Below are 56,431 nucleotides of genomic sequence, written 5' to 3'. Positions count from 1 at the left end.
CCACGCCCAAACCGAGGGCTGTGTCAGGCATGAGCTGAGTCAGGCCGAACGCGTTCTTCGGCGACACGGCACCGGCATTGTAGCGACTTTCCTGGATGATCATCGCATCGAACAGTCCTACCGGGATTCCATTCGCGCAAGCGGCATCGCTCATCATCCCGTAATAGGTTGCCCGTCGGGCCTCCGCCCCGGACGCGAGGAATCCGGTCGGTTGGTACGGCACACGGTGGCATTCGCGCCCCGCCGGCGCGGGGGCGGAGTTGTAGGCTCCGCCGCGCATCCATGCAGGAATCGACAGGTCGGCGAGAGCATCTCGTCCGGCGGCCGATGCGGCGACAGCAGGAGCATCGGGCCCCCTCTGTTGACCACCCGCGGCCGAGAAACTGTTCGCCATCTGAAACTCGACCCAGTGCCGCTGCAGGTCGTGCACCGCGAACGCGTCCGCTGCGACGGGCTCGCCCCCGACGGTGTCTTCCCCGGCGTTTCCGGCCGCCGCGTCAGACGGTGTCAACTGACCGGGTGCGCCGCTCATCGAGATAAGTTGAACGCTACGGACGGCTCCGCGAACCTGGGCGACTGCTGGAGCTGAAGTCGCAAATATCGAACACCAAGCGATGATGCCGGCCAGAAACGCTTTCATCGGACCCTCCCTGCTCAATGATTTTGAAAGTGGAGCGCATCCGCTTTTCGGTTGTCAATCCTGCGGGGCTCGCACAGCATCGACACGTTTCGGGCACAAAAGGTCGACCATGTGGCTCATCGATCGACATACTGACGGACAGCAACAGGGCCGTATTCCCCTACCGCCGGTCGTGCGGTCGGCGCTCGTTCGCTGGTACGTTGGCGAGGGCTCGCGCGCGGATGAAGAGACCGGGATCACGCTCGTTCAGCAGGCCCGGATCGGTGAGAAGTGGATCGCCTGCGACTGCTTGCCGCCGGAAGCTGCTCCGCCGGTCCTGACGCCGGCGTTCCTCTCGGAGGCCGAAACCTATTATCTGCGGCGCCTTACCGGGGCCAAGCGCCCGGAGCATCTTCCGGATTGTCCATTCTTCCGGGACCAGGCGACCAACCGACTATCGGAAATTCGTTCGCCGAAAATGCCGACGGACCCACCTACCGGCTTCTTCGAGGTGCTTCGCCCTGCCCCAGAAGCCCTCGCGCAAAAGCCCGAGAATGATTCCAGCGATGATCGCACCCGCCATGCGTCCGTTCCGCGGCTAGCGCGCCTCCTGTGGCGCCTGATCAACGCGTCGGGGATCAACAATACGCCGCCCATCAGCGCAGAAGCTCGGGATCACTCAATCAGGGACGAATTCTATGCGATCGCCTCGGCGGCCGCCAAACTCGAGATGGCGCCGGGCATTGAACTTGGGCGGGCGCTGTGGACGCACGCGAGCGCATATCACTCGAACCGAGCCTATGCGGGGATCCGCGAACTTTCACGGCGCTGGCCTGCCGGGCATGCTCCGCAAGGCTTCCTCGTTCTCTTCGCCAAGGCCTTCAAGGGCAACGTCATCTATCCGGCCGACGGTGAACCGATCTCGATCGCCAATCGCGTTCAATCGCCGTCAATCCGGGGAAACCTCGTCAAGGGCCCCTATCTCATTCTCGTCGTCGTCGGCGAGTACCCCGAAGCCAGAGGCTATGCGCCGCTGCGTGCTTACGCTCAGCCAATCTACTCGGGTCAACGTTTCGTACCGGTCGACTCCGAGTTCGAACGGCAGGTCTTTCGTGGGCTCCTTCAAGCCCGTAGCTCCCTCCACAGACAGAGCATCGACATCGCCATCGAAAAGCCCGTGTTCGACATCCTCACCGACCGCGGCTCATGCAGGCCGGATTTTCTTCTGGAAGCTCGATCGAGGGCGACAGGCGAGATCAGGCAACTCGTTGTGGAGGCCATGGGCGCGTCAACCGACGAGTATCTGGCGTCGAAGGCGATCACCCACCCGCGAATGGAACGCATCGCACCCATCCTGTCGGTGGCACCTGCGGATGTCGCCGAGAAGTTTGTGGCAAGCAAGGTCGCCGCCGCACTCAAAATATAGCCTCGCCCGGAACGCCGGGGCCAAAATCGAAGGACAACAGCGAACCGCCCCGGAGAGGAATGTCCTTTGGCTGGCGCAGTCAGTGTAACCGAATTCGGGCGACCATCGGGATGAATAATCATCGACTGTGGGCCGCTTTTCGCTAACAACGATGGCGTCGCAAGGCACATGCCGGTTGCTAGGCCGACTGGCGATACGGCTCTCGAATGAGAAATTCGATCAACGAAGGAGTGTGGAAGTGAGCGGTGACTCAGCGCAGAACGAGACCCTTATTACGCTGACCTCTGACATCGTTGCCGCCCATGTGAGCAATAACCAGGTGATTGTGTCCGATATTTCGCGGCTGATCGGCACCGTCTACGAAGCCCTCGAAGGCCTCGGCAAACCAAAAGCCGACGATACAGCTGCCTTAGTTCCGGCCGTGTCGATCCGCTCTTCGGTTAAGCCTGACTACATCGTCTGCCTCGAGGACGGTAAGAAGCTGAAGATGCTCAAGCGTCATCTGGCTACCTCATATGGCATGTCGCCTGCCGAATATCGTGCGAAGTGGGGGCTCCCCGCAGACTATCCGATGGTGGCGCCCAATTATGCCGAAATGCGGCGCGAAATGGCCAAGACCATCGGCCTGGGCCGCAAGCCCAAAGGTAAGCGACGGACGCCCAAGAAGCCGCCAGTGGCCGGATGACCGTCGGCGCTGCGCGGCGCGGTGCTCACGATCACCATCTCTCGGCACAGCGTAGAATCTTCTGGCGACCTCAATGCGAACCTGACCGACGATGGCCGACCTCACATATTTCATGCTCAGTTTTGCGCTGGATCCGATTGAGGCAGCCTACAAGGCGGGAAGCGAATATCTGAAGCAGCAGTTCGCCGAAGCCGAGAGAGACTACGAGAGTCTATTGCGGTCGGCCAAGGCGGAGGGGCGTGATCTCTACGAGATTGACGAAGAAACCGGTCAGGGTTTCGACGTCGGCGAACACACCTACTATCGTCAAGTCGTCATCGAAAATGCGCTCCAGGCGCATCGACAAGCCTTCGCCACCATGATCCACCATGCGTGGGAAAAGCACGTTTGCTTCGTTCTTGGCGTCCCGGAGTACCGGTTCAAGAATGCCTACGCAGAGATGGCGAGGAAGGTTGGCGCATCAATCGATCGAGACCGGTTGGAGCGGCTGAGGAAAGCCGCGAACTGCGTCAAACACGAGAGTGCCGAGCTCTACGACACTCATCCGGAGATGTTTGACGGGCAAGAGCTTCATCTGATGGACGCCGGCCTCACGCCGAGCGAGCGAAAGGCCGACAAACGAGCCAGCAAGACGGGTGAGCGCGGCGATTGGTTGGACGCGTTGCGCCTAAGCGATGATGACATCGCGGATTTCATCAATGCGGTTCGAACCTCAGCTCTACCGAGTGACAAGTTTCGAAATCGGTGGAGGCAGCCAACCGACGAAGGCGATGCCGCCCCGCCAGGATCATTCGCCTCGGAGTAAACGCGATCTTCAATTCGGAGGCGGCTAGAGACTGCGATAACCGAACACGGTTGGCGCGGTCGTGCGGCCGACAAGGCCTCAATGTAACTTTGACGCCCGGCAGTCCGAGAAACCGGAAATGGAACTGCTCCCTCAGATCGGCGACAGAATCGTCGACAAATCAGCGCCGCCTGACGACCGCGCGGTGCGCGACTGGATCGGACCGGACACTTTCGAGCACTGGACCGAGCTACACGGCTGGATCGAGGCCTTCTATCCCGGCGTCTTTGCGCATGAGTGGATTTATGGCGGCAAGATCGGTGGTTGGTCGCTGCGCTACATAAAGACGACGGCCTTCTGCACCCTCATCCCTGAATACAGGAGGCTGTCGGTCGTGGTCGTCCTTGGAGGAGCGGAACGGGACAGGTTTGTGGAGCGGCGTCACCTCTGGCGACCGCATCTGATCGAGCTTTATGATGATGCCCAAACCTTCCACGACGGGAAGTTTCTGCGGATCGCGATCGCGACGACCGAGGATCGCCGCGACGTGACGGAGCTATTGACGATGAAGTGCCCACCGTCGCTCGGGTGACCGTGCCCACATTGCTCGAGACGAGCGTCCCAAGGATCCGAGAGCCAGCAGGTCCTTGAGACGAGCCGCGGCCAGCTTAGTCGCGACTGTATCGACCTTCGAAGGTTGAACCTCGGTTGGGATCAACGAACCTGATCCCGACGGCCTCGCCGTCTGGACCGGCGATCCAGGTTAGGTCATAGCTGGTGTATTCAGACGGTGGCCAGAACGACTGGAACCGCCCGTCTTCGTCCACTTTCCACTCCCCCGGCGAAGGCCTCCCTCTCTCAGTGTAAACGGTGCGCCCATCCGACGTGAAGACCTGCGTCGCGCCGTCAGCGTAGGTAAATGGTGCGCGTGTGAGCGCGCTGGGGATGTCGGTTGCATCGATGCGGTCGCCATCCTTGATCGCGGATTCCTCGAATGTGGACATGTCCTGCTCCCTTCGACTGGTGTGCCTGCGCGGCGCCTGCACGCATTGTTAGCGACGACACGCCGAGGTGGCCTGGCGCCGCGTCCTCTAGCGACTCGCCTCCTCCAATGCTCGGTGCGATCGGGTTGCCGGTTACACGATGCGGTCGCATCCCGACGCACTCATGGGGATGCATGGCAGTTGATCCTGCGCTCAGGGACGGCGGCGTCCGTTAAATCCGGTCGAGCACGGCGCCCAACGGCGGTGTCGCCGCGACAACTGGCGAAGAATGTGCACTGTGCTCATCGGTGGCAATAACGCTATGAAGACGAGATGAAGTTCATCCACTCCGCCGACTGGCAGCTCGGCAAACCATTTGGCCGCTTTGACTCCGATGTCCGAGGCGCGTTGACGGACGCGCGCTTCGACGCCGTCGACGCACTGGGTCGCGCTGCCGCGGAGCATGACGCACGGCACGTCATCGTGGCCGGCGACATTTTCGACACCGAGGGTCCGGAAGATCGCACGATCGTGCAGGCGATCTCACGCATGGATCGGCACGCCTGCCGCTGGTGGCTCCTGCCGGGAAACCACGACTTCGCGCGCAATGGCGGCTTGTGGGACCGGGTCCGGCAGCGCGCCGGCGACAAGATCGTCATCCTCTCGGAGCCTGAGCCGCGGGAGATCGAAGACAAGATATGGCTGCTACCGGCGCCGCTCCTCCACCGGCATAACCTGGAGGATCCGACAACCCTGTTCGACACAATGGACACCCCAGGTGCCCGGCTGCGGATCGGCGTTGCGCACGGGTCGATCAGGGACTTCGGATCTCGCGGAGAGACCAAGAACCAGATTGCGCCGGATCGCGCCAGGTTATCGAATCTCGACTATCTCGCGCTCGGCGATTGGCACGGTGCTCTCAATGTCGATGCTCGGACATGGTATTCCGGGACACCGGAGACAGACGGCTTCCGGCGCGACGAGCCGGGCCACGCCCTGGTTGTCGACCTCCACTCCGACCTTGCGCCGACGGTGACGCCGATCCGGACCGGTCGTTTCCAGTGGTTGACGCGCGATTGGACGGTCAACGACAAGGCGGCTTTCGATGCCGAATGCGATCAACTCCTTGCGGGGATCGACGCTCCGAACACGCTTCTCCAGCTGACGCTTGCGGGCATCACGAGCCTTGGTGACCGGATCGCGATGCTCGGGCGGCTCGAGAACGACCTCGGTCATCGCCTGCGGCATCTCGCGGTCCGGGCGGACGACCTGGTCGGCCGCCCACGAGAAGAGGATTTGGCGACACTCGCCGTAGAGGGCATGCTGGGGACGGCAGCACTCAAGCTCAATGCAAAGATTGACGCCGGCGGCCTGGACGGCCCCATCGCCAAGCGAGCGCTCGAGCGATTGTTCATCGAGTATAGCCGGGAGGAGCAGGTATGAGCCTCGTCATCCGGCAAATTTCGCTCGACGGCTTCCGGAAGTTCCGGACGCCCTTCGCAATCGACGATCTCTCGGAGGGGCTGAACATTATCATCGAGCCGAACGAAACGGGCAAGTCCACGTTGCTCGAGGCGCTCCGCGCGGCTTTCTTCGTCCGCCACAACACCCGCAATCAGCTCGCCCAGTCCTATGCACCGTACGGCGAGGCAGTTGGCCCCGAGATCAAGGTGACCTTTGACGTCGATGGCTCTCCATGGTCGCTGACGAAGCGCTTCCTCAGGAGCCCCTCGCTTGAGATCTCCAGTCCACAAGGCCGCGCCCAGGGCGACGACGCGGAGGCTCGGCTTAACGCCCTTCTCGGTTCGGTTCGTGACACCAGTCGCGGCGGAGATGTCACGACCTACGGAGCATTGGGGCTGTTGTGGGTCGCTCAGACCGAGGCCCTGACCGTGTCGGGGCCTGGCCAGATCGTTCGCGACACCATCGCGTCCACTCTGGAAGCCGAGGTCGGATCGATCATGGGCGGAGAGGCCTATCGGCGCGTGCGCCAACGGATCGACGCGCAATATGAGCTTTACTGGTCTCCCAGCGGCCAAAAGCGAGGCCGACAGAATGACGCGCGTGCAAGGGCGGACGCAGCCGAGGCGGCCGCGCGCGAGGCTACCGAACGGCTTGCCGCGCTGGAGAGAAGCTTCTCCGAGCTGGACGCGGCACGCGGCCGGCTCAAGATCGTCCATCGGGAAATCGCAGACGAGACCGATGCGCAGGCACGCAAAGATTTGATCGGCTCCCTCGAAATCGCCCGGGCCGCGGCGCAAATCCTCTCGACCCGGAATGCCGAACAGGAGGCGGCCGCCGCGAAGCTGAAGGGACTGGAAGACCTGAAGTCTCGGCACGCGGCTGCGGCGATATCTCGCGACAAGGCCGCGACCGCTCTCGAGACCGCAAGGGCAAAGCGGGTCGAGATCAGCGAGGCGCTGTCGACCGCCAAGGCCAAGGCGGCAACGGCGCGCGAGGAACTCGAGGCGGCACGCAGCGAGCGACAAGATGCCCGCACGGCGCTTGCAGCCGGTGAAAAGGCTCTCCAGCTCAACCGTCGCCAGGCCGCGACCGCAGGCGCGCGTCGTCGCCATGATGAACTGCTGAAGCTCGAGCAGCTGCATCGTGAGGCGAAAGCCTTGGTGGCAACGGCCATTCCCGCCAAGATGATCGAAGAGCTAGAGGCAAACGACCGCGCGGTCAGCCAAGCCCAGGCGATTGTGGACGCTGGCGCGACCCGGCTGACCCTGGCGGGAACCGTCGACGGGATCACGATTGACGGCCGCCCAATGACTGCCGGTGAGCACTCGATCACGCGGCCTGCCCATATTGTTATTGGAGGGGCCCAGCTAATCGTTAGCCCGCCGGCAGCGGCGGCCAGCGCCGAAGAGACCCTTGCAGTTGCGCTCCGCAAGAGAAAGGCGGCGCTCGCCGAGCTCCACCTAGACGATCTTGCAGCGGCCCGATCGCGCAACGAAAAGGCACGCGACGCCGCGGCCGAGCTGCGCACGCTCGCTGCGCGTATCGAGGCGGCCACTCCCGCCGACGAGACATTACAGGTCGCGGCCGGCGCCGAGGCGCTGAAGCTGTTCGTCGCCGAACTCCAGAGCGAATTGGGCGAAGCAGAGATTGCGCTTCCTGATGTCACAGCACTGGCCGCCGCGCTCGACGCCGCCGACACAAAACTGGCGCGCGCAGAAGGAACTCAGGACAGCGCCATCGCCGCACTGCGACGTGCGGAGGAAGAGGATGCGCCGCTCGCGCTGGCCGAAGCCGGCGCGGTGAGCGACCTCGCAAACGCCACAGCCCTCCTCCAGGAGATCGAGGCTCGCCCGGAATGGGTGTCTCTCGATGTAGAGCTCGACCGCGCGCGCGGAACGGCAGCCGAGGCAGCAGTTCGCCTGGAGGACGCCACGCGCGATGCGTCAGCCCATGATGTCGCGGCGATCAATCGGAAGATCGACGTCATCGACGCGCGCGTCCGGGTAGCTGCCGAAACGCGCACCAGATTGGAGACCGAGATTGCCCGCCTCGAGGGGACCATCGAAAGCGAGGGAGGCTTGGGGCTCGCCGATCGCGCGGCGGCCGCACAGGAGGAAGTCGAGGCGGCAAACACCGCACTCCAGCGAGTCACCGACGAGGCAGATACGCTGAAGCTCCTGCGCGACACTCTGGAAAGCGCTCGAAACGAGACCGCCGCGAAGTTCGTGGGCCCGGTGGCCAGCCGCGCAAAGCGGTATATCGCGCAGCTATTACCCGAATGCGACCTAACCTTCACTGAGGACCTGACGCTTGCGAGCGTGAGCCGCACCGGCGTGGATGAAAGCTGCGCCAACCTTTCCCGTGGGACCCAGGAGCAGCTCGCCGTCCTGACCAGGATCGCGTTCGCCGACCTTTTGCTTGAGCAGGGCAAGCCTGTTTCGCTGATCCTCGACGATCCGCTCGTCTATTCCGACGATGGCCGTCTGGATACCATGATCGAGATCCTGGCAGAGGCTTCAACGCGCATGCAGATCATATTGCTGACCTGCCGGGACCGGGCGTTCCGACACGTCCCCGGAAACAGGATAATCCTTAGTGCGACAGGGTAGGTATTGGGCAAAGGTGATCAGGCCGGACTGGGGTGAGCCATGCTGCCGAGGCATACCTTGCTTTCTTTGATCCGCCTGCCCCATGCCCGCTAGATCAAACCAACATTCGCGGCCGAGATTCGACCCATGCTTATAGAAAAGATCCAGGTTCAGGGATTTCGGCTTTTGGAAGACGTCGAGCTGCTGCTCGAACCGACTGCGACCGTCATCGTCGGCCGCAACAACAGCGGAAAGACGTCGCTCACGGAAATCTTTGATCGCCTCGCAGGCGAGCACGGCCCGAAGTTCAGGTTGGAAGATTTCTCAGCAGGCACGCGAGGCAAGTTTCTCGAAGCCCAAGCGATGCGCGAAGCCGGCGGCAGCCCGGAGGAGGTTCTCGCGCTCCTCCCGAGCATCGCCGTCACGCTCACATTCAAATATGATCCCGGGGCAGGTGAGCTGGGTCCGCTTGCCCCGTTCGTGATCGACCTCGATCCCAACTGCTCAACCGCCGTCGCGCGTATCGAATATGCGGCTTCGTCGGAATCGCTTGCGACCTTGTTCGATATTCCGCAGACCGAGGGCGGCAGCGATGACATCGCACACTTTTACCGGCAGCTGCGCGACACCCTGCCGCGGGCATATCGCACCAGCGTCACGGCTATCGACCCTACGGATCCGGCCAACTTTCGGACACTTGAAGGAACCAGCGCTCTGTCCGCGCTCGTACAATGCGGGTTCGTGCGCGCGCAGCGGACCCTCGACAGCAGCAAGCCCAGCGACACGGCGGTGATTGGGCGGCTGCTCGGCACGCTGTTTCAGACCGCAAGCTCAATGACAGCCGCGGATACAGATCAGGCGCTGGCAGCCGCGTTGAAGGCGTCGGTCAGCCAGATCGAGCAGACCATCCAGAACGACTTCGACACTATGGTGAAGGACCTGCTGCCGGCACTGAGCGCGTTCGGATTTCCTGGACTCAACGACGCCGAGCTACGGCCCGAGACCTCGCTCAATGTCGAAACGCTGCTCTCGGATCACACGAAGATCTTCTACACCGGCCAGCACGGCGTTCACCTGCCCGAGGGCTACAATGGCCTCGGCACACGCAACCTCATCTACATGCTATTGCAGCTCGAGACTTTCCATAAGGCATACCGTGCGCGATCGATCAGGCCGGGCACACATCTCGTCTTCATCGAGGAGCCGGAAGCGCATCTACACCCACAGATGCAGGAGGTTCTGATCGCGCAGCTGAACGCCGCTGTCGCTGCGCTATCGGCCAAATACACGGGCGAGCCGGTCTGGCAGGTTCAATTCGTCATCTCCACGCACTCGCCGCACGTCGCCAACGCGGCCTCATTCGAAGCCGTCCGCTATTTCTTGAGCTCAACGCCGGATTCTGCGGAGGCCCGCCGGACGAAGGTCAAGGATTTCCGCAAAGGCAGCGTCACCATCCCACAGGAGGATCGCGAATTCCTCCATCAGTACATGACCCTGACCCAGTGCGACCTGTATTTCGCCGACAAGGCGATCCTGGTCGAAGGGACCACAGAGCGCATCCTGATGCCGCGCATTGTGCGGCTAGTGGACGGAGAGCTCGCGCCCGAACAAAAGCTTGGCCGGCAATATATCACGACGATCGAGGTCGGGGGCGCCTACGCGCACATCTTCTACCCGCTGCTCGATTTCCTCGAGCTGAAGAGTCTGATCATCACCGACATCGATGCGGTGCGGATCGACAAGACCAAGGAAAAGCCGCGCGCGGTGAAATGCCCTTGCTCGGAAGGCGAATACAGCTCCAACGCGGCGATCCGGAACTGGTTTTCGGTTCCGAAGGGCGAGCAGATCAGCATCGAGGCGCTCTGCGCGAAGACCGCCGAAGACAAAGTCTCCCGCTACCGCTCGCTTGCTTACCAAGTGCCCGAAGATGGCTCGATCTGGTGCGGACGCAGCTATGAGGACGCGTTGATCCTCGCCAATCCGGAGCGGTTCGGGCTGCCTGAGGACGGTGACCGGGGATTGCTCGCCTGGGAGATGGCGCAGGATCTCAGCAAGTCCGAGACGGCTTTGAGGTTCGCCATTCAGGAAGATGATTGGTCGGTTCCGAAATACATCAAACAGGGGCTGATTTGGCTTTCCGAGCCTCCCCGCCGCCTGAGGCTCCGCCGGCGATTGCCGAGGGCATCGACGATGACCCGTTGGAGATCGGCGTGGCAAGCTCCGCAGGAAGCGAGGTAGCAGCGGCAGGCTCCGCGCAGCAGTATGATCTATGACGAACCCGGCGATCGAGGCCGCCCAGAAGGCACAGGACCGCGTCAACGCATGCCTGGATGGAGGTCGCAACTTCCGACTGGAGGCTGGCGCCGGTGCCGGCAAGACCTACTCGCTGGTCGAGGCACTCAAGAAGCTCATCAGCGAGCGCGGGCGCGACCTGCAACGCGACGGCCAGAAAGTCGCCTGCATCACCTACACCGAGGTGGCGCGGAATGAGATCGCGCAGGAAATCGAGCAGCACCCTGCCATCCTGGTCGAGACAATCCATGCGTTCTGCTGGGGGTTCATGTCCCGTTTCCAGAAGGAATTGCGGGCGCTCGTCGCCGGCCTCGCGGACAAACAGGACAAGATCGCCGAAGCAGGCGGGGTCGCACATCAGGTTGTGGAGTATCAGCTCGGCTTCTTCGGGATCGACGAGAAGCGGATCACCCTGCATCACGATGATGTGCCGCGCTTCATGGCCCAGCTACTAGGCAGGCCGAAATTCCGGGCGCTGTTTGCGGCTACACACCCGATCATTTTCGTGGACGAGTATCAGGACACCGACCCGCATTTCATGGCGGCGCTGGCAGAGCATTTCCTCGCCACAGGCACGGGCCCGCGGATCGGCTTCTTCGGAGACCACTGGCAGACGATCTACCGAAGTGACTATGGCCTGGCGGCCTATCCTTCGCTTGAGCCCATCGACAAGGGCTCGAACTTTCGCTCCGTACCCGCGGTAGTGAATGTTCTGAATGCATTGCGCCCGGAGCTGAAGCAGGCAGTCAAAGACCCCGACGCAGCTGGCGAGGCGCGGTTCTTTCACGCCAACTCCTACGCGGGCGAACGGACCAGCAGCTCGTCATCCAAGAATGACACGCCGCCTGAGGTCAGCCGGGATTTCATGGCCAAGCTGATGGAGACGCTCAAACAGGACGGGTGGGATCTGTCTTCAGAGAAGACCAAGATCCTGATGCTCACACATAACGCGATCGCCGCCGAGCGCGGATATCCGACGATCGCCAAGTCTTATCGTTACAATGACTCCTTCGCGAAGAAGGAGGATCCTCTTATCGCCTTCCTCGTCGACGTCGTTGAGCCCATGTGTCGTGCCTTTGCCGATAAGCGCTTTGGCGACATGTTCAGGGTTCTCGGGACGCGGCCCGAGCTCAGTGCCCACGACGACAAGGTTGCGTGGGCCACCGACATGGCCGCCTTAGCGGAGGCGCGCGCCAACGGGAGCATAGGCGCGGTCGTCGATCTCCTGAAGAAGACCCGTCGACCCCAATTACCTGACCGGCTTGCAAGGCGGGAGCAGGAGCTCGCCGCCGCCGAAAGCGAAGCTGAACTGCCCCGCTCGCTCAATGAGCATCGGCTTGTTCGAGAAGCGCCTTACCAGGAGCTGGTCCGGCTTGCGGAATTCATCGAGGGCCAGACGCCATTCGCGACCCAACACAGCGTCAAGGGCGCCGAGTTCGATAACGTCATCGTCGTTCTTGGCGGCGGATGGAACCACTATAACTGGCCCCAGCTGCTGGAGCTACTGACCACTGGTGCCATCACCGCGAAGAACGAGAAGGGCTATTACCGAGCCAGGAACCTCTTCTACGTCTCGGTCTCTAGGCCCAAGAAAAGGCTGGCAGTGTTGGCCACGCAGACACTGGCGCCGACAGCATTGCAATCAGCTGAGCGATTGTTTGGGGCAGAGAACGTCGTGGAACTCCGCCTCTGACGCCATTCAGCCCGGCAAATCCAACGCTCAAAGCCGGGGCGTAGGTAAGTTGCCTGCCTTGCAGCACTCGAATCGTAAAGCCTGCAGGTGGCTGCTGACCGTTGGCCGGATCGAGGACCTTATTCCGCCAGCATTCGTCGCACCTGCTCGATCTTGAACTCGCCCCGGCCGTACGCGTCCGCCATTTCGTTCGCCAGCTTCAACAAGAAGTCGTCGATGGCGGCTTCGTCCCAGCGCCGCCTCGTCTCGGACACGGTTACGCGATCCCGTACCGCGTTGCCACGCTCGTGTGCGAAATTGCCGGCCCATTCGGTGCCCAACAATCCAACAGCCCCCGCCTCAATGCGGATCTGTCCGATCGCCCCGAGCTCATGCAGCATGTGTAAGCCACGCGCGAGGAACTGCGCCACCTCGACGACCAGCGACCCAACGAAAAACCGGTTCTTTTCCAATCGCGCGTTATCAAAGGACCACAGCTCCCCCGTCTCTCGGAACCATTGGGTTACCGTCCAGGTCTCCGCCTGATCGCCGCTCCGGCCGACCGCGTACATGACCGTGCCTTCGGTGTTCAGACCGCCGTCTGCTCCGCTGTACGGGCCCAGCGGGTTCATGCCAGAATTCCCCTGCGGGCCCTGAAACCGATGAACAGCCAGCGCCTTTGGCGTCGGGCCTCTGAATTTTTCCGGTATGATCCGAACATAGAGTCGTCGTGCTTCGACCGGCTTGACGACTTCCTCACCGGCACCACCGTGATAGGGCTGATGCTTGATCACGGCGTCCGTCTCGAACCAGACGGACGGATCGCCCGAGCGGCTCGCGACTCCCGCCGGACCCGGCGTGCTGGAGATTTCTGCAAGCCAGTCACTCAGCGACGAACGCAGTGCTTCTTTGAATGCCTCAGCCAGTTCACCTGTGGCCTCCTCAATCGCTGCGTCGTCTGCGGTTTTTGGCAGATTATAGAAGACGACCGCGCGTCTGTGGCGGATATCGAACGGCAGGTTTTCAGCCTTCTTCGGTCCATAATGCTTGTTCGCGACGAGGATGATCCTCTCGTGGGTTAGATGTGCCCACGCCCAACCAAGCTCGATGAGCACGTTGGGGTTTGGCAGCTCTCGGCCTCCATCCGATTTGCCCACGGTCGTCACATCGCCGACGAAGACGCCAGCGTTCTTGATCTTCTCGAAGATCGTGTCCGCGATCGCCGCCATGCCCTTGGCGTTCTTCGTGTCGTGGTCGAGTTCCGGCCCTTCGCTGGGTTCCAGCTCGAGCTCGTCGCTGAGGGCCTGGAGTGCTCGACTGAGTGCGTCTTGGATCACGTCACGATTGAATCTCGCGGCACGATCACTCTGCCAGGACCAGAAGACTTTCATTTGCTCCCCTTTATCAACCGCACCTAATTTACCTTCAGCGGCTCGAAATAGCTGCTGCAACCGCTGAGCTCGGTGAAATCGGGATCATGGAATGTCACGATCCTCTGGATAGCCTTCGGCGGCACCGCTTGGAGAACTCGATCATAGGGAACTCCGTCATACGATCGCCCGGCTCGCCAGGCACAGAATTGCCGCACAATGTCGGATTCATAGCCGAGGCTGTCCCGCAGGTAGGAGATCGGGAGGGCCACTTCTACAACCGACGGCGTACCTGTCGAACGGAGCACCAGTCCAAGCTCGGGATCGCGGTCGATCGCCGCGTAGAGGGCCTCGCCGCCCCAGAATCGAAAGAAGTCTTCAACGCCGTCATCATGACGCGGTCGCGTTAAAAGGAACCAGATCCTGCCTGCGCGGGTGGGTGAGTGCGCCTGGTGCCGGACACGAAATTTCGCGGCGATCGCAGGTGGAAATGCGCCCGCAGAAACCGCCGCATCTATCCTGCACATCAACCTGTCCACGCTCGGCGGAGTCAAGCCGCCCGTTGCAATGTCGGCTACCTCATGGGCCATCAGTCGGGTGCAATGCCAAGCCAGGATCTCGTGCGGCTGCAGTGCTTCGCCAAGCCCCTCGATCAGACGATCATACTGCTGTCCGGTGGTAAACCGCTGTGAGGTTCCCCAATCTTCAAGGGCAGCCCGATGCTCATCCAGAAATACTACGACCTCGGATGGCCAACTCGCGGGATCATCGTAATCAAGGAGCGCCATACCCGCTCCACGGAATGCGAAACCGAGCAGCCGCCGGAGGCGCAAGACGAACTCGATCGGAAGTCATGGCTTCCGCGCCGCTTTGATCGCGGCCACCAGGCGATCCAGCACGGTTCTCGCGGAAGCGATGCGGTCGATCGCGACGCCGATCGGCTCAAGGGCGGTCTCGAGATCCTCGTCTTCAAACCCCGCAATCAAGGCCTCGCGGCTAATCGGAATCGTCAGCGCGACATCGCCCGTTTTGGGGTCGCAGCGGAAGCCCTTCTCCACCAATTCGTCGAGAAGAGGCCCCTGCGACCTCAACAGCGCTTTCCAATCGCGTTGACCAAGCGCATCGGTGCTTGCTGAAAACCGGATCCCGGCGCCCGCGAAGGCCGCTATAGTTCCAACCCATGTCTCAGGCTCGTGGCCATCGAGGCACACGGTCGTATCGAACACGAACGAGAGATAGCAGTCGTCCTCCTCGGACTCGCCGGCCATGCGCCACTCTTCCGGCGCGAACCACAGCGTGTCGTCGAAATCGGCGGGGGCCTCGCCCGCCCACGCAATCGCTCGCCGTTTGCCGTCGATGATGCCCGCAACGGCTTTCTCGAGCATAGGCTGCATCGATTTATGCGCATATCGGAGGGCAGCCTCCAGCTCGTCAATGTGGCTCACGATGACCGCGCCTACGGCGGGCTCTGGCATGGTCAAATCCTCCTAGAAAGCCTGGATGTGATCGCCGAACGCGGCAATCATCTTCTGTACGAAAGTCCGTCCAGTCTCCGATCCGCCCGAAGCTGTGCGAGCCGCGCCAGCGACGTCGGCCCAGGTTGTCGACGGCACATCCGCGACATTGGCGGGAAACGGCGCCAGCAGCGTGATCCGCGGTAAAAGTCTCTGCAAGTCGGCGCGGCGGGCGATGGCCATTTTGTATCGTTCGAGCTGATTCCTACCGAGCCCGGCACGGATCTTCACTTCGACGCCGATCAGGTGGCGGCTGGTCTCAATGACGAGATCCACTCGGTCAGCGGCATCACCCATAGGGCAGATCTCGGTACCAACCCGGTATCCACCTTCAAGATCGGCGCTCCAGTCAATCTCAGGCATCGCAGCTCTCAGGTACTGCGACAAGAACCGCCTGGAGGCCTCGCCGCCGAAGTCGGATGACCAGAGGCCCGCCAGGACGCCTGCGATCCGCACTTCATCATGCCCTAAGCTCGCAAGAGCCCAGGGGTTCATAAGACCACCCCGCTCCTTGGCGACAGCCAGGGGGCCCTTAAGCGCTCGAAAGGCAGCCTTGAGATCACCGACCGCGTAAAACTGCTTGGGAGCGCGAGGCTGCCCGGTCGGCAGCACGCGTCGAAGGGCCCGAAGGGCGAACGCGAGTTCCTTGGCCTGAAGCTTTTCAGCCACGATCCGCTCTCGCACGGGCTTCGGCCGCGGCCACCACCTCTCTGACAAACACTGCCGGCCAGACACGACCAAGTTGGGCATCGGAGGAGTCGTTGGTGTGAAACCGGCCCGAGTAGATACCGATGAAGTTGACCGCCCCGTCGCCGCCGGAGACGCGACCGTACCCCTCTTCCAGTTCGACTTGTCCATGCGCTCGCTGAATAACAGGCGAGCCCGACATCCCAGGCCGCGAGGCGGAATCGACAATCAGATATTGCTGGTGCTTGCTCGCGGTGAAGTATGGTTCGGTGGCGAGCGTGGCTTGCTTCCAGACCGGAAGCCCGAGCCCGACGCGGCCAAAAGGATATCCGAGGATGAAGATTTGCATCCCCACGCGCTGCTTGAGCGGCACACAGCGGATCGCATTCATCGGCATCACCGACGCTTCGGCCTGGCGGTGGCAGGTCCACGTCCAGGGCAGCAATATCGACCGCCCGTCCGTGCTCGGGGTGCTCAACCCAGAGCGGCTCGCCGTCCGCATCAACCGTGGGAACCGTGATAACCAGAGGTGGCCGACCGAGATCGCTCAGTGGCACGTGCACGCGAAGATGATCCGGTATGCCGCCCTGTTTGTGCGTCACCTCGTTCGTTTCGTTGTTGCGGCCGGAGACGACATGCCAGTTGGTCACCAACGACAGCCGCCCATCGAACCGCAGCCACGGGAAGGCAGTGGCGCCGCCGAGGCGCTGGTCGCCGAAAAACGCTTCGACGTACAACGGGACGAGCGAGCACGTGTCGACGCCAGGCGCGGTCATCTCAGTCTCTCCATCAGGCGACCCACCGCACCGGCCTCTGCCGCCAGGTTGCGATTGTAGGCCAAGGGCATCCGCGGACTCTTCCACCGAAGTGCATCCATGATGCCGGCGAGGTCTTCGCCGGCGACGAACAGATCCTGGTTGAGCCCCACCCGAGTCGAATGGGCGCTTACCCCCTTGAGCAGCCGGGCAAGGTCATCAGCGGTAAGATCGCCCAGCGCGCCGGCATCGAACGCCCGCCGGATAATTGCCCGCCAAATTGGCCCGATCGAACCGGAGTGCAGGGCCGCAGTGCCGACGTCATACTCGACCCGCGCCGGCACGGCCGGTTTGGGCAGAGTCTTGCGCAGATCCCAGGTTTCCCTGCCAGAGATACTCTCGATCCGCCGTCCTTTCATGGCAGCGCGCGCCTTGTAACGACGGACTTGCACTCGGCGGAAAAGCGGCCCGGCCTCGATCTTTGCCGCTGCGGCCCATGCCGCGATCGCGCGCACAGAGCGCGGCGAGAGGAAGGCGGTTGCACCCTCCCCTTCCTGATCGCCCTTGCTCCGGGGAATCGCGAGCAACCGCGCCTCGGGATCGAGTGCCTCCAGAATATGCTCGACCTCGATTGCCACGAGCTCGGAGGCCCGCAGACCGGAGTCATACGCCACCGAGAGCAGGGCCCGGTTACGAAGACCCGGCAAATCGTCGCCACAAGCCTCCAGGAGCGCCCTTACGTTGATCCCGCGGGGCTTGTCGCGCTCGACGTCCCGCACCGGCCCCTTGAACCGCAGCGGCCGCGCCTGGGCCTGTGCGCTGCCCTTCTCACGGCGTATCGCCCGCAGCCGCAGCTTGACCAACTCGGCCTGGGTCGGGTCCTTAAGATCGAGCAGCTGGTGGATCTTGGCGATCGAGGCCTTGTAGCGGCCGAGCGAGGCGGGCTTTGCCCCCTTCCCTGCCCGCTCATCGAGATAATCGGCAACGGTCTCGGGTGTCGCGGGCAATGCCACCCTGCTCGTGCGCCGGCACCAGGCGTCGAACGCTTTGATATCCGATTTCAAGGCACGGATCGTGTGCGGCGACGAGGCCGCCTGGTAAGCGGCAACCAGCTCGGCGTTGATCGTCACCGACCCGCCGGCCTTCAGCTTTGCGACTTCCCACACGAGATCGGCGCCCGGCGCCTCGCCCGACTTCGGCAGGATCGAGGGAAGTTGCTCCGACACGGTCAGCGCGCCAAAGCTTCGATCGCCTCGAGCGAATGCGGCTCGATGCCGTAGACTTCCGCCAGGGCATTGAAGGCCGCCGCGACGAGCTGTTTGATCGCCGCGTCGTCGACCGAAATGAGGACCCCGTCATACTCGAACGACGCCTCGACGGATTGGAACCCTTCATCGCCGAAATCATATGGGCCGGCGGGCCACCACGTGCCGTCGAGTCCGGTGATCCCCAGGCGGACGTGCATCGGCAGCGACCCACCGTGCGCCAGCGCAAGACCGGCATTCCGCTCAAGAAAGCTCACCCATTGGTGGAAGATATAGCCCGTTGCGACCGTCCTGCGTCCGTTCTTGGGTGTGAACAGAAACTCGTTGGCGATCCCCCAGAACTCGCCGGTCTTCTCGAACCACTGGGTCAGCGCGCCGACCGGATAGACCCCCTCCTCCGCACTGTCAGGACGGTAGATCGTTGCCCCGCCCCGGCTGATCCCATAACCGAGCGAGCGAGCGTTGCCGATCAGCGCCGGGTGCCCCGGATGCTCGGCGATCGCCCGTCTAGCACCGGGTTTCGCCTGCCATTTCGAGGGAATGAGCCGCGCGAAGCCATGCGGCTCGACCTTCCAGCGGATCCGGCTCGAACCGTGTGAGGGATGCGTGACCGTCTGTTCGGCGGCCGGATCGAACCAGACGTCCGTCCCGCCGGAAAACGGCGGCTGCCAATGCACGGCTTCCGCCGGTGGCGGTGGAAGCGTATCGAGCGCAAGCTTCAGCGCCTCGGCAAGAGCCTTGGCGAGCTTGTCGCGAGAAGAGCGCAAGGTTGGGGTATCTGCTCCCACGGCGAGGTTGAATTCGAGCGGCCCGCGGCGACCCCTCATGTCGAATGGAAGCTTGTCGAGCGTGGCCCCCTCGAACGCGGAGTTCCACACCTGGATCACCCGATGCTCGCTCAACGCCTTGTTGGCGTAGCCCATTTCGAGGAGCACATTGGGATTGGCACAGGCTTTCCCGCTGTCCGAGACCGCGATCGGCGTGACGTCGCCGACGAACACGGCGGCCTCGTCAATCTTGCGCAGGATGGTGGCGACGATGTCCGGCGTGCCGGCGACGCCCTGGGTGTCCGAGGTAAGGCTCGGTCGGTCAGCTTCCTCAAGGTCGGCGGCGAGGATCGTTATGGCCTGATCGAGCGCGTAGCGGATCACCTCGCGCGTCACGCGCCCGTCGAGGTCGCTCTGCCAGGACCAAAATACCGTCTTCGCCACACGCGCGTCCCCTTCCCTGCCGCACGCCGCCATAGCGCACCTAATAGTGAGCCGTCAAATCTGCTTATGTGATAACTGCAATTATCGCATGTCCATTATTGAACACTAACGGTGTGAGAAACCAACTGATGACTTTGGTTTCCAAGGATGGCACACCTGCGAACGATGGACAGTGCCGCAAGCTTCAGCTCGAACTCGCCGCTTCTACTGCTCGGCCGGCTCGATGGGCGCTTGCACAATAGCACGGCTGCCGACATTTTTCTCGCTCGTTCGCGCATCGAGGGCGCGGCAGCACTTGCAGGGCTCGCGGGCGTCCCCGTAGCAGTGCGCGACCTGATCGACTGGATAACCGGTCGGAGCCCACCTCCTCGCGCCTCCGAAGGCCTCAACGATCCGATATCGGTGGCCGCGGTGTTCCACGTGGCGATTGCACGCGACGAAGACGCTAGTGATCCCGTCACACGGGCGACGCTCAATGTGCTGCGGACCGTCTTAGACGACCGCGCCGCGGGCGAGATATACGGACGCGAAGACCTTGCTCACTTCGGTCCCTTGTGGCGGATCGTGCGCGAAGCAGCTGACGCCCCCTTCCCTTCCGGCAATTTGATTTGCGTTGCACAGCGTGTTTTCGAGCTGGCGACAATCACGGAGGCCGCCGCTTCCGATGCTTCGGATGTCGTGAGTGTCGACGGCCGATCCTGGGAGCTTCCACCGCGTAGCCGTGATCGCAACTGGCTGCTCGCGACCGCCGTTCCGCGTCTCCTACATCGGGCCGGGTTCACGACGCGCGTCCACCCGGCATTGGTGCTGCTTCCAAGGTTCTTACCCCCCTCCCCTCGCGCCCTGGCTGAATTCATGGAGGCGGAGTTGGCGCGCAAGTCAGCGACGGGGCTCCGAGACCTCGCGGTAATGGAGCGCGACGTAGCGCGCCTGGGCAACGTCGGCGCCACTAAACGCAGCAAGGCTCCTCTCCTTGCCCGCCTACAGCTGATCTATCCGGGCCTGCAACCAGCAGCTGTCGCGAAGCTGCTAGACGTTACGCCGCAGGGCGCCAGGAAACTTCTCAGGTCGGCGAACGCACCGATCACTTCCAATGCTCGTCGAGGATCGCCCGAATAGCATCTTCGGCGTCCTGACGCGTCGCTCCGCCCTTGTTGAGCAGAGTGACGCGTATTCCCTTGCGATCGGCGGCCTCGATCCGAAGGATTGGCTTGCCCCCGGCGGTCGAGACCGTTTCTGCCTTTCCTGACTTCTTGGGGGATCCTGACCTCTTGGGGGGGTCTACCGCGAGTGAGAGTGCCTTGATGACGTCAAGAACCGGCATCGGCTCCCCGGTCGACGTCTGCAGCTCAGCCAATCGCTTCGCTTCAGCAAACGCCCGCGCTTTGCGGTCAGCTGGTTTCAGGAGTGCCTTGAGCGCGATTGCGTTGCGGATACCCAGCTCCTGCGGCTGAGCAAATGCGCAGGTGATCTCCGCTGGCAGCCGCGCTAGGTCGAGGTAGCGGGTAAGCCAGCTCTCGGTGACATTGAGGCGCTCGGCCATCGCCTTCTGACGCCCGTCGTAATAGGTATCAAGCGCGCGGAGATAGTCCCTCGCCCTCTCGAGATCGGTCAGATCATTCCGGGCGCGGTTCTCGATGTCGGCGAGCCGGAACGCCTCTTCATCAGTCAGCTCGCGGATATCGACGAGAAACTTGAACTCAGGATAATTGTGGGAGCGCAGCCAGCTAATTGTCCAATGCCGCCGTGCCCCGCAGATGACCTCGAAATCATGATCCGGATCTCCGGCCAGCCGGCGAACGATGGCGGGCATCTCCTGGCGTCCCTGCGCCTTCATGCTCTCGATAAGATCGGCACACCGCTCCTCGTTCAACAGCGCATAGTCGCGATTGTGGAATTCCCACATCCGGCACCGCGCAGGATCGACAAGCTCATGCATCCGGTTGATGACTGCCCCTGATGCAAGATCCGCAAGACGGTTCGTTCGGCCCGTAAGCACGTTGGCCGCGATGCCGGGACGTCGCGCCGGGGGAGCCTCTTCCGACAAATCGATTCCCGCCGCCAGATCTGCCGCGAAGCCGCTGTTTTTCCTGCTCATCCGCGCCTCTCTCTCGTCGAATTGCACGCGTGCAATTCTGTCATAATCCCCGAAATTGCACGCGTGCAATTTCGCTTGCTCATGCCAACGCCGCCTTGCGCAAAGCCGCCTGGTGGCTCGGCCACATCGACCGAATATCAACCTCGATCTCAGCGTTAACGCCATCGAGATAACCTAGACACCGATTGCGAACGGCCGAGCTGGTTGCCGGACCGTCAAGTTCGTATACCGTCATGAGGCGGGCAGTCGCATTGTCGATCTCCGCGGAATCCTTCAACGGAGTGCGAACCATCGCGTGACCGAAGAGCGTGCGCATCAGGTTCAGCAGCTCCTTCTGCATCGATTTGTTCTCGTCGACCTTGGATCCCACGAACCGAAGAAACTGCAACTCGGGCGCCAATCCCCGTTCGGCCAACTGTTCAATTGTCTCGTCGAGCATCGATAAGAATGCCGCGGTGGACGAGAAGTCCATCACCGTTGGCGGCACGGGAACGACCAGCGCATTGGCAGCACGAAGCACCGACAGCGAAATCGCCCCCAGTGCTGGAGGCGGATCCATCACGATAACGTCGAACCGATCGGCGATACTGTCGATCCCCACCCTCAATCGATCCAGCAGCGCATCGAAACCGCCCCGCGCCATCCGCGCAGCCAGCTCATACTCGGAATTGAAAAGTCGCAAATTGGCCGGGATCAGCTCAAGCCCGTCGAAATGGGTCTTTCGGAGTGCGTAATCGAGCGAAGTGCGCTCATCCTCACGGAGGAAAGGGTATAGGGTTTCCTCCTCATCGAGGTCGAGATCGGGAACATACCCAAATAACGTTGTCGCCGATGCCTGGCTATCGCAGTCGACCAACGCCACCCGATATCCGCGGATCGCAAGATACTGTGCTAGGTGAACCGCGACTGTCGATTTACCGACGCCACCCTTAAAATTCTGAACCGCTACCACGCAACACGGATCGCCGGGCGCACGATAAGGACGCGTACCAAACACTCCTCGCATATCGTTGAGCTGCGCCAGAGTGTACCGCTCGCGCCGGTTATTATTGCTTCGCGATGGCTCTGGAAGCCTACCATCCTTCTCCGCATCCCGGATTGCGGCGGGCGTCCGTCCCACGAGTTCGGCCGCCTTTCCAATCGCGAAGGTTGGCTCCCGGCGATCATCTGCTCGCGCGCTCTGCGCCGAATCCCGCAGTTTCTGCAGTACAGACGACGTGCGGCTCGCAAGCGTCGCGACCGACACCAATCGTTCGGCTTCCTCAATCTCGAGTCCGTTAGACACATGCCCACCTTTCACAATTTGAAGTGTGGTACACGGACTTGCGCTTTTCAGTCAATGAAAACGGATTTTTCGAAAGTTGGAGTGCGATTTTTGCCGGTTTCCGCCCGCGAATGCCTACAACCTAACTCGGTGGGGGATGGTCCGAATTGCACGCGTGCAATTTCTCTAGCGGGGACGCCCCCGTCGATTGACCCAACCCTCACAAAAGCCCTTCCAAGATGCAATCATCTTGGCGCCGCTGAGCCTCTCCAGACGTTCGCCCATATGCGCGCGGTAACCATCCGCGATCATATCAACATCCCAACCACCGCCATATTGCCTCCCGATCGAAAGGAGATCGTCAGCACCGAACCGAAGCGTACCTTGCGGAAACATTCGTTCGTCGGCTTTCGTCTTAGGAAGGGCTTTCTGGACCGCGGCTATGGCCGCCTGCCCAACTGCAACAGTTTCAACTGTACCATCCCGCCTCGCCCCCCGACCCGCTGAATGCCGGCCGAGTTCGTCGACAGTTTCGATCACCTCAGGCGCACCCTTCGGCTCAAACCGAAACTCGAGTTCGGCGACAGTTCGTCCTTGGCGGATTTCACGCCATTCCACGCGAAAGTGGGCAAGCTGGTCGATCTCCGCCTTCGCCTTTTCCAGCACCTTGCGGCGTAGCTGCGCGAAGTCTCGATAGACCTCCGGTGGAATACCCAAGGCCGCACGGAGCGCCTGCATGTCGCCGCGCCATGTAGCCTGCCGTCGATGCAGCCTTAGCGCGCCGAGCTCATAAAGCTTCAAAGCATAGCTCGAGCGAAAGCCGAGTATCGCCTGGCGATTGAGGACCGCGTAGGTCTCGGACGCCTGAATGAGCTTGCGAGCATCCGGCGTGAATTCCCATTCGATCCAGCCCGCCTCCCCGCCATCTTCTTCGGTCTCCTCACGAGATCGCGAAATGAGAGAGAAGCGGAGCTTCGCCTTCTTGCCCCGCCACGATCTATCGTCGACAGCGAATAGAGTCCGATGGAGCTCTTCCAGCATGTCGCTTATCCGCTCGTTACCCTTGTGACCGCGCCGGATGTCGGCCTTCCGCATCCGATGAGGCTTGTCCTCCCACGCATCTCCCCCAGCGGTAAGGATCATCAGTGCCAGTAATCGCGATGCCGTCAGGCTTAGGGATTCCCCTTTGACGAACTTGACCTCAATGATGCTGCCAGGTTTCGCGAACTCGTCCCCGCCCTTTGCTTTGAGCGCCGCAGCAACTCGCATGGCACGACCAGGCGAAATCTCGTCCGCCGCTTCGTCCTCAACCTCAGTTATTTGGCTCGCGCCGGGTTCCATGCCATGTTGCGATCAGATTCGAGTCATCGGGAGCCTGCTTGCTGCCTGACCTGACCTCACTCGTCAAGGCAGGTCAGGATAGAACAGTAAAAGCGATCCCCCAAACGGTCAGGATGGAATCGCGGTGAATCCTCAATCAAACCGCGCAAATTCAACGAGTCGCACACGGTGTCCCGTCAACCGCAAAAACGCGCACCAAAACATCAAGTGTTCCAGAACCGGCGAACAAAAACCTCAAAATCGAACCGGTAATCCTACCTCCCCCAACAGGTCAGGAAGGCCCCAGCAGGACAGGCAAGCTCCCCCAACAGGTCAGGTTCAAACCCCCATCCGGTCAGCCAAACACCCCCATCCGGTCAGGATAGCCAGCGTAACTAACTGATACACCTAACGTTTCTGCTACCCGAATCTGAATCTTTTGAATCAGAAATCCTTCCGCTGCGAGCAGCGGCGTTTTTATAGATATTGATTCGGGAGAATCGGCAGCCGTTCTCCCTGACACGCCTGCCGACCACAACGCCAAATTCGGGAGGGAGGGGGAGGGGGAGCGAAGTAGCGAGGAGGAGGTGACAATGCCCCTTACCGCTAGACGACCTTCACAAGAACTCATCGACCTGGTCGGGACGCTGGGCGGATCCTGGTCCGGCTATGTCGCGATGGTCCGCTGCCCAGCCCACAATGACAGTGAGCCGAGCCTCTCGCTTCGACAAGGCGACCATGGGATTCTCGTGACATGCTTCGCTGGATGTGATCGCCTGGATGTCCTGCGAGAACTTCGCCGCGTTCACCGTCGAGGTGGATTTCCGGAGCCGTGCCCCACTGGCCCATCAAAACCGAGAACCGGTGAGCACATCTGGGATCAGGCGATCGAGATCCCCGGTACATTGGGCGAGCGTTATCTGATGCGCCGAAGCATGTTGCCCACACCGCCGGATGTGCGATTTCACCCGCGCTGCCCATACCTTCCACGGCCAAGGACTATCTATCAGCCTGCGTTGATAATCGCAGTGCGCGAGGCTCGGACGCTTGTTGCCATACAACGAATCTTCCTCGACGCGGTCACCGCCAATCATGTCAGAAAGATCATGCTGGGCACGCCGCGATCAGGCGCGTGGCGCGGGAGAGGCTTGGCCTCAACCCTCGCGATTGCCGAAGGGTTCGAAACGGCTGAAGCGTTCACGCGCATACACGACGTTCCATGTTGGGCCTCACTCGGAGCCCGGCGCCTTGATCAGCTCGCGATCCCGCAAACAGTCGAAACCCTGCTGATCGCCGAGGATAACGACGCCGAGGGACGACGGGCGGCTGCCGCGGCCGAAGCACGCTATGCCCGGCCCGGGTTGACCATCCGCCGAGCACCGCCGGCGCGCAAATACAAGGACTGGGCGGAAACCCTCGACGACCTTTCTCTGCGCAACGCCTAAGTGCGCCCACGTGGAAAAGGGGAGGGGGATCGAGTGCGTGACGCTGCCGAGCGTGCAGCGACGCAGGAGATCCGAACATGTCAGACCTTTACCATGCCGCGGGGCAGGCGGACCGGCACGCCGCACACCTCATCCTCCCATTCCTGCAAGATAATACGCCGCTCACGCGGCGGGTCCTCAATGAGGCTATGGTCACCGCATACGGAGGAAATGATGCCGACGGGCTGTGGACCCAACGAACGAGCTTCGAGGTTCTCGAGCACGCTATCGCACTTCACCTTCGGTCGAATGCGAAACCGCTATCGTCGTTTGCCGATGTTCTCGAGCTCATCGAACTCTCCAATCGCCTGCCGACGCAGACGGTCCGCAGCGAAGAGCAACTCCAATGGCAGCAATTCTCGACTCCGGTCGATATCGCCGCGGTGGCCATCCTGCTCGCCAACGTCCAGCCCGATGACGTGGTCCTCGAGCCGAGCGCTGGAAATGGCCTGCTTGTTGCGCAGATCGACGCGCACAAGTCCCTTCAACTGAACGAGCTCGACGCAAGTCGAAGGGATCGTCTCGACGGCGTCTTCCCGGACGCGGCTGTCAGCGGGCACGACGCGGCCACGATCAACTCGAGCCTCGCATCCGTCGATCGTCCGACACTGATCCTCATGAACCCGCCGTTCTCACGGTCGCTCGGGCGCGGCGCGGATGACTATGCTGCCGTTCGTCACCTCCAGGCGGCACTACGGCGCCTTCAGCCCGGCGGCCGCCTGGTCGCTATTATGCCAGACTGGTTCGGACCGAGCGCGCGGATGCGCGATCAGTATGAAACCGTCCTTCGCGACGTTAGCGTGCGAACCGCGATCCGGCTCGAACGATGCTACCTGAAGCACGGCACTTCGATCGCCGTCCGCATTTTTGTCATCGACAAGGTGCCGGGAGGGGCGCCGCCGTCGATCATCCAACGTGCGTCCGTCGGCGAATTGCTGTCCGTCCTCGCCGTCTCCGAGAGGTCGACAGTTCGCACCGATCCCCGGGAAAGTGGCGTGAAACGCCAGGGCGGAGTTTCACTCTTCCGCGCGGTCAGAAGCATCAGACCCGAGCCGCGTGCCTATCACGCGCCAGTGCGGAACAATGTGCTGCCCGTCGAATATGCCGGCCTCGAGACACCGGCCCCGCTTCTCGAACAGACCGGGGTCTATCTTCCCTACCGGCCCAGCCGGATCCAATTCGCCAAAGCCGGCGAGCACCCGACGCCGCTGGTTGAGTCCGTGGCAATGGGATCGATCCCGGCGCCGATACCAGACTATGTTCCATTGCTACCCGAGCGAACGGTCGCTGAGCGGCTCCTATCATCGTCGCAGCTCGAAACCGTCGTATATGCCGGCCACGCCTGGTCCCAGACGATTCCCGGTCGATTCAAGTCGGACAAGGAGGGTGTGGGGCTCACGCTCGCCGAAGACGGACATTCCTACCGAAAGGGCTTCTTTCTCGGCGACGGCACCGGGGCAGGGAAGGGGAGGCAGATCGCGGCCTGCATTCTCGACAACTGGCTTCAGGGTCGGCGCCGCAACATATGGGTCACCAAGAATGCGCCCCTCCTGGAAGACGCCCGCCGCGACTGGACCGCTCTTGGCGGCATAAGCGGCGACATCCAGCCCATATCGAACTGGAAGATCGACGAGCCCATCAGGCTCGACCAGGGCATTCTTCTCGTCACCTACCCGACGCTGCGGTCGATGCGAGGCGAGCATAGCCGGTTGAAACAGATAATTGACTGGGCGGGTGCCGACTTCGAAGGGGTCATCGCCTTCGACGAGGCCCATGAGATGGGCGGCGTTGCCGGCGGGGAGGGCGCTCTCGGGGCCAAGGAGGGGTCGCAGCAGGGTATTTGCGGCGTTCTTCTCCAGAACAAGTTGCCCGGCGCGCGCGTGCTCTATGCTTCGGCAACTGGCGCGTCCGAGGTCAACAACCTCGCCTACGCCGTCCGGCTCGGCCTCTGGGGTCCAGGGACCGCCTTCGCCGATCGAGAGCAGTTCATCAGCAGCATTCGGCAAGGCGGGATCGCGGCGATGGAACTGGTTGCTCGCGATCTCAAAGCTACCGGCCTCTACATGGCCCGCGCGCTCAGCTTCGCAGGCGTCGAATACGAGATCCTGCGGCACGAACTGACCCCTGCGCAGATCGAGATCTATGACACCTATGCGGACGCCTGGTCGATCATCCACCAAAATATGGAGAGGGCGCTCGAGCTGACGGGCGTCGTTGACGGCCTTGAGAACGCGACACTCAACAGCGGCGCTAAGGCCTCGGCCCGGTCGCGGTTCGAGTCGACCAAACAGCGTTTCTTCGGACAGGTGCTACTCTCGATGAAGCTGCCGACCGTTATCGCGGCGGTGCGCGAGCACCTCGAAAACGGTCAATCGGTCGTGCTGCAGCTCGTCACGACGGGAGAATCAATCCTCGACCGGCGCCTGGATGCGCTCAGCCCGGATGACCGGGCCAACCTCGAGATCGATCTCTCTCCGCGCGAATATGTCGTCGACTATCTGGAGCGCGCATTCCCGACGCGGCAAATGCTCGTCTTCACGGATGACACTGGCACCCAGCGCTCGGTCCCGATGGAGGATGACGCCGGCAACCCGGTGTATAATCCCGAGGCCGAGGCGGCCAGAGAAGCACTCATCGAACAACTCTGCGCGCTGCCACCGATTGCATCCGCGCTCGATGGCCTTCTCGAACACTTCGGTCATGCCAACGTCGCCGAAGTGACCGGTCGAACAAAGCGGCTCGTTACGACCGGCGATGGCGGACAGAAGCTCGAGACGCGGTCGCCTCGAACGAGTCAGGCCGAAGCGTCCGCGTTCATGCAGGGCCTCAAGCGCATCCTCGTCTTTTCAGATGCCGGCGGTACGGGCAGGTCCTACCATGCTTCGCTCGACGTCGCGAACCAGGACCAGCGCGCGCATCTTCTACTGGAGCCCGGGTGGCGGGCGGATCGCGCCATCCAGGGCCTCGGCCGAACGCATAGGACACACCAGGCGAGCACGCCGCTGTTTCGGCCGGTCACGACGGACTGCAAGGGGGAGCTGCGGTTTACAAGCACCATCGCCCGCCGTCTCGATAGCCTTGGTGCACTCACCCGCGGCCAGCGGCAGACGGGCGGTCAGAATCTGTTCGATCCTGGGGACAATCTTGAGAGCGAATATGCCTGCGCGGCTCTCGTCAGCTGGTTCCACCTTCTCGTGGCGGGCAAGCTCAGCAGTACCTCGCACGCCGAGTTCGAACGGCGTACCGGCCTGGAGCTTTGCGACAAGGACGGCGTCATGAAGGATGAACTGCCGCCGATCCAGCGGTGGCTCAATCGGATCCTGGCGCTACCCATCGCCCTCCAGAACAAGATTTTCGACGAGTTCCTCGCGCTGGTCGAGACACGTGTCTCGGCTGCCCGCGATGCAGGGCGGCTCGATGTGGGCGTCGAGACGATCCTCGTGGACAATGCCACGCTGGTCGACGACATGCTTCTGCGGACCGATCCGGTCAGCGGCGCTACCTCGCACCTTCTGACGATCGAGATCTCACGCCGGCGGGTGCCCGTTCACTCGCGCGCGTACTCCAGATAGCCGACGCCGATGCGACGACCGAATTTCTCGTGAACGGGAAATCGGGAATGGTCGCGCTCCAGACCCGTGCGCGCTCGCTTATGGAGGAAAAGGAAGGGACACCGATTCCGCGGTTCGAGCTCATCCGTCCGACCCGCCGGGAATATATGCGAGAGCAGGACCTGTTCGAAAGCGCCTGGATCGCCATCGATCGGGAAGGCTTTTCGGCAAAATGGACCGAGGAAGCGGAGAGGGCCGCCAACACGGTCGACACGGAGACCATACGGCTCGCGACCGGCCTGCTTCTGCCGATCTGGTCCGCGCTCCCGAGCGATCATCTTGTGGTCAACCGGATCGCCGACAGGGCCGGCAACAGCTGGCTCGGCCGCCTCGTGTTCGACGAGCACGTGGTTCAGCTCTTCACGAAGCTCGGCATCGATCGCGCCGAAAACTTGCCCGCGGCCGACATCGTGAAATCCGTATTGTCGGGCCGGAGCGTCGATCTTGCGCGGCCATTCCCGATGACGATCAAACGATCCCTGGTGAACGGGTCGAAACGCATCGAACTGGTCGGCGCTCCTTCGCAGCAGCTCGCCTGGTTGAAGTCGATCGGCTGCTTCACCGAGGTCATTCAGTATCGCACGCGCGTCTTTTTGCCTGTCTCGGACGCCGCCGACGTACTTGAGCGGATCGTGGCAGGCGCGGCCTGAGCGCGCTTCTACCGGACCAACTTCAGGGAGCGAACGGAGAAGAGGGGAGGGGGAGCTGGGATTGTGTCCGGATTTCGCCGGACATCAGGAGGAGTTCCCCCAGTGATCCAGACCGTCAAACTTAACAAGCTCAAGCTCTCGCCCATCAATGTCCGCACTGCCCCCGACGATCAGCTCCAGATCGAACCCATGGCGGCGAACATAGAGGCCAAGGGGGTCTTGCAGAACCTGCTGGTGACACCCGCCAAAAAGCCGAAGGGATGCTTCGAAGTGTTCGACGGCGGTCGGCGCTGGCGCGCACTCCGCCTTCTCGCCGAGCGCGGCACGATTTCAGACGCAGACTTTGACGTTCCGGTGATGGTGCTGACGGGTGACGACGCCGAGCTTTCCGAGACCTCGACCGCGACCAACTTCCACCAGCTCAAGATGACGCCGGCGGAGGAATGCCGGGCGTTCCAGCATTTCATCGGGGCGGCGGGCGATGTCGATGCGGTCGCCAAGCGCTTCGGCGTGACGCGCCGCTTCGTCGAAGGTCGCTTGCGCCTCGCTGCCCTTGCCGAGCCGATCTTCGCGGCGCTGAGCAAGGCGGAGATCACCCTCGACATCGCCAAGGCCTACGCGTCGACCGAGAACCAGGAGAAGCAGCTCCACGTCTGGGACAGCTATCGCCACGGCCAGGTGACGGCCGATACGATCCGGCGGGTTATCGCAAACGAGTCGGTCAAGGCGAGCGACCCGATCGCGCTTCTGGTCGGCGAACCCCGCTATCGCGCTGCCGGCGGAAAGATCGATGGCGACCTCTTCACCGACGGAAACGATCGCTGGGTCGACCCCGAGATCGCGCACCGGCTTGCGGCGGAAATCATGGAAGCGGAAGCCAGGCGTATTGGTGAGGTGACGGGACTTGCATGGATTCGTCCGATCGCCAGCAACTATGCACTCAACGCGGCCCACGGTCTTTATCGTGCGATCCTTCAGCCATCCGAGCTGACCGCGGACCAGTTCGCCCGTCTCGCCGAAATCGAGGAGCGTCGGAGCGTGCTCGAGGCGGCGATGCAGGATGGCGAGCTTTCCGATGATGAGATCGGTGAAATCCAGCGGGAAGACGATCGACTGGTCGCCGAAGTCGAAGCGATTGAAAACCGCCCGCAAGTCCTGCCGGATGATCTCAAGCCCCAGGTCGGAGCATTCCTCCTTCTGACCCCGGAGGGCGAAATGCGCCTCGACTCGCAATATTACAGCGAGCGCGAGATTGTCATCGGGAAGGAGGGAGATTCCGATGACGACCACGCGGAATCCGATGGTGACGCGGGCGGCGGAGACGATGAGTCCGTCGTCTCCGGCGGAGGCTCGCGGGCGCCGACACCACGGCCTGAAGCGGCCGCCCCCGGCGGCAAGCGGCTGAGTGCCCGGCTCTATGATGAATTGGCCATCCAGCGGCGCGACATTCTCGCATCGTGCCTCTTGGCGCAGCCGGCGCTGGCACTCGACTACGCATTGTTCGTGATGATCGACGGCCGCACGAGCCCGTCGGCCGAGTCGACGAGATATGGAACGACGATCCGTGCAGGGGCGCCATATGATGCGGTAATGAACGAGCTACCGAGCTCGCGCGCCCGCGAGTATCTCGCCGAAGCGCATGACGGACTCGATGTCGCGTGGACGGAGCACGACGACGAGATTGATCGGTTCGAAGCGTTCCGTGCGCTCGACGATGACAACAAGGCGAACTGGCTCGCCTATATCGTCGCGATGTCGATCGAAGCGAAGGCGGGGAGCTTGAACGCGGCGGCGCCGCTTCACAAGCGGCTCGCATCGATCCTCGACATCGATGTCGCGAGCTGGTGGAGGCCGACCTCCGAGAACTTCTTCGATCGCATCAACAAAGGAAGCATTCTCAGCCTTTTGCATGACGTCGGAGGTCATGCGCTTACTGCTCGCCATGCCACACTCAAGAAGACCGAGATCTCGGAAAGCTGCGAGAAGCTCTTCGCCGGCGCGGCAATCGTGGAACCTGAGGTAAAGGCGGCCGCTCTCGCCTGGTTGCCCGATGCGATGCGCTTCGCCGACGGCGCGCCCGACCGGACGTCGAGCCGAGCCGATTGTCACGAGGAACGCGAGTCCGAGGGCGATGTGCCTGAGGAGGCTTCCCCCTAGCGGGAGCCGAGGCCGAGATATCAGACACTCACGACACGCCGGCGCTCAGCGCAGCCTGAGACGCCGGGATGGGGTGGTCGCGTTCCCCGTCCGGGTTCGCGTACCACCCCAACCGTTTCGCATCGCCGCGGGCGCCGAGCCCGGCGGTTTCGAATTTCCCAGCGGGAGCTACCCATGTCCGCAAAAACCCGCTCGGGCCGCGATGCCGCGGCCGAGATCACCGACCTCATCATTCGCAAGCTAGAAGAAGGCGTCGCCCTCGGTCCCGGCCCTGGTGCGTTACCGGAACCGGGGGGCGCCCGCTTCGGCACTGCGGAACACCGTACACGGGCATCAACACAGTCTATCTTTGGGCGATCGCCGACGCCTGTGGATATCGCTCGCGCTACTGGATGACATATCGTCAGGCCGAGGCCCTTGGCGGTCACGTCCGGCGCGGCGAGCGAGGCTCGCTCTCTGTCTATTACTCGAACTTCAAGAAAACCGAGGCCGATCCGGTCACCGGCGCCGAGAGCGAACGAAGCATCCGCTTTCTTCGGCACTACATCGTCTTCAATGGCGATCAGATCGACGGCTTACCGCCGTATTTCTATCCGTCGGATGATCCGGTCCCGCCGATCGCTCCCTCCGTCCGGCAGGCGGCGATCGATGCCTTCTTCGATGCTGTCCCCGCCGAGGTCCGCCATGGCGGCGATCGAGCCTATTTTCACCCGACGTTCGACTATATCCAGATGCCGCATCGCCGCTCGTTCAAATCGATGGACCATTATGCATCGGTCAGGGCGCACGAAACGGTCCATTGGTCGGGCGGCACGGGCCGGCTCGGTCGTACGTTCGGCAAACGGTTCGGGGACAAGGCCTACAGCTTCGAGGAGCTCGTCGCCGAAATCGGAAGCGGGCTGGTCTGCGCGCATCTGGGTCTTCCCAACGAGCTTCACAACAACCACGCGAGCTACGTCGCACATTGGCTCGGGATTCTTCGGGCGAACAAAACCGCCATCATCCACGCCGCATCGAAGGCCGAACAAGCCTTCAATTACCTCGCCGGTTTCCCCTCGACCAATCCGGGTGTCGACGGGGCCTCCGCATCAGCCGAAGCCGATGAGCGGATGGTCGAAGCGGCCTGACATCACCACCGCATAGTTTCGCAAATCACCAACGGAGGCTCCAATGGGATGGCTCACCATGCCCTTCTCGTCGATGGGCGGCCACACGACTGCAAAGGCCTATCTCGACGACCAGTTCATATATTTGCGCGAAGCCGACGGGCAGATGTCGGGCCTCAAGGTTCTGGCGTCATCCTGCCCGCAAAATCGCACTTACTATGCCGCCGTGCAGGTGATCTCGAATGGCGTCGCCGGCGAGGTTTTTGCGGTCGTCTGCAAGGTGCTATGGAATCCCCGCAGCAAGTCGGGCGAGCAGTTCGGCTACAAAGACATGACCGAAAACATGGGGCCCTGTGAGGATAATTGCCCGCGGCATATCCTCGAGCTTCTGTCGCCCACCGAGAACGAATACGCCCTCGACTGGCGCCGGAGGTGCGCCGCCAATCTGGCGCTCCGGTCGCGCGCGATCGAGGACGGCGACAGGATCAGGTTCGAAGCGCCGCTCGCATTCAGCGACGGCCATGTGGGCCAAGATTTCGTTGTTGAGAAACGCGGGAGGCGCGCGATCCTCAAAGACCCCCAAACGGGCGGACGATATCGGGTCAGCCGCTTTATGGACCGCCGGTGGCACGTTATCCCCACAACCAAAGTCCACAAGACGATCTTCGCCTGACGACCCCGACCATCTTCAAAGCTTCCTATCCGGAGGATCCAATCATGCTTGCTCAAATTCCGGGTCTGTCGCCCAAACGGCGTCAGCTTTGCAGCCGCGAGAACGCCAGCCGCGTTGCCTCGCGACTTTTCGATCTGCAACCCGGTCGCATCGCGGTCGTGAGAACCGGAAATCCGCTCCAACCGTTCCGTGTTTGCTTGACACCATCAGTCGGCGACGAGGTCGAGCTGGAAATGGTGTCTTGATGCGCCGGGTGATCCTCGTGCTTGCCGCCGCGGCGCTCGGTGAGGCGCCCGCCGTGCCTCAAAGTTTCGATGCGACCGCACGCGCGCTCGACGGCGATACGGTCGCCGTCGACTTCCGGCTCCTCGGCGTGGACGCGTTCGAGCGTCGGCAGCTTTGCCAGCGCTCGTCGGGATGCTGGGAGTGCGGAAAGGTTGCGCAGGATTTTGCGGCCAACGCGCTGCGGTCGAAAACGGCGACGATCCGGCTTACGCCATCGATCTCATATGGCCGACCGGTCGCGACCGTGACCGTCGACGGGAAGGATCTCGGCGAACATATGATCCGCGCCGGCCTTGCGGTTCCCGAGGCCCGCTACCTTCGTGACGATCCGGTACGCGCCCGCAAATATGGCGCTGCGTTCGCGGATGCCAAAGCCAGGAAGGCAGGGGCCTTCGCCGGGAACTGGATCGAACCATCTCGCTGGCGCCAGGGCGACCGTCTGAGCTGCGAGCGACGGTGATCAGGCCGAAAGCGCTGGATCCGACCACCACGAAGGTCCCTGCTCGAAGTCGCGGTCCAACTTTACCATGGGTCCATCCGGTACGGCGGCCACATAAGGGTTGATGAGAGGCATCAGGCTTGCCTTCAGACGCTTCTGCTCGCCCGCTACCCTCCCGCGACGCTCGAGGAGATCCTCGAGCCATTCGAGATCGTCGAGCATCGCCACGATGCCGCGCCCGGCGAGCGAGAAATAAATGCATCGCTGAAGGTCGTCCGACCCGTCATTAGCCAGGATCTCGGACAGCTTCAGTTTTCCCGCGGGCACGCCCTCGTGAACCCAGCTGACTGCCTCGCGTAGCTCGCGGACCGAATAATAGGCGTCATCCACGCCCGTGCCGATCGCCGCGTTGGCGATCATGCGCCTAGTCGGCCGGTTCTCGGGATCAAGCGCTGCATCGCGCAGCGTGATGTCTAGGTCGAAGCGGTCTCTGAGTGTCGGCGTCGTCATGGTCATTCTCCTGCGGGTAGGAACATAACGGGAACAATATCAACGGTCAAATGCTTCCGACGGATCGCGTGGCGTCGGCACTCAGCGCCTTGTTCGGCCGATCGGCGACCGGAACCGTCGGGCACCGAAAGGGGAGGGGGAGGGGAAGGGGTGAGCAATGAGCTCACCAGAAGGAGACGCGCCTTGACCGAACCGCAGCCCACAGGGACCGCCAGCATCGTCCCGCTCGCCAGGATCGTGCCGGGTTACAACCCGCGCCGCTATTTCGACGAAAAGAAGCACGCCGAGTTGGTCGAATCCCTCCGGTTGCGAGGCATGCTCCAGCCCATGCTCGTTCGGCCGAGCGAGCCCCCCGACGACGAATACACGATCGTTGCCGGCGGTCGCCGCTACCGGGCGGCTCTCGAAGCCTTTGGCGCCGACGGGGAAGTCCCCGTGATCGTGCGGCGGATGACCGACCAGGAAGCCCTAGAGGCAGCAATCGACGAGAATGACATCCGCGACGACGCGTCGGAAACCGAGCAGGCCGACGCCGCGGTTCGCGTTCTCGCCGCATGCAATGATGATCGCGCCGAGGCCTGCCGCCGCCTTGGGTGGTCGCGCGCGAAGCTCGATCGCCGCCTGGCCCTCGCGGGGCTGTCGGAGCCGGTCAAGGTCGCGCTCGACGAACGCCGGATCAAGGTCGGCCATGCCGAGCTCCTCGCCGCGGTCCCGGCCGACAAGCAGGAGAAGGCGCTTGAGACGATCCTCAAGGCCGGCCTCGATATCGGCAAGACCCGCGAGCTGCTGATGCGGATCACGCAGGACCTCGCCAACGCCTGCTTCGACAAGAGCGAGTGCATGGCGTGCCCGTTCAACTCGGCAGCGCAGCGGGCATTGTTCGAAACCCATGTCGATGACGGCCATTGCACCAATCCCGAATGTTTCCAGCTCAAGACCGACGCGGTCGAGCGGGCCGCTGCAGCGGAACAGCAGCGAGCGGCTGCCCAGGCCGCAGACCAGGGTGCGGCCGGCGAGGCCGACGACGACGGCGATCGCTCCGAGGAAGAAGCCGTCGTCCCGGGCGATTCCGGCGAGCGATCGGACGGCGATCGTGCTTCATCCCTCCTTCCTGCTCGATCGTCGCCTCGCGCGGCGCCGGGTGCGCCAACTCGAACGGGCCGGACCGGGGTTACGGTCTCATCGCTCGCTAGCAGGACTGCAGACCTTCGAGAGACAATGTGGCGAACAGCACTGGCGCGGGGACTTGCGGCGAACGCCGCTCATGCCCAGGCCGCGATCCTCACAGCGGCGCTGACCGGCACGCTCTCGGAAATCAAGTCGGCCACGATTCCCTCGCGCGCGGCGCTGCTGGTCGACCCTGCGTTCCCGGAACTCAGTTTCAAGGCCAAGATCGACGAGGTCCGGGATCTTTCGAGCGACCGCGCCGCGACAGTGCTGTCCGCGATCGGCGCAGCATATGCGCGCGACGTGCAGTTGTTCGCTCACGTTGCCGAGCTTTCGAGGGCGTTCGAAATCGATCTCCGAGAGGTCTGGCACGTCGATCGCCAATTCCTCGAGCGGTACACCAAGGACGAGCTCAAGTTCATCGCCCAGGAGTGCGGCCTCATAGCCCATATGGGCGAACGCAAGTTTGCAAAGCTCCTTGGGTCCAAAAAGTCCGACCTCGTTTCGGGGATGCTGAACGCCAGCGGTTTCGATTGGGCGGGTCGCCTGCCGAGCGCGATGACGCTCGACGGAAAATACGAGCCGCCCTGTGTCGACCTCCACCACGAACATGAAGGCCAGACGGCCGAGCTCGCGGCCTGACCGCCCGCCAACCTCACGAAAGGATCGACACGATGCTGATCGCAAATTTACTGCCGCTGCTTGGCCGCTACTCGCTCGCCTTCAACCTCATCGCAGGCCCCGACGACACCGTCACGCTCACGATCATTCCGCGCGGTCTCGAGGGCGAGAGCCACAAGCTCGAGCAAGGTGAAACCCGCCCTATCGCGATCACGGCCAGCGCCGCCGAGATCGATGCCGAGCTCGCAAAGGGGGCTGACGGCGCGCTCGGCCAACTGATTACGGCGCGTAAATCGCTTGCCGATCAGATCGCCGACCAGCGCCAGGCGGCCGAGGCCGCCCGGACCGCCTCGGCCAAAGCGGCGAAGGCCAAGGCGGCGTCGACCGCTCCCAAACCTGCATCATCGGTCGCGACGACCAAGGCGCCCGCGCCTGCAGCAGTGCCGACAGACGCCAAGCCGGGCGAGCCGGCGAGCCTCTGGTGAGGCCTTTGCTAACGATCCGTTTCAATCAGCAACGAGGAAGTTCCCAATGCAGATCAATCATCTTGAGCGCGCATATCGATATGACGGCATCGATCTTCCGGTGCCGCCACATTTCGCCAGTGATCCCCAGGGTCTGCGATCGTACCATGCGACGCTCTATCCCGCGATCAACAACGCGGACCTCGTCGATGCCGGGGTCACTGGCGGCGTCCACGTCTCCGAGTATCGCCGCGCAGTTGGCACCAAGGGATGAGCGCGGCGCGAGCCGATCGCGCGACCATAGCGGCAGCACCGCGAAAGACGCTCCTCGAATGGATCGAGCTTGACGATGGCAACTCAACCAGCCCTTCCCAGCCTTCCTGCTCCTCGCAATCCTCGGCCCTCCACGCGCGGATCATCTTCAGCCCGAGCTGTCCCGAAGGCGAAGTTTACGCGCTTCGCCCCCCGGCTGGTCTGCGATTACCCCCGCTCGGTTGACATTGCCGGCCGAGCCGTCGCGATATCGCCGGACGTTCCGCTGGGTTTTGACCACCCGCTCGCAGCCCATCACAAAATCATCGGAAGATGGGTCGCCGCATCCGATCGCCCGGCTATGCGATATACCAGTTGGGAGGCGCGGAGGCGGATCGAGCGTGACTTCGACGCGGCAGTGCTGAGCGTCCTGCGCCCTTTGACGCTCGCCAACTTCAGAGTCGCCGTCCTCGCTGGAGACGAAGCGGGATCTCCAGCGATCGCGGTCGTCTGCGACAGCATGGGACAGCTGGATCTCGGCTGGATCGAGGAAAGCGATGCGCCAGTCGCCTGGCGGGCCGCCGCTTACTCGGCACTCGAGAAGACGCTTAGCACCGTCTTGCCGATCTTCGGCTACCAGGACCTCTTCGACGAAATCTCGCTCTACTATTGGGACGGGGAAACCGACGACGAAGCCGCCCGCCAGTGCATGATCGACTATCATGGCGCCGATCCGGCTGATCTCGATGGTCTTTCGCTTCCAGCAGAGATGAACGCGCGGCGACCCGAGTGGATGATCTCGGAAACTTCGGCGTCAAACAGGAGGTTACCCGCGGGCCTCAGACGAGCCCTTCGGGCGCTTCGCAGCAGTCACTCGCGGCTCCGGCGCTTGCCCGAGGATCGTAATGCCTGGCGCTTCGATTTCGAGCTCATCCACGAATATGTGCCGCATTTCGACGAATGCTCGACATTGCCTCCGCTGACGCTGGTGCCTGTCGACGTCTTCGGGCGCGAGATCGACGACGTCGCGCGACACGGCATGGAATACGGCTTCATGGACGTCGCCGGCATATGCATGATCGACCGGCCTGGGCTCGTCCACGACTGGTTCTCCACGTTCCGCGCGGGTGCGGAGTTCCTGCTCGCCGCGCAAAACCTCATCCAACTCGACCCATCAACATTGTGAGGTCCCATGTCTGATCACTGCACCCAGTTCGAGGCGACGGGCGGTGGCATGATGCTCACCAACGCCATTTTGCTCTATCGGAACGAAACCCGAGGCAATTCTGCCCCCTACGGATCGTACGCCGGCGATGCCGGGGCCTTCGCCAGCATCCATCGCGTCGAGCACCGCGATGAAGGCGGTCCAATCATTGCCGCGGGTGCGCCGCTGACCCGCGCACATCTTCGCCAATGGACCGACGCGCTCGGAAAGTCGGCCCCGCCCGAGGTTCTGCCGCCGAATATTCTCGTGGCCCACCCCGACATTCTTGCGTGGTGGGTTCCCGCACATGTCCGCCCGGCCTATTTCAATCTGTCGCGCCCGCCGGTCGGTCTGCGGGCACTGGCGGCGAGGACAATCGTTCGAGTCCCATATCCGGCACATCTTCTCGTCGCGACCCGGCGGAGGCTGGGCGTCTATGCGCTTCCGGGCAATGAACGACCAACAGCCGGCACGCCGGTCCGGCACTCGCCGATCCTCAACGTCTTCATCGACGGTTCGCTGTGCTGGGGTAACATCCCGAGGCCGAAGAGTTTGAGCGTCTCGGCGATTCCCGAGTTCGAGCGAGCGCTGTTCGACTCCTGGTCGACCCATCCCAACCCCGGGCAGGAGCTGACGGTCACGGGAAGGGGAGGGCTCATCGCTCTCTGGGACGATCTCGCGGCGCGCGAGGCGAAGCGATTCCCGGTCAGACGGCTCAGACCCTTTCTCGGCGATCGAAGGCAGCGCAAACCGAGGGTGTCGAAGTCTCCCCCAGCCGGAGGCATGACGCTCGGCAGGCTCATTGCCGAAAGCGCGGCACGATGAGCAATCTGGCCGATGATCCGACGGCGAGCGCGATCCTCGCGGCCGTTCCCTGCTACCCCGTTCCGCCAAGTGGTCGATCGCCCGCCCTGGAGGCGGTTCGGGCATCGCGCGATGGCCAGTGTCTCGCTGTCGGGCGTGATGGGGTCTATCTGATCGTTCGCAGACCCTGGCTCGAGCTCGAAGTGGCGGTCACTCCGTCGATCCCTGCCTATCTGCCTTATGGCAGTATCGGCGACCGGCGGGCCGATCTTCGCTGTGGCCTGATCCCGCGGACATTCTTCGATCGCGTGCTCGAGCACTTTCACGCGGCACTCCCTGACGAGGCCGCGGCGTTCATCCTGTGGGATGAGGAGGCCCGGGAATTCTCGCTTCATTTGCCCGAGATCGACGAGGCGACACCGTCGCGCCTCACCTATCGCACGCCGGTTCTCCCGCCCAAGCGTCACATTGTCTGCGATATCCATAGCCACGGCCATGGCGCGGCATTCTTCAGTGCGACCGACGATGCCGATGACGCGCACTCGACGAAGATATCGATCGTGATCGGGCGGCTGGATCAACGCGAGGGCCCTGACATCACCTCCCGGCTGTGTGCCGGCGGCATGTTCCTCGCGATGGCCCGCAGCCCATTCTCCGGAGAAAGCCATGCGAACTGAAATCGCCAATCGTCATTATCTCCCCGCGCAGTTCGACAATCGCGCGCTCCGGATCATCCTCGTAGGCTGCGGCGGGAATGGCGCGCAGATGGCGATGGGACTTGCCTCGCTCGATACGGCCCTGCGCGCGATCTCGTCCCGATCGCTCGACGTCACCGTGGTCGACGATGATATCGTCACCGAGGCCAATCTCGGGCGCCAGCCATTTTACCGCTGCGACGTCGGCAATTCGAAAGCCCATACGCTGACGGAGCGCATCAACCTCGCGCACGGCCTGTTCTGGACGGCGGTTCACGGTAGAGCGCCCGGCGCCGTCAATCTGTCCGAGGCCGATCTCGTGATCACCTGCGTCGATACAGCCTCGGCACGCCGTGCCGTCGGGGCGGCGCTTCTGGAGGCAAGCATGCAGCCTGCCTATTGGATGGATCTCGGAAACCGCGCCGGGGACGGCCAATTCATCATCGGCTGTCCGCGGCGAAAGCAGCGCGCGACCGAGCTGCATCTACCCACGGTTCTGGAATATTTCCCCGAGCTCGCCGACGACGGCTTGCCCGAAGACGACACCCCGTCCTGCTCGGTCGCCGAGGCCCTGGAGCGCCAATCACTGTTCGTGAATCGCGTCATTGCGAGCCATGCCCTCGCGTTGCTGTTCGACCTGCTCGGTCGCGGCTCGATCGGTCACGCCGGCGCATTCATCAATCTTGGCAGTGGGCAATCCGTTCCGATCGCTCTCCCCGGGACGGACTGAAAGCGTCGCTCCGTCGCCCAGCGGGCTTCACGGCTGTCGTGCCTGCGAAATGGAGTCGCACCATGCCGATGGAAATCATTGTCGGTCTGCCGCACCTCAATCACGGGCCGATCCTCGAACGCGTTCAGGAGCTTCGTGCGCCCGCGCTTATCTCCGCGAATTGCCTCTCTATCTGGTCACGGCGCAAAGGCTGGCCGGACTGGGGCGGCTGGCGTCTCGACAAGCTCGCCAACGCTCGCGACCTCCACAGCCTGTGCCTCGACAGCGCCGGCTTCGTCGCGACCGCGCACTATGGCGGCTTTCCCTGGAGCATTGCGCAATATGTCGCGCTCGCCGCCGCCTTTCCGTTCCGCTGGTGGGCGAGCATCGACTATTGCACCGAGGCCGAGATCGCCGGAGCGCGCGACGAGGTGCTCGACCGCATTTCCCGTACCATCCGCGCAAATCTCGACTGCTGGAGGATGGGACGCGAGGCCGGGATCGGAGGAAACTTTCTGCCCGTCATCCAGGGCCGAGCGCCGGCCGACTATGAACGCTGCGCCGACGGCATCTCCGATTGCATCCAAAGCCGGCGATTGATCGGCGTCGGCAGCATGTGCCGGCGCGAGGTCCACGGCCCCGAAGGACTGGTCGCGGTTCTCGACCATCTCGATCGCCTCCTCCCGGCAGGGATCCGTCTGCATCTCTTTGGCGTCAAGGGCAGTGCAATCCCGTTCCTGCTCCCTTTTCGCCACCGGATCGCATCGCTCGATAGCCAGGCATATGGCGTAACTGCGCGGCGCGACGCCTACGGCCGCGGCGTGTCTAAGACGGACGGCCTGGTAGCGGACCATCTGGAGCACTGGCTGCGCGTTCAACATCGACGTCGGCGAGCGAAGGCGCGAAACCTTCCGATCCAGATCGAACGGGCCCCGGCGTCCGAACCGTCCGACCGATGGGAGGCCGCGATCGCGCGCGCCCGGCAGGAAATTCGCGAGCTCATTGAAACGGGTGACCTCGAGCACGACGAGATCACGCTGCCGTGGGTCGAGCAATGGGCATCGGACATCTACCGTGACGCGCCGTTGCCGTTGACACGATCTCAGGATTGCGCGTCCCGCTGAACGGCATGTAGCACCGCCTGCTCCAGGTGTGGCATCCCGTCAGCTGCAAGCACTCTGATCCCAAGCGCTTGCAGGATATATGAGACGTCGGGTGGGATAGATGCCTCCGCCGCGGTGACCGGACTCCCCCACGGGTCGCGCGGGGAAACGGGCACGAACGTTCCGCCGATTTCGCGCTTGAGGCTTTGCCCCTGGATGGCGAAACCAGAAGGGTCGCAATCATAGTCGCCGTCGATCTCCGCGGCGATCTTATGGTCTCCGCAATCGCGCGCGACAAACGATCGGTGGCGGCCGCTGATCGCTCCATACATATCCGGAAGCGTCGGCACGCGAAGCCGGTTCACCCGGATCGGTCCCAGGTCCTGGCCCGATCGTCGAGCTGCCACCTCGCGGCTGATGCGCTCGATGCTCCACGGCTGCGACAGCACGAATTTTGACGGGATGGGGACGGGTGGGGCGCCCGAGGCCGGATTGCCCTTCGCGATCGACATGAGCGCCATGACGTACCGATCGACGGGGAAAACCCCGAGCACCGTGAGCACGCGCGTCCGGTGAGGCCCGGCACCTGGTTCATCGGCATCGCCGCTTGCACTGCCGGTAGCAAGACGAAGGTCGGTCACACCCGCGCGCATGCATTCCATCAGGTCGATGCCCATGCCCCGTCGCTCCTATCGGACCACCTCAGCTTAGTTCCGCAGACTGATTCCACCATTATGGACTGATCGGACCGCGACGTCACGTCTTGGCGCCTTTGTGCGCGTGCATCGGCGAAAGAGGAGAGGGGTCGGACTGGTGGAGCGAGGTGTGTCGCTCGATACCGGAGACCCAGCCATGAAATATGACGTCGCGATGCGCCATCACCAGGCGCTCGACCCCAGCGCCATCAACACTATCGCCGCAGGCCTTCACAACATCGAGGCCGCCATCAAGGACGCGCGAAATGCGGGCAAGGATGCCGAGACCGATCCGGCCGTCATTTTGCTGTGCCGACACCTGGCCGCCGTCTGCGACAGTCGATCTTCAAGCTCAGACCTGCGTCGAGCCTGCATGGACGAGATCGCCGAAATCCGGCGGCATCCGGCTCTCATTGCGCTCGCCTATCGCGGCGTCGCCTATGACTTAGATGCCAAACGGCAATTCCATGCCGACGGACGGCGGGCCATGCGGCGCCTCGCCGAGGCCTTGAGCCTCCCGGACGGGAGCTTCGACGTTCGATCGAACCAGGGCGGGATTGCGGTCTCGGGCGAGATCATCCTTCACGGTGAAGAAGCGTGGGTCGAGCTTTCCCTGGGCTGCATGGGTCCGGACAGGGAAGTCATGTTCCGCCGCGTTCGCGGTCGCACCGACTATATCGGCGATCGCAATCGGTTCGCTTCGGTTCGAGAGCTGCTGTCGCCCGATCGCTTCGCGGCTCGTCTTCGCTGCGAACTTGCGCTTACCCATGAGGCCGCCACCCTCGGCCGGCTCGTCGCCTGACCCGGCGCGACCGATGATTACTTCGCGAAGCCAGCGTTGGCGGGAGCGCCGGGCGCGCTGGGCGACCGACGAGGCCGTGATCGATCCCGATGGATACAGCGTCGATGTCCTCGAGCCCGATCGAGCGCGGCGCTTCATCGCTGATCATCACTATCTGCCGAACTATCCCGCCGCGCGCCTCGCGGTCGGGCTCTTTGGACGGGGCGCAATCCTCGAAGGCGTCGCTGTCTTCGCTGTCCCGGCGACCAATGCCGTGGTCACACGTCATACCGGGTTCGACGATGCCGGTCGCGGGTGCGTGCTCGCGAGGCTCATTCTGCTCGATTCCGTTCCGCAGAACGGCGAATCCTTCTTCGTCAGCCGCGCATTCCGCAAGCTTCGACGCGAACGTCCGCGGGTCGAGGCAGTTGTGTCGTATAGTGACCCGCAAGCCGGCCATATCGGACGAGTATATGCCGCGTTGTCGGGAGCGCACCGGGGAACGTCGCCGCCCAGGACCGTGCTCACGATCGGCTCGACCACCATAGCCGGCCGAACCCTCTCTAAGATCCGACTCGGCGAATGCGGTCATGGGGGCGCTATCGACCAGCTCGTCAAGCTCGGCGCACCGAGGCCGGGCATCATGGAGTCTCCGACGGCCTGGTTGTGGCGCCTGGAACGGGAACGCTATCTCGTGAAGCGCAGACATCCGGGTCTGTTCACTTATTGCTTCGAGCTTACGCGCGAGGCGCGCCGCCTGGGCCGCTCGCTCCCGCGGCTTCCCTATCCCAGGAGCTTGCCTATTCCCGAACCTGAGCTGCCCTTCGATCTCTCCCCCGGCTAACTCCATGAAGTTTCGCAGGCCTCGCACCTGCCTTGGCCCAAGAGACTTGCAATCTCTCCGGAAACTCCGTATTTTACGGATAGGAGATCATGATGACCCAGACCGCGACGTCCGTCGAGGTTTCCAAGGCGTTTGGCCGATTTGGCCGGCAGGCGCTGCGCGAGCCTCTTACCATCACCCATCACGGGGTGGCGAATCTCGTGCTCATGTCGGCTGCCGAATTCGAACGGCTGAAGCGGCGGGATCGGGAAGTTCTGACCATGGGCGACTTCACGGACGAGGATCGGGCGGCCGTCGCCGCGGCGCGCGCACCCAAAGAGGCTGATGCCTTCGACCACGAAGCGCACTGAAATCCGTGGCCTATCCGAACCCGGCACCGGGCATGGTGCTTCGCTATGCCTTCCTCTGGAGCCATGAAGCGAAAGCGGGGCGAGAAGAGGGCTCCAAAGACCGGCCCTGCGCGGTTCTCCTGACTGCACTCGACAAGAACGGTGAGACCGTCGTGACGCTTCTCCCGGTGACGCACACACCGCCGGAGAATCCCGAACTCGCCGTCGAAATACCGCGAGCAACCAAGCTGCGTCTCGGTCTCGACGACGAACGCTCATGGATCATCCTCACCGAGGCCAATCGCTTTATCTGGCCGGGACCGGATCTGCGTCCCGCAAAGCCGGGGGACGACCCGACCGATGTGTGCTTCGGGCTTCTTCCGTCGGCAGTCTACAACGAGGTCCGCGACAAATGGCTCGCGGCCTATGACCGGCGCCTGGTTCAGCACATCACGCGCACCGAATGACGACCTTCTCGCGCGGCCCGCTGACAAGGTCAACGCGTTGGCAGCGAGGATGCGCCTCGATTACGGTGCGGCCTCGCTGAAAAGGTGAGGGGGAGGGGGCCCGGTACCGAGCGGAATGGCCGCTCGAGCTCCGGAGCGCATCATGACCGTCCCCGACCCAGCGACCGATCGTTCGTCCAGCCTGACTGGCATCCGCCAACTCAATGACCGGTGCCGCCAAGGCCGCGATCCCTCCGCGCGCATCCTCATCACTGCGAATTGCCTCGCCACGTTCGCCCCTGGCGAGGGTATCGAGAGCGAACTTGTCGCCCAAGCCCGGCTGATGGCGGCCGTGAACAGCTTCACATTCGCCGAAGACGATCGCTCGGAACGGGACTTCGGCGAGGTCCTCGTCGACGGCCGCAGGGTGTGGTTCAAGATCGACTATTACGACCCCGCTCTGGAATTCGGTTCGGAGAATCCCGCCGACGCCTCGATCACGCGCCGCGTTCTCACGATCATGCTGCCTGAAGATTATTAGGCAGCTCCAGCCCGGCTCGGCGAGCCGACGCAACTCTTCACATCCCATTCCCAGGAGCAGATCATGTGCCGGATAGCGTCCGCAACGCCCGAAAACGGACAGGCGATCGCAATCGCTGTTGAGCGGCTTCGCGAAGCCCGTAAACTCCTGCGCGACGCCGGCGCCAGAAAGGCCGCGGCCGCCGCCGGACAGGCGATCAGCAGCGCCGAAGGTGCCGCCCGCCATGTCCAGCACCGTATAAGGAGATCCCGACCGTGAGCCGCCATCCGCGGTCGCCGAGGTCGGAAGTCCCCGACGTCCTCAAGGCCTTCGTCGGCTGGGATCGGCCGCTGCAGACCTTCTTCTCGCAGGTTTTCATCCGATCCGACGATCCCGAGGACGAGGACGGGGTTCTGTTCTTCTGGAAAGGGACCGAACCGGGCGAACTCTCGACCCCCGAGGCCGCGATCGAACTGGTCAGTCAATTTGCGCTCGTTCCGTCCGACCTGGCGGCGACACTTCGCGCGGAGATGGATGCGACGCGCAGCGAGCGGGATGGACCTCACCAGGCCGAAATGAAGAAATCGCTGTTTGGCTCGATCCACTAGGCGCCGGAGGCGCCGCCCAATCTCACAATCTCACAATCTCACTCCGTGCCGTGGCGCTGACACGCCTGCTCGGCCCCAGGGCCGAGGAGAGGAGGGGGTTGAGGAAGGTGTCTCGAACAAGGGGTTCGAGAGCATCTTCAAGGAGATTGGACATGAATATTGGCACGTTCGCCAAGAAGGACGATGGCTTCATCATCGGCAAGATCCAGACCCTGACGCTCGACCTCAACATCGCGTTGAAGCCGGTGGCGTCGCAGAATCCTAACGCTCCGTTGTTCGAAATCTTTGCGCTGTCGGCCACCCGCCAGTGGGTACGCGTCGGCGCCTTCTTCGAGCAGACCGCAAAGGGCGACGGGACCTGCTATCTCCGCGGCACGGTCGAAGACCCCAGTCTTGCTCAGCCGCTCTACATCACCGCGTTCCGCCAGGACGATGGCTCCTACAACGTCGTGTGGTCGCGGCCGACCCGCCGGCGCGATCTGCCCGCGGAAATGGCCGCCGGCGACATCAACCTCCCTCCGCTTCCGGGCGAAGCTGGAACGGAAGGTCCGCGGCAGCAGGATGGGCTCGGCGAGAGCTCCGCTGATCCCGCATTCGCCTGATACCAGCGCGTCAACGCCTCCGACGCGCCGCCGGCTCGTCCCGCCCGAAGCGGGGCGGGTCGGCAATCCCCCTGCTACCATGGCCCGCGGCTCTTGGAGCCCATGCAATTTTCCTTGGCTCCGCGGGCGAATGATGGAAAGCTCCACCCATGAACTCGATTCCGATCGATCGCACCTCCGTCGACGCCGCTCTCGAGCGGCTGATCGAGCTTGCCATGTCGGACACGGGTCAGGCGCGCCGGGCCGCGAACTTCCTCCTCGCTTGGTGGAATGGCGATGATCACGGCCATTTCGACATCACCCACCTGTTCGGCGTCGATGCTTCGGTCGCCGCCGACATTACCTCGGTGATCGGCTATCTCGGCCAGCATTCCGGCGCGATTTATGTCGACGCCTTCGGTCATCAGGCCGAGATTGCTGAAATCGGCCGGCGGTGGCGCGCAACGCCTGAAACTGCCTAGCAAGCACGATCTGAGGCGGCGCGCGCTGCCTCCCATCCACATGTAAGAGTACCGTTACCGCGCTTGTCGTGTCATCGCCACGAGCCGCGTCAGCGTGTCGGCGCCGACGCCGAGGCCGTGTTCCCGATCGCTCAACCGAAGAGCCTGCCGATTGCGCGGGAGGCGCTCACGCGCCTGCTCGGCCCAAGGCCGAGGAGAGGAGGGGGAGGGAGGGGGACGTCCCGGACAAGGGGTTCGAGGACATTTTCCAGGAGAAGTCTCATGAACATCGGCTCTTTTGCCAGGAACGCCACCGGCCACATCGTCGGCAAGGTCTCGACGCTCACCGTCGATCTGAACATCGGCCTCAAGCCCATCCGCTCGGACAATCCCAACGCGCCCAAATTCGAGATCCTGGCGCTCTCCGCAGCACGGCAATGGGTCCGCGTCGGCGCGTTCTTCGAGGTCACTTCGCGCGAGCGCGGCCTCGTCTTTCTCCAGGGGACGATCGAGGACCCGAGCTTCGCGCAGCCGCTCTATGTCACCGCATTCCGGCAGGACGATGGCTCGTACAATGTCGTCTGGTCGCGTCCGACGCGGCGCCGCGCCCTGCCGACGGACATGACGGCCGGCGACGACAACCTCCCGCCGCTCCCGGGCCAGCCGACCGATGGCGCCAGCTCGGCCCCAGCCGACGGGCTGGGGGCCTCGACCACGCCCGGCGACGACTTTGCGTCCACCCCGGACGAACCCGCCGCCGAACAGGCCAAGTCCAGCCGAAGCCGCAAGCAGCGCGCGATGGAGACCGCCGAATAGCAACTCCAACCTCTCCCCCGTCCGCGCGTCCATCCCCCGTGGCGCGCGGACACCGGGCAGGGTCCGTCTCGCACGTTCGCGAGGCGGGCCCTGTTCCGCGCTGGCGTGGGTGCCGTGCTGTCGGCGGACTGTCGCGAGGCGTCCAGCGGCAAGTCAGCTCCAATTTCAAACCCGCTTCTATGGAGAAGGTCATGGCCGACCGCGTTTCTGCATCAATCGTCATCGGGGGCTCGGTCACGACGAGCGCCTATGCAGACCTGTGCGCACTGATAGCCGATGAAGGGCTGTCGACCGAATGGGACGGTGAACTTTTCGAACCGCACCACCGGTGCGCCGGCGAACCGCTCAACCTCTGTGCGCACGATGTCGCCTGGGGCCGCTTCGAGCAGCTGGAAGCATGGTGCGTCGAGAACAAGCTGGCCTTTGCGCGATGGTCGGGAGGATATGGCGGGTCCTGGGGACCGGAACGGGTGGTCTTCCTCGGCTTCGGCTCGCCCAGGTCGTACATTGCCGACGAGGAAGACCGCATCCTGATCGATCGCGCGATGGTCGAGATGCTCGGTTCGCTCGAGGCCGTGTTCGCCCATTTCGACGCAGCCGGGAAGGCGATACCCGCGCTGGAGATCGTAGATGGCCCTCAGCCATCCGGTTCGTTCGCCCAGGGTTGATCCACCCAACCTCGACGCCCGGCCCTGTGCCGGGCTTTTGCGTTCTAGGGAGCCCGATATGGCCGACTATTTCACTCATTTTTCGTGCCTGCTCGATGTCGGCACGGCGCAGAATGCGGAGCGCGCGCTCGACCTGTTTAACGAGCTGTGCGCAGAAAATGACAATGAGGACCCGCCGTCGGATGGCTTCCTTGTGTCGATCCATCCCGAATTCGGCGGATCGCGGCTGTGGCTGCGCGACGAGACGACCGGCGATCCCGAAATGCTGATCCGGTTCGTCACGCGTTGCGCCGCGGAGTTCGGGCTCAAGGGATATTGGGGTTTTCAATATGCCAATACGTGCTCGAGGCCGAGGATCAACGCGTTCGGCGGCGGGGCACATGTGCTCGATCTCGCCACCGGGAAGACCGTCGAATGGATCGCCACGAACGGCTGGCTTGACGAACTGCTCGACGAGGGTCGCATGAACACATGCCCGCCGTGACGACGATGCGGATGCCATCAACCGGGACCAAGTCGCGCCGTCAGTCCGTTTGGTTCGACCCGCGGCCCCAATGCCGTCACACTGACATCGCCCGCTGCTCCCGCGCACCCGCAGGATAACCCCGGTCCTGGTCGTCAGCCCTGCTCCAGGGGGCGTCCCGCTTGACGGGATGAACGCTACGCCCGTGCGGCGTCAACGCAACCCACGATTTTCCGGCCGTGTTGTCGGCCGATGGCCTCCGCCCGCACCACCCGGCAAATCGCAGGTTCCCCTGCGCTGCGCTCCGGTGCGCCGCCGCCTCGGACACGGGCTTCGTCGTCTTTCATCCCAGCGGGATCGGCCCGCTGGCGCAAGAAGGACGGACACCATGAACAAGGTTTTTCTCTCGGGCCGCATCACCTCGGACATCACGCGCTTCGGGACCGACAGTAACGGAGGGGCCAGCTTCAAGCTCGTCACCTCAAAGCCGGTCATCAAGGACGGCCAGGTCCAGAAGGATGGCAACGGCTACACCGAAACCTACGACCAGTTCCACACGGTCAAGGCGTTCAACGGGCTCGGCAAGTCGGTCGCGGGTCACAAGAAGAAGGGCGACAAGCTCATCGTCAGCGGCGAGATCCGCTACTCGCGCAACGAGCATGACGGCCGCACCTACTACAACACCGAGATCGTCGCCGACGACATCGAGTTCATCTGACCCTGAAGGGCGGCTCGCGAGCCGCCCTTTTCATTTGCGGAGCACCGCCATGATCACAACGATCCTCAGCGACATCGCCGGCTTCGGCGCATCGATCGATATCTTCAACCCCTCTCTCGTCCAGCGTATCCGGCGCAATGCCGCGCATATGAACCAGCAAGAAGTCTGCGCCGAACTTCATCGCGCGATCGCCGACGCGGCGAACGCACGCAGCATGCGGGACTGGGAGGAGGCCCAGTTCGGCGAGGCCAGCGCCGACGCCATCGTCGAATGCGAATATCATGACGACCTCGCCGCTGTCTGGTCGCTGGTTGCCGCCGAGCACCAGGTCGTCACCGAGGACAGTATCCTCGACCATGGCAGGTCGGTCCATTGACCCCGGTCGGTCACCGACCCTGATCATCGATCGCCGGCGCTATCTCCGTCGGGCCTTGCGAGTCCTGGTGGAGACCGTGCCGGCGTCGTTGTCCTTCCGACCAGGCAGCCGTTCGACCGCTCGAACGGTTCCCAGGGAGCGGATGTGAATGCCGCGATCGCGGCCCTGACTACGCCGATGAGGTCCGCGATTGCTTCCCGTGCGCGCGCCGGAAATTCGTTGCCGCCGAGTGGATCGACGAAGCAATCGAATGCGTGCCGCGGATAATATGCATTCAACACCGCCAGGATCGCGGTCAACTCCGGCAGTCTCGCCGGCAGCCCGTATGCCAGCGCACTCTCGAGAGCCACTTCGAGATCATGACGAAGCGTCCGCCGGCACCGGTCGTCGCTCCATTCATGGAAGAGCATCCACGCCTTTAGCGCAAGCTCGGCCGCGATCGATGTCGCGTGGCAGACGCTGCCCGGAGGTCCGATCTTCGCCAGATCAGGGCTCGGCAGAAATTCCTGAGCCCGCGTCAGGTACAGCCGCGCCAAGTCGTGTTCGGCCAACCTGCCGCGACTGTCCAGACCCAGCGCCGCCATCGGCCAGCAACACGTCGGGGCGCCGGCAAGGTTGCATCAGGTTCGGCGCATCCCGCCCTTCGACAGGCTCAGGACGGGACCACGGCTCTATTCGCTACAGTCCGCCGCCCGCGCGCCCGCGCGGTCCCCGGCCAAGCTCACGGAGCCAAGCAGTGCTTGTCTCCGCCCATACGGGTCACGATCCCCTTGCGGGATCCCCCAGAGGACACATTCAATAGCCATTATACTCCTGTATCTTCCTAGTCTGGCATGCGGGGATACGCGCCGGTCAAGGATGAGCGGTCCCCCCAATTTTGACGCGGCCGCCGCTGCGCTCACGTCCACGACAAAATCGGCTCCCCCGCTCTGGCGTTAACCGGGGTCCGGCCAAGGCCGGCTTCCCGGTTAACGTCCCTGACCGCCGCGACCGCCGCATGCCCCTCAAGTGCCCTCATCGAGTGGATGAGAACATCCAAAAACTGGAGGCACTAATGTCCAAGACGTTCACCAATTTCGCCGATCTCGCCAGCTACGTGGCCACCAACCGCAGTTCGGACGCGCAGGCGGAACTCTCCGAAGCCGGGTTCATCGAATATACCGAACTTGCGAAGATGAGCATCGTCGCCGAGCCCGAACAGCTCGACATGCCCGATCCCGACCAGGTCCAGTCTGCCGTCGAAATGATGATGGCGACGCTGTTCGATGTGTTCCGCGACACCCGGATGGAGCCCTTCGCCAAAGACCTCGCTTGGGGGTTCGTCCATAGCTTTCACACGGTGGCGAAACGCATCCAGGGACGAGAGGACGATGCCGCGCTCAAGCTCGGCGAACTGATCCGCGAACCCGACGCGTCGGAGGGCTATGCCGGCGATCTCGAGCAGACGCAGCTCATGTGCCAGACCCTGCAAGGTTGCCGCGAGGCGATGGAATGCATGCGCGACTATGCGGGCGAGGTCTACCGCGTCGAAACCGGCAACGTCTTCTCGCCGGTGCGAGGCAGCCGCGTCTCGACCAAGCTCAACGCATCGTTGATCGAAGCGATGGACTTCCTGGCCGCGCGCGCCCGGGAACGCAATGAACGGTTCACGCCAAAGGGTCCGATCGTCGTCTTCTCCGGCGGACAGGTCTGGGAGGACAGCGACCTTCTCTGGAAGGGGCTCGACAACATCAAGCGGCGCATTCCCGAGATGGTCCTGGCAACGACCGCCCAGCCCAAGGGTTGCGACGCGATCGCGCAGGCATGGGCAGCATCGCGCGGTGTGAAGGTCATTCTCTTCAAGCTCGATCGCAGCAAGGGGAACCGCGCCGCCTTCGTCCGAAACGACCGCATGATCGCGCTGCGTCCCGTCGAGGCCGTCATCTGCGAAGGCTCCGGCATCCAGGCCAACCTCGCCCAGAAACTACGCACCGCAGGGGTTCCGCTCCACATCGTCAAGTCGGCCCAGCAGCGGCTCGATCAGCGCGAACTCGTACGGGCGTGAGCCCATCGGAGAGGCTCCGGCCAGGGCCGGGGCCTCTCCTCCCCTTTTGTCCTTGCAAGTGCGGCGCTCGGGGCATCGAGCCCCTGCGCGCCGCGCCTCGGTTCGAGGCTGAAAGGAGAGAGTGAACGGGCAGACGGATCAACGAAGGAGATCAAGATGCTCACCTATAGCCCTACCGCCGCCACCGCGCCCGCGCCGGGCCTCGCGAATTCGGTTCTGACGTTCGCCACGCTCGGAGCGTTCGTCACCCACCTGCGCGAGAGCGCCAAGCGTTACGGGACCGCGATCGTTCCGCCCCGAGCCGACACGGAACACATCCCGGAGGATGGATATGACCTCGACGTCAGAGGCATCGCACTGGCAGCGGCCGCCCGCATTTTCGACTTCGATCCCGGCGTCATCGCGCTGATAGAAGACGCACAGTTTCGCGGATGTCCGGTCCATATCGGCCGGGCGCGCGGCGGGGCACCGGTCATGACGGCAGCCACCCCGGCGGTCCAGGCCCTGTCCGCACCGATATGCCCGACATGCGCCACCAGCTACGACCCGTCCTGCTACGACAGCTGCCACGAACGCGCTTGCTGCTCGAACTGCGGCACGCTCTATCGAATCCCCGATCGCTGTCGGCCGTCCGCAGACGATCGCGAACATGGTGCGCTCGGCCGGGTACAGTCTCCGCAAGCGCGAGGATGCTGAACCCATGTCCGCATCGAACCTACAGACCCCGCCGACCACACATTCCCGGTCCGACCAGATCTGCCGCGAACTCCATGTCCTCAGTCGGGAGGAGGCCAGGATGAAGCGAATTTCGATCATGCACGAGCAGTTCCGCGAAGCGCTCGACTGGATAGCGATGGAGCGCGACGAGCAGCTCCGCATCACCCATCACGGGCAGGCGATCGAGCACCATCTGTGCCGCGTCGGCGAAGCCATCGACCAGCGCATCTTCGAACTGGCTCACGAGCGAGACGAGAGTCTTGCAATGCAACCCCTCGATGACTTCCACGCGAACGTCGCCGCCCTTGCCGACGCGGCGATCCACGAGACACGCGGCGCAAGCTACGAACTCTATGCGCGTCGCTTCACCGACGCCTGCGAGCCCCTGCTCAACGCGCTCGATGCCGGGTTCAGGGACGCAGGACGCGCAGTCGCGATCTACCATGGGTATATCGACGGCGAGCACGCGGGAGAGGGCGATTTCGGCACGGGAACCTGCCCACTCAGCGGGATCGACGCAGACTGTTGTCATTGCGGACGTCACCCTTGAACCAGCCGCCTCGCTCGCGTGCCGCGCGGCGCGAGCGGCCGCACGCCGCTACGCCTCGCGTTGTTACCCAAGGGGGAAACTCTCTCACTGACGTCCCAGCGTGCCAGACGTCCGGGCTCGCCTCAAGGATCGGCGGGGCCCCACCATTTTCTTCGGCGGATCAGGCGCTGGTCCATCCCTCGAACGTCGGTGGCCGCCGAAGAAAATCGTGACCCCCACCGCCCGCTTCGCGGTCGCCGGCAGGCCGGCGATCCTTGACCCGATCCCGGACGCCCGACCCGCCTTCTCCTGTCAGTCAGACAGAGGAGATACGAAGATGTTGATGCAAACAACGACCGCGCAGCAGGACACCGCCGCCTATCTTGCCGCCGTCACATGCGCCAATCGACGCGCCGCACACAGCTACTACGACCAGCACGTCATCGAAGACGCCGAACTCGGCTACTTCACGATCGACGAAGGGGATTACGGGGCGCTACCGATGCACCTCATCGACCGCATCGTGCACTCGGTGCCGGGCGCCATATCCGACGAATTCTGAAGGGAAGGGGAGGGGCACCGCCTCTCCCTTTTTTTGCTCGGGGGTAACACGGGCACGAGGGGCATCGAGCCCCTCGTGCCCGTGCCGCGACTTACGTCGCGGCAGACTTGCTTCCCTTGCGCAGGCGCGCTTCGATTTCGTCTGGATCGACCTTGCGCAGATCGCCCGCCAGCGCCTCGAGACGCTTAACGCCGAGCTTGAAGATTCCGATCTTTTCGAGCGCCGCGATCGACGCCGCCCGCTCCTTTTCCTCAAGCGCTTTGCGGCGACCGGCGAGGCGTGTTTCCTCGGCCTCGAGCGACAGGCGCTCGGCTTCCAACGATTTTGCCATATATGACCTCGTTCACTGCGATCGGGCTGTGAACGAACGCGGTTATAACGGCTGCCGGGAGCAACCGAAAGTCTTGACGGATGAGCCTGGGCGCGGCGGGCAATGGCCCGCCGACGGCTCTATTCGCTAAGCCGCCGCCGGCCCTCGTCGGGCCGACCCCGCCCAAGCTCACGGAGCCGATGCACGGCATCGTCTCCGCCCATTCGGGTCACGATCCTCGCCTGACGACACTGGCCGCAAGCGGCCGTGTCGACGACCGCGCGCATGGCGCGCTTCTACCTGCCGCACGCCTGCGGTCGGTCATCATCACCGGATCGGCGGATAGCGCCGAATTCCGCTCGTCGAGCGGCCCGGTGCCACGCCGAAAGGCGATTTCCCTCACAATCGGTCGATCCCCAGGACATCCGGGACCAAGGGGCTTCAATATGCCTGGGGAATGCACACCGAACGCAGCGAGCTGCATTGAGTTTGGACGGCTTTTCAACAAGTTAGCGGGCATGACACCGAGTGTACATTGTCCGACATTCATTGGGCGGAACGGCAAGGGATGAAAATACAATGATTTACGTGTCTTACATCGTACACCTGACCTTGCCCGCTCTTACAAATTCTTGCGCCGCAAGGCCCTTCGCACTATAGACGGAGACGCGTTTCAATCCTCACCAGCCTCTCTGCTAGGAGGCTGGTTTGTCAAAGCCCAAGAAACCCGTCACGGTCAGGTTCGACCTCGGTCAATTCGACCGGGTCGCCGCACTCGCGGCCGCGCGCAACTGCACACCTTCGGACATCGTTCGCGAAGCCGTCGCCGCCCACCTTGGCAGCGCCGCTCTCATGACCAGCAGCCAGCGCCGGATAGCGCGCCTCAGCGAGTATCTCCAGCTCGCGATGGACGTCATCATCACCGAGCAATACCCCGAGTTTCGCGATCGGATCCTGTCGAAGGTCGACCAGCGCCTGGAGCAATATCATGGCGCGTAAGGACATCCGCACGAACGGCCGCGCGATCCCGCTCACCCATCATTCGGCCCGCGGCCGCGTTCAGCGCAACTCGGGCAATTTCACCCGTGGTTCGCAGCTTCTTACCCACGAACTGCTCATGTGGTTCTCAGGCGCGAAGTTGCCTTTCATTCTCTGGTTTTTCGCCTTCTGGGCAGCATGGTTCGTCATCATGTCGATCAAGCTCGACGAGCATGGATTCCAGCTCATCTGCATGCGCCTTCTCGCGACGCTTTGGGACTGGATCGACCTCGATCCGAACAAGCGCATCAACGTCACTTTGCCCGATGGGAACATCCTGCGCACCTACATGTCGGTAGTGCCGCGCATCCCGGAGGTGGTGATCGCATGGGGGATCGCCGTTCAGGGACTGCTCGGCGCTTTCCTCGTGTCGATCTTTATCGCGGTTCCAACGTCGATCTGGTTCATCGACACGTCGAGCCGGCGCGGGAAGGGGATCCTGCAGGAGCGCCACGAGCGCGGTGCGATGCTCGTCGAACGCGACGTTCTCGTCTTCGAAATTGCCCAGCACAATTACGCGAAATTTGCCGAGGAAGCCGTAGAGCGTTTCCCTTCCCTCTCGCCGGCCGCGGTTCTCAAACTGCCGTTCCGCGATCGCAAGGCCGCCGGCATCCACCATCCCTACACGCTCGCCGGCGTGCCCTATCCGCATCGAACCGAACAGTCGCACACCATGCTCATCGGCACGACCGGTTCAGGCAAGACGACCGAGCTAAGGAGCCTCGTCTCGCAGATGCGCGAGCGCCAGGACAATGCCGTAATCTTCGACCTAACCGGCGCCTATGTCGAAGCCTTCTACGACCCCGAACGCGATACGATCCTGAACCCGATGGATCAGCGCTGCCCGGCATGGTCCATCTTCAACGACTGCACGACGCACAGCGAATTCACCGCTGCCGCCGCGGCACTGATCCCGTCGGACGGCGGATCGTCGGAACCCTTCTGGGCGCTCGCCGCGCGGACCCTCTTCATAGAGATGTGCATTCGCCTCCAG

The 56,431-nt window shown here is 63.0% G+C and carries 57 protein-coding genes and 3 pseudogenes (2 of these 60 cut by a window edge); 44 read left to right on the top strand and 16 right to left on the bottom strand.

What is annotated here, in order from left to right:
- Positions 1–640: the 5' portion of a lytic transglycosylase domain-containing protein gene (locus ACWNC0_RS05885; RefSeq protein WP_449470270.1), read on the bottom strand. The gene continues 308 nt to the left of window position 1, outside the view; the window shows 640 of its 948 coding nt (coding positions 1–640); the start codon lies at positions 638–640; its stop codon lies beyond the left edge, outside the window.
- A gap of 109 nt (positions 641–749) precedes the next feature.
- Here ACWNC0_RS05885 and ACWNC0_RS05880 point away from each other — a divergent pair, with 109 nt between their 5' ends.
- The 4 genes from ACWNC0_RS05880 (at position 750) to ACWNC0_RS05865 (ending at position 4,106) form a co-directional block, all read left to right on the top strand.
- Positions 750–2,045, top strand: coding sequence for a hypothetical protein (locus ACWNC0_RS05880; protein ID WP_449470269.1), 1,296 nt, complete (start codon positions 750–752; stop codon positions 2,043–2,045).
- Between the two features lie 238 nt (positions 2,046–2,283).
- Positions 2,284–2,730: a MucR family transcriptional regulator gene (locus tag ACWNC0_RS05875; protein ID WP_449470267.1), complete on the top strand. Its 447-nt coding sequence runs from the start codon at positions 2,284–2,286 to the stop codon at positions 2,728–2,730.
- A gap of 91 nt (positions 2,731–2,821) precedes the next feature.
- On the top strand, positions 2,822–3,535 hold the full coding sequence (locus ACWNC0_RS05870) for a hypothetical protein (protein ID WP_449470265.1): 714 nt from the start codon (positions 2,822–2,824) through the stop codon (positions 3,533–3,535).
- 118 nt (positions 3,536–3,653) lie between these two features.
- A complete protein-coding gene (locus ACWNC0_RS05865; RefSeq protein WP_449470264.1) occupies positions 3,654–4,106 on the top strand; it encodes a DUF3788 domain-containing protein in 453 nt (150 codons plus the stop codon).
- Positions 4,107–4,182: 76 nt separating this feature from the next.
- On the opposite strand, the gene ACWNC0_RS05860 is transcribed toward ACWNC0_RS05865, so the two are convergent.
- Positions 4,183–4,518: a hypothetical protein gene (locus ACWNC0_RS05860; RefSeq protein ID WP_449470263.1), complete on the bottom strand. Its 336-nt coding sequence runs from the start codon at positions 4,516–4,518 to the stop codon at positions 4,183–4,185.
- Positions 4,519–4,830: 312 nt separating this feature from the next.
- On the opposite strand from ACWNC0_RS05860, the gene ACWNC0_RS05855 reads away from it, so the two are divergent.
- The 5 genes and pseudogenes from ACWNC0_RS05855 to ACWNC0_RS05835 all read left to right on the top strand — a co-directional run bounded on the left by ACWNC0_RS05855 (position 4,831) and on the right by ACWNC0_RS05835 (position 12,534).
- Positions 4,831–5,940, top strand: coding sequence for a metallophosphoesterase family protein (locus tag ACWNC0_RS05855; RefSeq protein WP_449470262.1), 1,110 nt, complete (start codon positions 4,831–4,833; stop codon positions 5,938–5,940).
- Positions 5,937–8,570: an AAA family ATPase gene (locus tag ACWNC0_RS05850; RefSeq protein ID WP_449470260.1), complete on the top strand. Its 2,634-nt coding sequence runs from the start codon at positions 5,937–5,939 to the stop codon at positions 8,568–8,570. Before ACWNC0_RS05855 ends, ACWNC0_RS05850 begins: the two co-directional genes overlap by 4 nt.
- Positions 8,571–8,696: 126 nt before the next feature.
- Positions 8,697–8,846, top strand: a pseudogene (locus ACWNC0_RS05845) (AAA family ATPase); the annotation flags it as partial.
- Between the two features lie 183 nt (positions 8,847–9,029).
- Positions 9,030–10,787, top strand: a complete 1,758-nt coding sequence (locus tag ACWNC0_RS05840; RefSeq protein ID WP_449470286.1) for an ATP-dependent nuclease — start codon at positions 9,030–9,032, stop codon at positions 10,785–10,787.
- Positions 10,788–10,818: 31 nt separating this feature from the next.
- Positions 10,819–12,534, top strand: a complete 1,716-nt coding sequence (locus ACWNC0_RS05835; RefSeq protein WP_449470258.1) for a UvrD-helicase domain-containing protein — start codon at positions 10,819–10,821, stop codon at positions 12,532–12,534.
- Positions 12,535–12,653: 119 nt separating this feature from the next.
- On the opposite strand, the gene ACWNC0_RS05830 is transcribed toward ACWNC0_RS05835, so the two are convergent.
- From ACWNC0_RS05830 to ACWNC0_RS05810, 5 genes are all read right to left on the bottom strand, one after another.
- The gene (locus tag ACWNC0_RS05830) at positions 12,654–13,904 is read right to left on the bottom strand and encodes a hypothetical protein (RefSeq protein ID WP_449470256.1); all 1,251 of its coding nucleotides are present in this window, start codon (positions 13,902–13,904) and stop codon (positions 12,654–12,656) included.
- A gap of 23 nt (positions 13,905–13,927) precedes the next feature.
- Positions 13,928–14,671 carry a hypothetical protein gene (locus ACWNC0_RS05825; protein WP_449470254.1) on the bottom strand — a complete coding sequence of 248 codons (744 nt, stop codon included), beginning with the start codon at positions 14,669–14,671 and terminating at the stop codon, positions 13,928–13,930.
- Between the two features lie 63 nt (positions 14,672–14,734).
- Entirely contained in the window at positions 14,735–15,358 is a 624-nt protein-coding gene (locus ACWNC0_RS05820; RefSeq protein WP_449470252.1) for a hypothetical protein, read from the bottom strand.
- A gap of 12 nt (positions 15,359–15,370) precedes the next feature.
- A complete protein-coding gene (locus tag ACWNC0_RS05815; RefSeq protein ID WP_449470251.1) occupies positions 15,371–16,066 on the bottom strand; it encodes a PD-(D/E)XK nuclease family protein in 696 nt (231 codons plus the stop codon).
- Positions 16,059–16,433, bottom strand: a complete 375-nt coding sequence (locus tag ACWNC0_RS05810; RefSeq protein WP_449470249.1) for a hypothetical protein — start codon at positions 16,431–16,433, stop codon at positions 16,059–16,061. The genes ACWNC0_RS05815 and ACWNC0_RS05810 overlap by 8 nt, the downstream gene beginning before the upstream one ends.
- Here ACWNC0_RS05810 and ACWNC0_RS05805 point away from each other — a divergent pair.
- Entirely contained in the window at positions 16,420–16,920 is a 501-nt protein-coding gene (locus ACWNC0_RS05805; protein WP_449470248.1) for a hypothetical protein, read from the top strand. The genes ACWNC0_RS05810 and ACWNC0_RS05805 overlap by 14 nt on opposite strands.
- On the opposite strand, the gene ACWNC0_RS05800 is transcribed toward ACWNC0_RS05805, so the two are convergent.
- Together ACWNC0_RS05800 and ACWNC0_RS05795 are read right to left on the bottom strand one after the other, a co-directional pair.
- On the bottom strand, positions 16,857–18,005 hold the full coding sequence (locus ACWNC0_RS05800; protein ID WP_449470285.1) for a site-specific integrase: 1,149 nt from the start codon (positions 18,003–18,005) through the stop codon (positions 16,857–16,859). The two genes, ACWNC0_RS05805 and ACWNC0_RS05800, sit on opposite strands and share 64 nt — an antisense overlap.
- Positions 18,006–18,067: 62 nt before the next feature.
- On the bottom strand, positions 18,068–19,315 hold the full coding sequence (locus ACWNC0_RS05795) for a hypothetical protein (RefSeq protein WP_449470246.1): 1,248 nt from the start codon (positions 19,313–19,315) through the stop codon (positions 18,068–18,070).
- 147 nt (positions 19,316–19,462) lie between these two features.
- Between ACWNC0_RS05795 and ACWNC0_RS05790 the strand changes: the two genes are divergently transcribed.
- Complete coding sequence (locus ACWNC0_RS05790; RefSeq protein WP_449470245.1) at positions 19,463–20,434, top strand: hypothetical protein; 972 nt, start codon at positions 19,463–19,465, stop codon at positions 20,432–20,434.
- On the opposite strand, the gene ACWNC0_RS05785 is transcribed toward ACWNC0_RS05790, so the two are convergent.
- The 3 genes from ACWNC0_RS05785 to ACWNC0_RS05775 form a co-directional block, all read right to left on the bottom strand.
- Positions 20,400–21,413, bottom strand: coding sequence for a ParB/RepB/Spo0J family partition protein (locus tag ACWNC0_RS05785; protein ID WP_449470243.1), 1,014 nt, complete (start codon positions 21,411–21,413; stop codon positions 20,400–20,402). The two genes, ACWNC0_RS05790 and ACWNC0_RS05785, sit on opposite strands and share 35 nt — an antisense overlap.
- A 79-nt stretch (positions 21,414–21,492) precedes the next feature.
- Entirely contained in the window at positions 21,493–22,698 is a 1,206-nt protein-coding gene (locus ACWNC0_RS05780; RefSeq protein ID WP_449470241.1) for an AAA family ATPase, read from the bottom strand.
- A gap of 165 nt (positions 22,699–22,863) precedes the next feature.
- Positions 22,864–24,018: a RepB family plasmid replication initiator protein gene (locus ACWNC0_RS05775; protein ID WP_449470239.1), complete on the bottom strand. Its 1,155-nt coding sequence runs from the start codon at positions 24,016–24,018 to the stop codon at positions 22,864–22,866.
- A gap of 572 nt (positions 24,019–24,590) precedes the next feature.
- Between ACWNC0_RS05775 and ACWNC0_RS05770 the strand changes: the two genes are divergently transcribed.
- The 6 genes and pseudogenes from ACWNC0_RS05770 to ACWNC0_RS05745 all read left to right on the top strand — a co-directional run bounded on the left by ACWNC0_RS05770 (position 24,591) and on the right by ACWNC0_RS05745 (position 34,423).
- Positions 24,591–25,442 carry a DUF7146 domain-containing protein gene (locus ACWNC0_RS05770; protein WP_449470237.1) on the top strand — a complete coding sequence of 284 codons (852 nt, stop codon included), beginning with the start codon at positions 24,591–24,593 and terminating at the stop codon, positions 25,440–25,442.
- A gap of 77 nt (positions 25,443–25,519) precedes the next feature.
- Positions 25,520–29,742, top strand: a pseudogene (locus tag ACWNC0_RS05765) (strawberry notch-like NTP hydrolase domain-containing protein).
- A 102-nt stretch (positions 29,743–29,844) separates the two neighbouring features.
- Positions 29,845–31,899: a ParB/RepB/Spo0J family partition protein gene (locus tag ACWNC0_RS05760; protein ID WP_449470236.1), complete on the top strand. Its 2,055-nt coding sequence runs from the start codon at positions 29,845–29,847 to the stop codon at positions 31,897–31,899.
- A gap of 174 nt (positions 31,900–32,073) precedes the next feature.
- Positions 32,074–33,026: pseudogene (locus tag ACWNC0_RS05755) on the top strand (ArdC family protein).
- 43 nt (positions 33,027–33,069) lie between these two features.
- Entirely contained in the window at positions 33,070–33,678 is a 609-nt protein-coding gene (locus ACWNC0_RS05750) for a DUF6927 domain-containing protein (protein ID WP_449470235.1), read from the top strand.
- Between the two features lie 244 nt (positions 33,679–33,922).
- Complete coding sequence (locus tag ACWNC0_RS05745) at positions 33,923–34,423, top strand: thermonuclease family protein (RefSeq protein WP_449470234.1); 501 nt, start codon at positions 33,923–33,925, stop codon at positions 34,421–34,423.
- On the opposite strand, the gene ACWNC0_RS05740 is transcribed toward ACWNC0_RS05745, so the two are convergent.
- On the bottom strand, positions 34,424–34,912 hold the full coding sequence (locus tag ACWNC0_RS05740; RefSeq protein ID WP_449470232.1) for a hypothetical protein: 489 nt from the start codon (positions 34,910–34,912) through the stop codon (positions 34,424–34,426).
- Between the two features lie 183 nt (positions 34,913–35,095).
- Between ACWNC0_RS05740 and ACWNC0_RS05735 the strand changes: the two genes are divergently transcribed.
- The 8 genes from ACWNC0_RS05735 to ACWNC0_RS05700 all read left to right on the top strand — a co-directional run bounded on the left by ACWNC0_RS05735 (position 35,096) and on the right by ACWNC0_RS05700 (position 41,952).
- Complete coding sequence (locus ACWNC0_RS05735; protein ID WP_449470231.1) at positions 35,096–36,721, top strand: PRTRC system ParB family protein; 1,626 nt, start codon at positions 35,096–35,098, stop codon at positions 36,719–36,721.
- Between the two features lie 32 nt (positions 36,722–36,753).
- Positions 36,754–37,185: a PRTRC system protein E gene (locus ACWNC0_RS05730; protein ID WP_449470230.1), complete on the top strand. Its 432-nt coding sequence runs from the start codon at positions 36,754–36,756 to the stop codon at positions 37,183–37,185.
- Between the two features lie 46 nt (positions 37,186–37,231).
- A complete protein-coding gene (locus ACWNC0_RS05725; RefSeq protein WP_449470229.1) occupies positions 37,232–37,438 on the top strand; it encodes a PRTRC system protein C in 207 nt (68 codons plus the stop codon).
- Between the two features lie 417 nt (positions 37,439–37,855).
- Positions 37,856–38,602 carry a hypothetical protein gene (locus ACWNC0_RS05720; protein WP_449470228.1) on the top strand — a complete coding sequence of 249 codons (747 nt, stop codon included), beginning with the start codon at positions 37,856–37,858 and terminating at the stop codon, positions 38,600–38,602.
- A gap of 6 nt (positions 38,603–38,608) precedes the next feature.
- Positions 38,609–39,445, top strand: a complete 837-nt coding sequence (locus ACWNC0_RS05715; protein WP_449470226.1) for a PRTRC system protein B — start codon at positions 38,609–38,611, stop codon at positions 39,443–39,445.
- A complete protein-coding gene (locus ACWNC0_RS05710; protein ID WP_449470225.1) occupies positions 39,442–40,101 on the top strand; it encodes a PRTRC system protein A in 660 nt (219 codons plus the stop codon). Before ACWNC0_RS05715 ends, ACWNC0_RS05710 begins: the two co-directional genes overlap by 4 nt.
- Positions 40,091–40,849 (top strand): PRTRC system ThiF family protein, encoded by a 759-nt coding sequence (locus tag ACWNC0_RS05705; RefSeq protein WP_449470224.1) that lies wholly within the window; start codon positions 40,091–40,093, stop codon positions 40,847–40,849. The genes ACWNC0_RS05710 and ACWNC0_RS05705 overlap by 11 nt, the downstream gene beginning before the upstream one ends.
- A 62-nt stretch (positions 40,850–40,911) precedes the next feature.
- Complete coding sequence (locus tag ACWNC0_RS05700; RefSeq protein WP_449470223.1) at positions 40,912–41,952, top strand: deazapurine DNA modification protein DpdA family protein; 1,041 nt, start codon at positions 40,912–40,914, stop codon at positions 41,950–41,952.
- On the opposite strand, the gene ACWNC0_RS05695 is transcribed toward ACWNC0_RS05700, so the two are convergent.
- Positions 41,931–42,608 carry a hypothetical protein gene (locus tag ACWNC0_RS05695; RefSeq protein WP_449470221.1) on the bottom strand — a complete coding sequence of 226 codons (678 nt, stop codon included), beginning with the start codon at positions 42,606–42,608 and terminating at the stop codon, positions 41,931–41,933. The genes ACWNC0_RS05700 and ACWNC0_RS05695 overlap by 22 nt on opposite strands.
- A gap of 175 nt (positions 42,609–42,783) precedes the next feature.
- Here ACWNC0_RS05695 and ACWNC0_RS05690 point away from each other — a divergent pair, with 175 nt between their 5' ends.
- From ACWNC0_RS05690 to ACWNC0_RS05630, 13 genes are all read left to right on the top strand, one after another.
- Positions 42,784–43,428, top strand: coding sequence for a hypothetical protein (locus ACWNC0_RS05690; RefSeq protein WP_449470284.1), 645 nt, complete (start codon positions 42,784–42,786; stop codon positions 43,426–43,428).
- A gap of 13 nt (positions 43,429–43,441) precedes the next feature.
- A complete protein-coding gene (locus ACWNC0_RS05685) occupies positions 43,442–44,251 on the top strand; it encodes a Mom family adenine methylcarbamoylation protein (protein ID WP_449470220.1) in 810 nt (269 codons plus the stop codon).
- 89 nt (positions 44,252–44,340) lie between these two features.
- Positions 44,341–44,601 carry a hypothetical protein gene (locus ACWNC0_RS05680; RefSeq protein WP_449470219.1) on the top strand — a complete coding sequence of 87 codons (261 nt, stop codon included), beginning with the start codon at positions 44,341–44,343 and terminating at the stop codon, positions 44,599–44,601.
- 5 nt (positions 44,602–44,606) lie between these two features.
- On the top strand, positions 44,607–45,047 hold the full coding sequence (locus tag ACWNC0_RS05675; RefSeq protein ID WP_449470217.1) for a hypothetical protein: 441 nt from the start codon (positions 44,607–44,609) through the stop codon (positions 45,045–45,047).
- A 142-nt stretch (positions 45,048–45,189) separates the two neighbouring features.
- Positions 45,190–45,567: a DUF3768 domain-containing protein gene (locus ACWNC0_RS05670; protein WP_449470216.1), complete on the top strand. Its 378-nt coding sequence runs from the start codon at positions 45,190–45,192 to the stop codon at positions 45,565–45,567.
- Positions 45,568–45,821: 254 nt separating this feature from the next.
- The gene (locus tag ACWNC0_RS05665; protein ID WP_449470214.1) at positions 45,822–46,154 is read left to right on the top strand and encodes a hypothetical protein; all 333 of its coding nucleotides are present in this window, start codon (positions 45,822–45,824) and stop codon (positions 46,152–46,154) included.
- 152 nt (positions 46,155–46,306) lie between these two features.
- Positions 46,307–46,756, top strand: a complete 450-nt coding sequence (locus tag ACWNC0_RS05660) for a DUF736 domain-containing protein (RefSeq protein ID WP_449470212.1) — start codon at positions 46,307–46,309, stop codon at positions 46,754–46,756.
- A gap of 149 nt (positions 46,757–46,905) precedes the next feature.
- Positions 46,906–47,217 (top strand): DUF7673 family protein, encoded by a 312-nt coding sequence (locus ACWNC0_RS05655; protein ID WP_449470210.1) that lies wholly within the window; start codon positions 46,906–46,908, stop codon positions 47,215–47,217.
- A gap of 261 nt (positions 47,218–47,478) precedes the next feature.
- Entirely contained in the window at positions 47,479–48,012 is a 534-nt protein-coding gene (locus ACWNC0_RS05650) for a DUF736 domain-containing protein (protein ID WP_449470209.1), read from the top strand.
- A gap of 191 nt (positions 48,013–48,203) precedes the next feature.
- Complete coding sequence (locus tag ACWNC0_RS05645; protein ID WP_449470208.1) at positions 48,204–48,680, top strand: hypothetical protein; 477 nt, start codon at positions 48,204–48,206, stop codon at positions 48,678–48,680.
- Between the two features lie 58 nt (positions 48,681–48,738).
- Complete coding sequence (locus ACWNC0_RS05640; RefSeq protein WP_449470207.1) at positions 48,739–49,164, top strand: hypothetical protein; 426 nt, start codon at positions 48,739–48,741, stop codon at positions 49,162–49,164.
- 367 nt (positions 49,165–49,531) lie between these two features.
- Positions 49,532–49,861, top strand: coding sequence for a single-stranded DNA-binding protein (locus ACWNC0_RS05635; RefSeq protein ID WP_449470206.1), 330 nt, complete (start codon positions 49,532–49,534; stop codon positions 49,859–49,861).
- Positions 49,862–49,910: 49 nt separating this feature from the next.
- Positions 49,911–50,237: a hypothetical protein gene (locus tag ACWNC0_RS05630; protein WP_449470204.1), complete on the top strand. Its 327-nt coding sequence runs from the start codon at positions 49,911–49,913 to the stop codon at positions 50,235–50,237.
- 23 nt (positions 50,238–50,260) lie between these two features.
- Here ACWNC0_RS05630 and ACWNC0_RS05625 read toward each other — a convergent pair whose 3' ends face one another.
- Positions 50,261–50,788, bottom strand: a complete 528-nt coding sequence (locus ACWNC0_RS05625) for a hypothetical protein (protein WP_449470202.1) — start codon at positions 50,786–50,788, stop codon at positions 50,261–50,263.
- A 503-nt stretch (positions 50,789–51,291) separates the two neighbouring features.
- Here ACWNC0_RS05625 and ACWNC0_RS05620 point away from each other — a divergent pair.
- The 4 genes from ACWNC0_RS05620 (at position 51,292) to ACWNC0_RS05605 (ending at position 54,089) form a co-directional block, all read left to right on the top strand.
- On the top strand, positions 51,292–52,281 hold the full coding sequence (locus ACWNC0_RS05620) for a DUF2493 domain-containing protein (RefSeq protein ID WP_449470201.1): 990 nt from the start codon (positions 51,292–51,294) through the stop codon (positions 52,279–52,281).
- Positions 52,282–52,437: 156 nt separating this feature from the next.
- A complete protein-coding gene (locus tag ACWNC0_RS05615) occupies positions 52,438–52,977 on the top strand; it encodes a hypothetical protein (protein WP_449470200.1) in 540 nt (179 codons plus the stop codon).
- Positions 52,978–53,077: 100 nt separating this feature from the next.
- Positions 53,078–53,548 (top strand): hypothetical protein, encoded by a 471-nt coding sequence (locus ACWNC0_RS05610; protein ID WP_449470198.1) that lies wholly within the window; start codon positions 53,078–53,080, stop codon positions 53,546–53,548.
- 316 nt (positions 53,549–53,864) lie between these two features.
- On the top strand, positions 53,865–54,089 hold the full coding sequence (locus ACWNC0_RS05605; protein ID WP_449470196.1) for a hypothetical protein: 225 nt from the start codon (positions 53,865–53,867) through the stop codon (positions 54,087–54,089).
- A gap of 91 nt (positions 54,090–54,180) precedes the next feature.
- Here the strand turns inward: ACWNC0_RS05605 and ACWNC0_RS05600 are convergent, their stop codons facing one another.
- A complete protein-coding gene (locus ACWNC0_RS05600; protein WP_449470194.1) occupies positions 54,181–54,408 on the bottom strand; it encodes a hypothetical protein in 228 nt (75 codons plus the stop codon).
- A 699-nt stretch (positions 54,409–55,107) separates the two neighbouring features.
- Between ACWNC0_RS05600 and ACWNC0_RS05595 the strand changes: the two genes are divergently transcribed.
- The gene (locus tag ACWNC0_RS05595) at positions 55,108–55,398 is read left to right on the top strand and encodes a hypothetical protein (protein ID WP_449470193.1); all 291 of its coding nucleotides are present in this window, start codon (positions 55,108–55,110) and stop codon (positions 55,396–55,398) included.
- Positions 55,388–56,431: the 5' portion of a type IV secretion system DNA-binding domain-containing protein gene (locus ACWNC0_RS05590; protein WP_449470191.1), read on the top strand. The gene runs 1,260 nt beyond the window's last position; 1,044 of the gene's 2,304 nt are visible here — the first part of the coding sequence; it begins with the start codon at positions 55,388–55,390; its stop codon lies beyond the right edge, outside the window. Before ACWNC0_RS05595 ends, ACWNC0_RS05590 begins: the two co-directional genes overlap by 11 nt.

It is taken from the genome of Sphingobium chungangianum, from assembly GCF_977014255.1.
The sequence above is the reverse complement of the archived record's forward strand: the minus strand, read 5'-3'. Positions and strand labels throughout refer to the sequence as shown.

Coding starts and splice junctions, on each gene's coding strand:
- ACWNC0_RS05750 (WP_449470235.1), top strand. CDS start 33,070: ATGGGATGGCTCACCATGCCCTTCTCGTCGATGGGCGGCCACACGACT.
- ACWNC0_RS05695 (WP_449470221.1), bottom strand. CDS start 42,608: ATGGGCATCGACCTGATGGAATGCATGCGCGCGGGTGTGACCGACCTT.
- ACWNC0_RS05870 (WP_449470265.1), top strand. CDS start 2,822: ATGGCCGACCTCACATATTTCATGCTCAGTTTTGCGCTGGATCCGATT.
- ACWNC0_RS05775 (WP_449470239.1), bottom strand. CDS start 24,018: ATGGAACCCGGCGCGAGCCAAATAACTGAGGTTGAGGACGAAGCGGCG.
- ACWNC0_RS05850 (WP_449470260.1), top strand. CDS start 5,937: ATGAGCCTCGTCATCCGGCAAATTTCGCTCGACGGCTTCCGGAAGTTC.
- ACWNC0_RS05825 (WP_449470254.1), bottom strand. CDS start 14,671: ATGGCGCTCCTTGATTACGATGATCCCGCGAGTTGGCCATCCGAGGTC.
- ACWNC0_RS05705 (WP_449470224.1), top strand. CDS start 40,091: ATGCGAACTGAAATCGCCAATCGTCATTATCTCCCCGCGCAGTTCGAC.
- ACWNC0_RS05610 (WP_449470198.1), top strand. CDS start 53,078: ATGAAGCGAATTTCGATCATGCACGAGCAGTTCCGCGAAGCGCTCGAC.
- ACWNC0_RS05685 (WP_449470220.1), top strand. CDS start 43,442: ATGATTACTTCGCGAAGCCAGCGTTGGCGGGAGCGCCGGGCGCGCTGG.
- ACWNC0_RS05660 (WP_449470212.1), top strand. CDS start 46,307: ATGAATATTGGCACGTTCGCCAAGAAGGACGATGGCTTCATCATCGGC.
- ACWNC0_RS05835 (WP_449470258.1), top strand. CDS start 10,819: ATGACGAACCCGGCGATCGAGGCCGCCCAGAAGGCACAGGACCGCGTC.
- ACWNC0_RS05690 (WP_449470284.1), top strand. CDS start 42,784: ATGAAATATGACGTCGCGATGCGCCATCACCAGGCGCTCGACCCCAGC.
- ACWNC0_RS05605 (WP_449470196.1), top strand. CDS start 53,865: ATGTTGATGCAAACAACGACCGCGCAGCAGGACACCGCCGCCTATCTT.
- ACWNC0_RS05635 (WP_449470206.1), top strand. CDS start 49,532: ATGAACAAGGTTTTTCTCTCGGGCCGCATCACCTCGGACATCACGCGC.
- ACWNC0_RS05785 (WP_449470243.1), bottom strand. CDS start 21,413: ATGAGCAGGAAAAACAGCGGCTTCGCGGCAGATCTGGCGGCGGGAATC.
- ACWNC0_RS05790 (WP_449470245.1), top strand. CDS start 19,463: ATGGCACACCTGCGAACGATGGACAGTGCCGCAAGCTTCAGCTCGAAC.
- ACWNC0_RS05810 (WP_449470249.1), bottom strand. CDS start 16,433: ATGCAAATCTTCATCCTCGGATATCCTTTTGGCCGCGTCGGGCTCGGG.
- ACWNC0_RS05855 (WP_449470262.1), top strand. CDS start 4,831: ATGAAGTTCATCCACTCCGCCGACTGGCAGCTCGGCAAACCATTTGGC.
- ACWNC0_RS05880 (WP_449470269.1), top strand. CDS start 750: ATGTGGCTCATCGATCGACATACTGACGGACAGCAACAGGGCCGTATT.
- ACWNC0_RS05640 (WP_449470207.1), top strand. CDS start 48,739: ATGGCCGACTATTTCACTCATTTTTCGTGCCTGCTCGATGTCGGCACG.
- ACWNC0_RS05770 (WP_449470237.1), top strand. CDS start 24,591: ATGCCCCTTACCGCTAGACGACCTTCACAAGAACTCATCGACCTGGTC.
- ACWNC0_RS05730 (WP_449470230.1), top strand. CDS start 36,754: ATGCTGATCGCAAATTTACTGCCGCTGCTTGGCCGCTACTCGCTCGCC.
- ACWNC0_RS05805 (WP_449470248.1), top strand. CDS start 16,420: ATGAAGATTTGCATCCCCACGCGCTGCTTGAGCGGCACACAGCGGATC.
- ACWNC0_RS05830 (WP_449470256.1), bottom strand. CDS start 13,904: ATGAAAGTCTTCTGGTCCTGGCAGAGTGATCGTGCCGCGAGATTCAAT.
- ACWNC0_RS05865 (WP_449470264.1), top strand. CDS start 3,654: ATGGAACTGCTCCCTCAGATCGGCGACAGAATCGTCGACAAATCAGCG.
- ACWNC0_RS05680 (WP_449470219.1), top strand. CDS start 44,341: ATGATGACCCAGACCGCGACGTCCGTCGAGGTTTCCAAGGCGTTTGGC.
- ACWNC0_RS05655 (WP_449470210.1), top strand. CDS start 46,906: ATGAACTCGATTCCGATCGATCGCACCTCCGTCGACGCCGCTCTCGAG.
- ACWNC0_RS05715 (WP_449470226.1), top strand. CDS start 38,609: ATGTCTGATCACTGCACCCAGTTCGAGGCGACGGGCGGTGGCATGATG.
- ACWNC0_RS05645 (WP_449470208.1), top strand. CDS start 48,204: ATGGCCGACCGCGTTTCTGCATCAATCGTCATCGGGGGCTCGGTCACG.
- ACWNC0_RS05745 (WP_449470234.1), top strand. CDS start 33,923: ATGCGCCGGGTGATCCTCGTGCTTGCCGCCGCGGCGCTCGGTGAGGCG.
- ACWNC0_RS05620 (WP_449470201.1), top strand. CDS start 51,292: ATGTCCAAGACGTTCACCAATTTCGCCGATCTCGCCAGCTACGTGGCC.
- ACWNC0_RS05740 (WP_449470232.1), bottom strand. CDS start 34,912: ATGACGACGCCGACACTCAGAGACCGCTTCGACCTAGACATCACGCTG.
- ACWNC0_RS05670 (WP_449470216.1), top strand. CDS start 45,190: ATGACCGTCCCCGACCCAGCGACCGATCGTTCGTCCAGCCTGACTGGC.
- ACWNC0_RS05700 (WP_449470223.1), top strand. CDS start 40,912: ATGCCGATGGAAATCATTGTCGGTCTGCCGCACCTCAATCACGGGCCG.
- ACWNC0_RS05820 (WP_449470252.1), bottom strand. CDS start 15,358: ATGCCAGAGCCCGCCGTAGGCGCGGTCATCGTGAGCCACATTGACGAG.
- ACWNC0_RS05725 (WP_449470229.1), top strand. CDS start 37,232: ATGCAGATCAATCATCTTGAGCGCGCATATCGATATGACGGCATCGAT.
- ACWNC0_RS05710 (WP_449470225.1), top strand. CDS start 39,442: ATGAGCAATCTGGCCGATGATCCGACGGCGAGCGCGATCCTCGCGGCC.
- ACWNC0_RS05615 (WP_449470200.1), top strand. CDS start 52,438: ATGCTCACCTATAGCCCTACCGCCGCCACCGCGCCCGCGCCGGGCCTC.
- ACWNC0_RS05630 (WP_449470204.1), top strand. CDS start 49,911: ATGATCACAACGATCCTCAGCGACATCGCCGGCTTCGGCGCATCGATC.
- ACWNC0_RS05650 (WP_449470209.1), top strand. CDS start 47,479: ATGAACATCGGCTCTTTTGCCAGGAACGCCACCGGCCACATCGTCGGC.
- ACWNC0_RS05860 (WP_449470263.1), bottom strand. CDS start 4,518: ATGTCCACATTCGAGGAATCCGCGATCAAGGATGGCGACCGCATCGAT.